The following is a 42,281-nucleotide window of genomic DNA, read 5'->3' on the forward strand; positions in this document are numbered from 1 at the left end:
AAAAATACTCAAAATTCCATAAGAAAAATGGATGTCAGCGGGGAAACTGCTCAAAATCCTGTACGGTAATCATGAATAAAATATAAAAAAGATCAATAAAAATTATTTAATTTCCATTATTAAAATTTTAAATGGTTTAATACTAAAGACAAGGTATCCCTTGTCTTTTTTTTATTAATTTACTTTTATATTAAATAATAAAATATAAATATTATAATTACATAATAAGTTTTAATATTCTAAGTTTATAATTTTATATTCATGGATAAAATGATAGATTTTATAAAATTTTTATTTTATGCAATTATTATATTGATGAATTTAACATCTTGCAAGGATAGTAGTATAATAAAAAATAAGCGAAATCATAAAATATCAACCAAATCACAAAAAAAAAACAGTATTATTAATAATGACACTATTCCATTTGACTATAAAGAAATATTTAAGCTCAAAAAAAATAAAAATATTTCAAAATTAGCATATATTTATTTCAATATGGGGCTTTATTTTTTAAATAAAAGTAAAAGCGACAGCGCGTTCTATTATTTTAATCATTCTAAAGAAGCTTTTTTAATTGAAAATAATTATAAATTTATTGGAAAAAGCTTAATAAACATAGCTATTACACAAGCTAATGAAGGTGATTATATCGGTAGCGAAGAATCTGCAGTTGAAGCGTTAAGATATATTAAAGATTTACAAAATAACACTTTATTATCTGCCGCATATAATTGTTTAGCAATTTCTAAAACAGAATTAAAAGATTATGACGAAGCTATAAAGTATTACAACATGGCTTTACAGTCTTCTACTAATAAAATATCTTCTATAAATATTAAAAATAATGTTGCAGTTGTTAACATAAAAGCTGGAAATTACATAAATGCTATAAAAATATTAAATAATCTAAATAAAGATCCTTTTTTAAGCAATCTCCCCCTTCATCAAGCTCGAATTATAGATAATTTAGCTTATGCTAAATGGCTACTTAATCCTTATTTTAAAGCAGATAAAGATTTTTATTATTCCCTTAAAGTAAGAGAACAATATTCAGATTTATTAGGACAAATTGCCAATCATTATCATTTATCAGAATATTACGAAAATAATAATGCTAAAAAGGCTATTTTTCATGCCAATAAAATGTATGATATAGCTTTAAAATTAGGAAATCTAGATGATCAGCAAGTAGCTATAAAAAAAATTATCCCGATAACCTCACAATCTAGTAGTATAAAATATTATTTCAATTTATACGAAAAAATAAGCGATTCGATAAATTCAAAAAGAGTTCAAGCTAAAAATAAATTTGCTTTAATGAGTTATGAGGTAGAAAGAAATAAAGAAGAAAATGCCTCATTAAAAGCTGAAAATGCGCAAAAAAGTTACCAACTATTAAAGCAGAGTGTGATATTTGGATCTTTATCTTTCTTAGCAATTTTAATTTTGGTGTTTTTAATATTCTGGTATCAAAGACGAAAAGCCAAATTCCGACAAGAAAAAACAGAAGAAGTGCATCGTACTAAATTAAAATATTCTAAAAAAATTCATGATGAAGTTGCTAATGGAATTTACTTCCTTATGGTGCAATTAGAAAATAACTCTGATATTAGACCTACTAAAATAATTGACGAATTAGAATTATTATATCAAAAATCGAGAGATATCTCTCATGATGCAGAATTTAATCTTGATTTAAAAGATGATTTTTCAATCACTTTACGAAATATGATAAAACCATATGGAGCTAAATATACCAAAATAATATTGATTGGAAATGAGCCTCATATTTGGGAAAATATATCAATCAATAAAAAAGAAGAGATATATTATATATTGAAAGAGTTGATGACTAATATGAAAAAACATAGTAAAGCGGATATTGTGACTTTGAAATTTAAAAAAGAAGATTCTACAATAATTATAGAATATTCTGATAATGGTATTGGTCTGTCCGGCTCTTTCATTAATTCCTATAAAGATTTAACAGATATAAAAAAACGATTAAATCCTATCCAAGGAAGTTATTTTATTGATAGTGAAAAAAAAAGAGGTTTTGCTATAAAAATTATTATTTCAATATAATTTATAACAACCATTAATAATGTTTAATAAAATTCTAATTTCAGAAGATTTCGATAGTTATAATATAGGCATTAAAAAAACTGTTGAAGAATTAAAAATCCCAATCATTGACCAAGCTTTTTATTGTGACGAAGCATTGCTCAAAATTAAACGAGCTATTATTGATCATGAACCCTATGAGTTATTAATTACCGACCTATCTTTTGCTTCAGATTATAGGAAACAAAAATTAGAGGGAGGAGAAGATTTAATACAAGCTGCAAAAACTGAACAACCTAATCTTAAAGTAATTGTATTTTCGATTGAAAATAGATTCCACAAAATTAAATCAATGTTCGATAAATATAAAATCAATGGATTTGTAACCAAAGGAAGGAGCGATACTAAAGAATTACAAAAAGCTATCATATCTATAAATCAAAATGAATCTTATATTTCCAACGTTAATTACAAATCATTTCAAAATAATTTATATGAATTAAATGATTATGATGTTTACTTATTAAAATTACTTTCACAAGGATTTACCCAGAAAGATGTAGAGCAGCATTTCAAAGAAAAACAAATAGTCCCCAATAGTGAAAGTTCAATAGAAAAGCGTCTTGCCCTACTTCGGGCTTCTTTCAATGTTAAAGACACCAAACAATTATTAAGTCTAGTTATTGAATTAGGAATTATTTAAAATAACTATCTTTAAAAATATAATATTTTATTATAAATTTTTAATTAAAAATTTTCAAACTCATTAAAAGGAATTTTTAATTGATAGTTTTTATTTATCTCAATTTCAGGTTCTGTATCAGAACTTTTAATACTTAGTCCAATTAATCTTACTTTTTTATTTAGATCGACTAAATGCAATAACTCTAATGCCGATTTATACAAAGCTGTATAGTCAGATATAATAGTTGGATAAGTTTTACTTCTGGATATTACTTTAAAATCTGCATATTTAATTTTTAAAGTAACGATTCTTCCTTTAAAAGAATTTTTATTCATTCTTTTAATAACATCTCTTGAAACCGTTTCTAATTCTATATATAATTTAGGCAAAGAATTTGTATCTTCCATAAATGTATTTTCAGAGCCAACCGATTTTCTTATTCTGTTAGGATTTACCTCACGGTAATCTTGAGCTCTTGAATTTAAATAATAGATCTTTCCATGCTTACCAAACAATTCGATCAGTTCATCTTCTGTTTTCTGTTTTAAATCCCACCCTGTATTAATTCCTATCTGATGCATTTTTTCAGCAGTTTTTTTTCCAATACCAAAAAAATCCTCAATTTTAAGTTTCTCCACGAATTTTTCCGCCTTTTGTGGAGTAATTATAAATAAGCCATTGGGTTTGTTATAATCGGAAGCTATTTTTGCAAGAAACTTATTAAATGAAACTCCAGCTGAAGCCGTTAGATCAGTTTCTATAAAAATTTTATCTTTTATCTCTTTAGCAATATCCATAGCAAACTTCATATTTTTAAAATTGTTGGTTACATCCAAAAAAGCCTCATCTAAAGATAAGGGTTCTACTAAATTTGTATATTGTAAAAAAATATCTCTTATTTGTCGAGAAATTGAACGATAAACTTCAAACCTAGCAGGGGTAAAGATAAGATTAGGACATCGTTGTAGAGCCTGTTTAGAGGACATTGCGGAATATATTCCAAATTTTCTTGCTTCATAGCTAGCAGCTGCCACTACACCTCTTTCTCCTGCAAACCCAACAGCTAGAGGTTTACCTCTGAATTCTTCATGATCCCTTTGTTCTATCGACGCATAGAAAGCATCCATATCTATATGAATTATTTTACGCACAATGACAAAGTTACAAAAGGCATTTGTTTAATTAAAATCAATAAAATATTTCATTATTAAATTACATCTTAAACATTTACCATTATAAATATAGTAAATTCAAATTTTATATAAAATTATGAAAATTTAAATACACATTATAAAATAACAACCTAACAATTAATGTTTTTTTATAATTTTTTAAAATATAATCACAAAAAAGCAAAACAAATATGGCATGATTTATGTTATGCTAATTTCTTGATTAAATTTTAATTTAATTAATATTTTAAAATTTTAAAACTACTGATAACATATGAAATTATATTGTTTCATCCTACTCTTATTTATAGGACTATTAAGTTGCACTAAAGACAATAACGAGATAAAAAATAAACCTAAAGAATCCCATATTTCCAATTCTGATCTCAATTCTTCTTCAAAAAAAACAGATAAAACAAAAAATCATAAAACAGATGATTCATTAATTCAAATTAAAAATCCTCATAAATTAGATAAATCCACAAAAAATAATAAGGATTCTTTAAAACTAAAAACGCATAAAGGTTTAGCCAAGGATTCTTCTAATAAATACTATGTGTACCTATCATTAGATGACGGTCCTCAATTACCTGGTACTAATAACTGCAGAAATATATTGGAAAAATATAATATTAGAGCCACTTTCTTTATGATAGGTCAACATAATTCGGGAATAGTACAAGAAAAATTAGTGGATTCTATTAATCATAACCCTTTATTTATAGTTTGTAACCACAGTAATTCTCATGCAAATAATAAATATTCCTTATTTTATAAAAACTCTAAAACAGCATTACAGGATTTTATTACAGCGGAAAACAAATTAAAACTGAAACATAAAATCGCTCGACTTCCAGGTAGAAATACTTGGGCTGTAAATCACGAAATTAAAGGTGAATCATCTGCATTTAATGTAGCAAAAAAACTTGATTCAATAGGTTATTCAGTTTACGGTTGGGATTTAGAATGGAGATTTGTTCACACTAATATACCAGTTGAGAGTGCTACTGAAATGATAAGAAAGGTAAAAAATACTTTAAAATACGGAAAAACTCACAGTCCAAATTCTATTGTTATTTTGGTCCACGACAGAATGTTTAATAAACCGCAGTACGCAGATTCTTTACAAAAATTTATTTCTGTCTTAAAGGAAGATAAGCATTACATATTTGAAACTCTTGATAATTATCCCTCTTTATCATCCGTCGAAAAAAAATAAGTAATATTTATAAACTTAATCAGACCTGATAACTGAATATTTCGGTATTAGTTTTATTAAATTAATTAGTCATGAATTTTTATTAAAAATATTTTGATCTTATTTTTTGGAAATTCTTATAAAAAATTAGTATCAAATATTTTTTCTAATAAAATTGATTTATTTACCGTTGTATTGATTCATCGTATTGTTTATACCTGAAAAAATGAAAGACATTACTGCTTCCACACTTTTATTTATTCTATCACTAAGCATCATTTTCTCTTTCTCATCCCACTCTCCTAAAACATATTCAATTTGTTTCCCTTTTAAAAAATCATCACCTATTCCAAAACGAAATCGTGGATATTGCTTCGTTTGCAATAGTTCTTCAATACTTTTTAACCCATTATGTCCAGCACTGCTTCCTTTAGATTTAATTCGTATTGTACCAAAAGGTAGGCTTAAATCATCACAAATTATCAAGCAATTTTCTAGTTTAATTTTTTCTTTTGTAACCCAGTACTTAACTGCATTTCCACTTAAATTCATATAAGTATTCGGTTTAAGAATAAATGTTTTTCTTCCCTTATATGATGTTTCACAAAGTTGTCCGAAATTGGCAGATTTAAAATTACCTTCTAACTGTTCAACTAATCTTTCAACTATCAAAAAGCCTATATTGTGTCGAGTATTGTTATATTTTTCTCCTATATTTCCTAAGCCTACAATCAGGTATTTATTCATAAAATTTATATTAAATATCTAACAATATATAAGAAGAGCATTATGCTTTCTTATAATATCTTTTTATTCTAAATAACTCAAAAGGGAGCTTCAATGAGTAAGAAAATTTAACTTTTGAATCTCCAACATCTCTCCAAGCTTCTAAAGGAATTTCTTTTGCTCTTATTTCAACATTGTCTTTACCTACAACATTTATAAATTTAAAGAAAATTTCGATATCAAAACTCCAATTTGAAATAAATGGATCTGTAAAAATATTTTTAGCTACTTCATTTGAAAATGCTTTAGCTCCACACTGAGTATCATACACAGGTAAATCTAACATTGTACTGGATAAGGTAGCAAAAATTCTTCCAATTAGATGTCTATGCAATTTTCTTTTAATATGGGAACCGATTCTCCTCACTCTTGAGCCGAATACAAATATAATGTTTTCATTCAGATAGGAACATACACGACTATATTCTTCTACTGAAGTAGCAAGATCGGCATCCAAATACCCAAAAATATCAAAATTTTTCCAATTAAAAGCTTCATTAATACCAGTAAAAATGGCTGCCGCTTTGCCAGCATTCTGTTTTTTATCTACTACTAAAACTTTTTCGGGAAATTTTTGATACAAATCATTTAAGATCTTTAATGTTTGGTCTGAGCTACCATCATTAACAAAACAGAAAAAAAGGTTATTTTCTTCAACAAGACTTTTTTCAAAATCTTTAACTGGCAACCTGAATTCTTCATTATAACAAGGAACAACTACACAATTAGTTTTCATGGTTTATGTATTATATGTTTATTATTTTTTTATGATCGCTTTTTTATTAAAAAATTCAGCCATAGATGCGTTATAAAAATGCTTGGGATCTTGGCTTATATCTGAATGATAAATGATTTGCGGTTTTGCTTGTAATGGAGGCAAATATAAAGTATCCTCCTTTGAGCTATGTATAATTTTATATCTTTCATGAACTTCTTTATTATATTTCTGGGCTTTACCGCTTAATATATCTTCATATGCGTTATAAATATTATTATTAATATCATAAACATTTTTATCGCCTATGACAAAAGTATAACCTAAAACTATAATTAGCAAAATAATAATTCTTAAAAACTGTGGTACCTGTAATTTTTTGGTTAATGGACAAGAAACTAATTTGTAACATACTATCATTATTAAGATCAAAACTGCAAAAAAAATCACATTTACTGTTCGTAAAGGCGGATAACTTCCTAAACTATATATACTGGGGAAACATCCAATAAAAATTATAACAAAAAATAAGGGAATATAAATTAAATAAGGCAATGTTAACATCTTTAATTTAATATCCTGTAAGGGCTTTCTTAGATTATAGAAAGTCAGAAAAGTAATTATAAAGGAGATTAATGCATATCTAAAAATTAATACAATAGATTTTTTTAACGATTTAAAAAAAATTTCTGATAATGACAATGGATTGATTATAGAATGAGATCGCTCATAATTTCCAGGTGCAATGAGTATAAAAAATGTCAAAAGAACGGTCCAAGTAAAAAGATAAAAATGTAGAGTAAAAAATCTACGAGTTGTATAATAATTATAGCTTAAAAAAAGAAAATTATATAGAAGTAAATAAATCATGGATATTTCATTACAACCAACTATCAGAAAAATTAGAATAAAAAGACTTATTGTTAAAAAGATCTTATTTTTTTCTGCAATCTTAGCAGAACAACCTATATACATTAAAAAAAAAATGTTCCCTAAATGATAAGTAGCAGAACCTGAAAGCCAATAAAAAGCAGAATCAATTCCTGGTAATAAGAAAATATACACAAAAGATAATAGTGAAGCAAGTTTTATCGATAAAATTTTCTTCTTTGTTATTTGATAAAACATAAAATATGAAGCGTATATAAAAAATACGATCATACATATGGATATTATTTTATAACCGAAAAAATAACCCCAATGAATAGGATTGGTAATTAATACAGCGGTTGCAGTATATCTACTTCCCCAATGCATATATTCATAATATTCTATATAAAAAAAAGAATCTTTAAATAATTTTATCGCATAAGCATAATCATCTGCTGATGGTTCATTATAAAATGAAAGAAATAGCAGAGGAAAGGTCGCTACAACTAGTAATAAGATTAAAAGCTTATCAAAACTATTAAATAAGCGTGATTGAAACATAAACTTTTAAAATATAATAATAAATGCTAAGATACATTTTTTTATACGGACTTCTTTTATAAATTGATAAATGTATTGATACTCCCCATAAAATCTAAAATGTTATCCATTTTCATTATATTATCTTTTCTTAAATAAAGCTGTAAAGTATCGTTAATATTTTTTTGTTTTAAAGATGCTTCAGAAGGATTATTTTGCAAAAATTCAAGAACCTTTTTAAAAATATCTGATTGATAATATTTAGATTGCGCATTCATAGGAAAATATGCTAATAAAACTCCATTCTTAATTAATAATTTTTCAAATCCTAATGATTTTGAAATCCATTTTAATTTTACACTCTTTAATAATTCCTGGGTTTGTTTAGGTAATTTTCCAAAACGATCGATAAGCTCATTTTTAAAATTAATAAGCTCATCTTCGTTTTTAATTTCTGATAATTTTTGATAAAGAGAAAAGCGTTCCTCTACTTTATTTATATATTGATCCGGTATTAACAATTCGAAATCCGTATCGATCTGCACTTCTGACACAAAATCCTTTTTCTCATTTTCTTCGACAAACAAATCAGAAAATTCATCTTCTTTTAATTCTTCAATAGCTTCATTCAAAATTTGTTGATACGCTTCAAATCCAATTTCAGCAAAGAAACCACTCTGTTCAGCCCCAAGCAAATCCCCTGCTCCTCTTATTTCCAGATCTTTCATTGCTATATTAAATCCGGAGCCTAAATCAGAGAACTGCTCTATAGCTTGTAAACGCTTTCTAGCTTCAGAAGTTATGACATCTAATGGCGGTGTAATAAGATAGCAAAAGGCTTTCCTATTAGACCTTCCTACTCTTCCTCGCATTTGATGCAAATCTGCTAAACCAAATTTCTGAGCATCATTGATGAAAATAGTATTTGCGTTAGGAACATCTAATCCGGATTCAATAATTGTAGTTGAAATTAAAACATCGTAGTTTCCCTCCATATAATCTATCATTATTTTTTCAAGTTTTTTCCCTTCCATCTGTCCATGTCCAATGGCTATTCTAGCCATTGGAACCAAACGTTTAATCATGCCGGCGAGTATGTCTAAGTTTTCTATTCTATTGTTAATAAATAAAATCTGCCCATCTCTATTAAGCTCATAGATGATTGCATCTCGTATTTGTTCTTCATTAAAACCTATAAGCTGCGTTTGAACGGGTTGCCTATTAGGCGGTGGAGTCTTAATTACAGACATATCTCTAGCTGACATTAATGAAAATTGAAGAGTTCTAGGGATAGGAGTAGCAGTTAATGTTAATGTATCTACCGTCGTTTTTATAGTTTTTAATTTATCTTTTACTGAAACTCCGAATTTATGTTCTTCATCAACAATCAATAAACCTAAATCTTTGAATTTAACATCTTTTCCTATTAATTGTTGAGTACCAATAATAATATCTATTTTACCCTCCGCCAGAGATTGTATTATTTCTTTTTTTTGCCCAGCTGTTTTAAAGCGATTTAAATATTCAACACGAACCGGAAAATCCTTTAACCTGGAAACAAAAGTTTTATAATGTTGTAAGGCCAATATGGTTGTTGGTACCATAATAGCGCTTTGTTTTCCATCTGTTGCTGCTTTAAAGGCAGCTCGTATGGCAATTTCCGTTTTACCAAAGCCTACATCTCCACAGATAAGCCTATCCATAGCAATAGGTTTTTCCATATCATTTTTTACCTCCTGTGTAGCCTTTTCTTGATCAGGTGTGTCTTCATACATAAAAGAAGCTTCCAGTTCGTTTTGCAAATAGCCGTCAGGCGAAAAAGAAAATCCTGGTTTTGTCTTCCTATCCGCATATAATTTAATAAGATCAAATGCTACTTCTTTAACTTTCCTTTTTGCTTTATTCTTAAGATTTTTCCAAGCTGCCGAACCTAATTGATTCAGAGTAATTTCTCCGCCCTCTTTACCTGAAAATTTGGAAATTTTATGTAGTGAATGGATGTTTACATAAAGAATATCATTATTTTTATAAACGAGTTTAATGGTTTCTTGTAAATTATCATCATTTTTTATTTTAACCAGTCCCATAAATTTCCCAATCCCATGGTCGATATGCGTTACATAATCTCCGACCTTTAAATCGGTAAGTTCTTTTAACGTTAAAAATTCCGATTTCGAGAAGGAATTACGTAAATTATAGCGGTGATATCTTTCAAAAATTTGATGATCTGTATAGATTTGGAATTTAGAATTATGATCTACAAAACCTTTATTCACATTTGCAATAAATCCAGTAAAAGGTATTTCTTTTTCTATTTCAGAAAATATATCTTGAAGTCTACTTTCTTGCTTTTCTGACTGAAATGTTATGAAATTTTTATATTTTAATTTTTCTTTCTCAAGCAAATCTTGCCCTAATAATTCAAACTGTTTATGAAAACTGGGTTGTTCCGTTTGATCTAATCGAACTGATTTAAATTCTTTAAAATATGGAATGGATGAAAATTCAATACAAGAATGAGATTGTAATTTGGAAATAAATTCATCCGGCTGTATATATAAATCATACGGTTCACTTCGTTTTATAGTTTGCGATAAGGTAGCATAGATTTCTTCTGCTTTATTAAATTTTTTTTCTATGGTTGATAATGATACAGATAAATCTTTTCCTATAAATAGGGCATCGGAAGGTAAATAATCTAAAAATGATACTTTTAGCGTTTCAAGATTAGAAGCATCTATATTTGGGACGATCATAAATTCATCAACTTTTTCTTCAGAAAGCTGAGTTTCAATATTAAATTTACGTATCGTTTCCACTTCATCTCCAAAAAATCCTATACGATAAGGTTTTTCGTCTGAATAGGAAAATACATCCAAAATACCTCCTCTCAATGAAAATTCTCCTGGTTGCGTTACAAAATCGGTTCTTTTAAAGTGAAAGGTAAATAAAGTTTCATTAAGAAAATCCGAATTTATTTTTTCACCTACTTTTATCTTTAAGCTTATCGAATTTAGTTCGGATTTAGTGATTATTTTCTCTGTGATCGCATCAGCATAGGTAATAATAATCTTAGGGCTTTGCATTTGCGTTATACTGTTTATAACTTCAGTTCGTAAAACCACATTTGCATTTTGTACTTCTTCAAGTTGATAAGGAATTAAGTGTGAAGTTGGATAAAACAAAACTTTTTCTTTACCAAAAATACCCTCTATCTCATTCAAGGCGTAAGCAGCTTCTTCCTTATCTGAAAAAACCATAAATATAGTTTTATTCAACAAGTTAAATAAATAACTGCTAAAGATATTAATATAAGAACCTGCAGACCCTAATACAGATATATTAATGTTACTTTTATTTTCTAAAAAAATTTGTACTTCCGAACTTAAAATACTCTTTTCTAAAATCGGAAAAATTGAGTGTATAATAGAATTTGTTTTCAAAACAACGTAAAGGTACAAAATTTGTTAAAAAATTAATTATTGGCTTATTTAAGTAATTAGTATATAATTTATTTATTTTATTTTTACAATTGAAAAAAGGACAAATATCTTCTTATACTTTTAAAGTTATAATTATTTTTTAGTTTATCAACGAATTCATTTATTAAACATAAATATATAAAAACTTAGATATAGTGATTGGGCTAATAAAATATATGGATATATATCCGTCATGGACAGAGCCGTATTTTTTAATTAGAATTATTCGTTAATACAGAAAATCAACGAAAAAAATTAAATTCTTTAATTATAAACTTGTAGATATCAAATGATAATATATTTCCCATATCTATTTTATGGTGATTTCCAGGGAATGACCATATTCCCGTTTATTTTTATACGTTACAAATACCTAAAACACAACAAAATATTAATTAATCATGAAAAAATACATTTGAGACAACAGCTGGAAATGCTTTGGATCTTTTTCTTTATTTGTTATTTAGTAGAATATATAATTAATCTTATAAAATATAAAAACACAAATATAGCGTATCATAAAATTAGTTTTGAAAGAGAAGCATATATAAATGATAAGAATATGAAATATTTAAATAAAAGAAAAATTTGGGCTTTTATAAAATATTTAAAATAATCTGGTCTTATCAATAAAAAAGCAGGTCTATATTTAATAAATCTGCTTTTTTGATAATAAATTAAAAAAATTATTTATAAAGAGCCGTATAAAAAGTCATTTTATCAAAATACGGTTTTACAGCTATAATATGATCTCCCTCTGTAGGAATGAAAGTTACTTTTCCTCCATTTTTATTTTGTTGAAGTGAAAAATCATAGGCATTTTGATAATATACAGAAACATCAGATATCCCATGGGTCATTATAAATCTGCATTTATTTTTCCAAGGTTTTACACTATTTTCATTAAGTATATCATTCATATACGCTAAACTTGGATCTGTATCAAGATATTTAATAAATTTTTCAGTATACATTTTCTTAGGATATTGAGAAAAATAAGCATTTACCTCTAGATCACCATGTGTGCCATCAAAATAAGATAAGGAAGTCGAAGCATATGGCTCTTTTAAAAAATCTTTAATATTTATATTAGGATAGGCATTCAACTTATATCCCCATAATCCATAAGTAAGAAAATAAGTATGTTGAGTTTTTTTCGAAGCTCTTACGATGTCTGTAATTTGTTTCAAATTACAAGGAGTTCCCCCTGTAAATAATAAATTGGACGTATATCCTAAAGAAGGATTCGTTTCAATTTCTCTTGCTATCGATGCAGCAACAAAACCACCCAACGAATAACCGGTAATAATTAATTCAGATTTATATCTATACCCTTCAGATGAAAGTGTGTTTTGAGACGCTTTTAATAAATCTAAAGTTGAATTAACCATAGCTTTGGAATCTAAATACGGATGTTGGCATTGTTTATACGAATCTCCGAATCCAGGATAATCAGGGAAGAATACAATAAATCCGTTACTTGCTTGAAGCGTAAAGAAGGCTAAGAAATTAAGCTGAAAATCATTATCTTTTAATTTTGATTTAAAATTTTTAAATAAATTTGTCGGCGCTTCATTATTAAGCGTATAAGTAGGAGGTGTTGCAACCATAATACGAAATTTCTGTAAATCCGTAAAAATAGTTTTTGATGGAAGCAATAAAACTCCTGAAACATCAATATATCCTCCCGAGCGATTAGGATGTGGAGTTCTAGTTGTCACTTTCAATGCTTTCACATATGGCAATAAACCAGGTAATTTGGTTTTTGAAGATTCTGATTTATCAATTTTAAAACCCGAAACATCAATACCTAATCCCGCTAATTTATTTTTAATATTCACTAAATCACTCGAATCAAAAGTCGCTATAACTTCTGATTTAACAGGTACTTCATCCAACTTTGTATTGGAAGCTTTTTCAACTGAATTAGAAGAAACATCAGCTAAGCTGTCTTCATTGTTACAAGATTGAATAGTTAGCATTATACCCATTAAGGATAATACTAAAATTTTATAAATTTTTTTCTTCATAACTATAAGGTTATTTTATTTTTTATCAAACAAAATTAACAATTTAAATACAATTATTTAACATAATTTTAATCATAAAAAATATTAATTTAATTTAATTACGTCTATTTATATACCTATTTATCTTTTAACAATATATTATTATTTACTAATAAAGCCTACCTCAGATTTATTTAAAATTGGATATTTACAGAGCTTAAAAAAAATTAAAAAACAGGCTCTTTTTTATAAAGCCTGTTTTTTTTATCAATTACTAATGTTAGTTATAAATCGCCATAAAATAGGATGCATTAAGATAATAAGGAATTACTCCTAATTCATGCTCTCCTACAGTAGGTATAAAAGTGACCTTCCCTCCTATTTGATTTTGTTGTTTTGAAAAATCAGAGGCATTTTGGTAATGAACTGACAAATCGGAAACACCATGGGTCATTATAAATTTGCATTTATTTTTCCAAGGTTTTACACTATTTTCTACAAGAATATCATTCACATAAGAAATAGTAGCATCCGTATCTAATGATTTCATAAATTTTTCAGTATAAATATCTTTAGGTCTGTTTGAAAAATACGAATTTACATCTGAATCATAGTGAGTTCCATCGAACCATGAAAGTGATTTAGAAGCATATGGTTCTTTCAAAAAATCAGTAATATTTATATAAGGATAGGCATTTTTTTGATACCCCCATAGTCCATAGGCAATAAAATAATTATGTTCAGTTTTTTTCGAAGCTCTTATTGAATCGATTATTTGTTTCAAATTACAAGGAGTTCCTCCTGTCACCAATAAGTCAACGCTTAAACCATGAGAAGGATTGGTTTCAATTTCACGAGCTAAAGAGGCTGCAATAAAACCTCCTAAAGAATACCCGGTTATAATTAAGTCTTTTTTAAATTTATATCCATTCTTGGTTAAAGTTACCTTTGCTGATTTAAACAAATCTAAAGTAGAATTAACCATTGCTTTGGAATCTAAAAAGGGGTGTTGACATTGTTTATATGAATCCCCAAACCCCGGATAATCAGGAAAGAAAACTATAAATCCGTTATAGGCTTGAATAGTCCAAAAAGCCAAATAATTAAAATGCAAATCATCATCCGTCCATTTAAAACCTTTAAATGCATTAGAAGGAGCTAATTTATTATAAGTATAAGTAGGTGGAGGTGCAATTATTATACGATTTTTTAATGAACTACTGGGAATTAAATTAGTAGGTAATAAAAATACACCTGATACATCTATAGTTTTACCTGAACGATCAGGATGAGCAGTTTTAGTACTAACTTTAAGAACTTGTACAAAGGGTTTGCTTTTATCAGACTTTGAAGGTTCTTTTAATTCTAAATCAGGTAAATTAATTTTAGCCGCAGTTAGTTTATTTTTTATTTCAATTAAATCATTGTAATTTAATGTCCTTATCTTTCCTGATTTATTAGGCAAGCCAAAAGTAGATAGCGTTTCATCGGAAGCTGTTGACAACGAGGAAGAATCTAACAGGCTATCCTCATTACTACAAGATTGCATTATTAATATTATCCCTAAAAGGGAAAAGCTAAAAAACTTAAGAGTAAACTTTTTCATGGTTATTAATTTTATATTTTATTTTTTAATAAGCAAAAATAACAATAAATAAATAATCAATGAGAATAAATATAGTTTTTTTTTATTTATTAGTTATTTAAAATTAATATTAATTTTAATTATATACTTTTTTTATTTCATGAATAACGAACAATCTTTAGTTATAAATTTATCAAATTAGCATAAGTAATTATATTAAAAATAATTTATTGAAATTTTAAACCAATTAACCTAAATTAATTATTTTCGTCAAGTCACATAATTAGAGAGTACCATTGAAGAACATCCTATCAGTTAATTATAATAATAAAAAACACCTTCATTAGGTGTTCAAATTATTACATTTATTAATTCACACTTTTTTTACATCTAACAGTAAAACATTAGTTTTCAAATAATTTCCTTTATATTAACTTCAAATTATATAAATTACTAAGGTTTTCTAAATATTTTAAAATTTTGATTTCCTTTATCAGTAACCAATTTTATAAAATAAATACCTACTTGATTAGGAATTGGAATTCTTTCATCATTAATGTATGTAATGTAATTGAGTAGATTACCTGAAATGTTATAAATATATATAGCCTTAATATTAGCTCCTTTTACATAAACAAAATTATCAGAGGTAATCGTTGGATAAACTTTACACTCAGGCGAATTAATAAGTTCTTCAACTGACATATAACCCCATGTATTTAATGCACTAGGGCCTCCCCAAAGAAGAGTTGCTATATAAGGATTGTCAATAAACGGGTTTCTATTTCCTTGTATGTTGTAAATAACTTCATTTCTTAACTTTTCAAATAACGATGGATCCTTATCGGCATTCCATTTTAGATATAAATCTGGCATTTCAGCACTATATGTATAAGAACTTTCTGCCGTATTTTTTGCTTCGCATTGATACGGATATCTAACATGCATATACATAATTATTCTCGCTATAGCCCCTTTCCATTCATCTCCAGGATAAAAACCTGTAGATGAGACATTGCCTGAGTTTCCCGATCCGTCAGCAAAATTTCTATTGCTGCGTCGTATATTATATTGTTGATCAACAGCTCTTAAATTATGAGCATCAGTTCCGGGACCTCTTGAGGTAGTGATTAGTTTCGGATTTGCTAGTGATTTTGCAAAAACATGTTCCCTCGTCCAAAGCCCTTTGCAAGAAGATTTATGGCAAGATGAATCTACACTTCTGGTTCGATTATGCATGAGATCCTCAGGATCGTCATGATAACCATATATCAACAAAACAGTATTTTGTTGGACATTTTCCGGATCCAAATCTGATAATTTTAAAGTTTTCCAAACATCCGGCTTTTTTGCATTACTATAGTATAATAAAGTGGTATGGGTAGTAGTGAGTAAAGATGAAATATCTGCCTTCAACTCCTCCTTATTTTTTGAAAAATCTATTGAACTGTAATAGCTTGGAATTTGGGCCGATAGCATTAATTGAGCTATTACCCATAAAAAAAAGATATATTTTATTTTCATTAAATAGTATACTTAGTAAGACTGACATAAAAATAAAATATAGTTTTAGATAAAAAAAACAATTATCCAATTATTTTTTTCTTTTTTATCAACTATTTCCTAAGTGTATAGATATCAATGCTAACGCATTTAAATAGCTCAATTGACGAACCAAGACACTATACCAGCAGGTATATAAGAAAAAATAAAATAATTATTCTCCTTTAAATAAATAAGGTAACTTTTCAACAAATTCAAACTAAATAATACAATAATTTAAATCTAGATTCTCCTTGGCTTTGTAAAGAAGTGAATTTAATTTTATATTATTTTAGTTACTAATGATTTGTTTTAATTTCTCCTGATGCTGAAAATTTTAAACGACTATTGGGGAAATCTGTATTACTCAAGTATTTAATATATTTCAATGCCCTATGTTCAGGGTCGATTTCCGGTCCGTTTTTTGATCCTTTACTTTGAAATGTTGAAAGCACTTTGCATGAAATGAAATTCCCTTTAACATCAGTTTTAATTTTAAGAATTGGAGCATTTCCATTAGGACCATTAAGCGTAATTTTTCCGTAAGTAGCGAAATTACCCAAACTGTAGGCAATAAATTTATTATTGTAAATCTCAACTGCTCTTGTTACATGAGGACCGCTACCTATAATAAGGTCAGCACCGGCATCAATACAAACGTGAGCAAATTCAACAACATTTCCACGATCTTCGCCGGCATAAAATTCTCTTTTAAAATGTATACGCTGATAAGAAGCTCCTTCTCCTCCTCCATGAAACATGACAATGATTATATCAGCTTTTGGACGCACTTCTTTTATTATTCTTTTCACATCATCATATTTAGTTGAGCTAACCAATCCGAGATTATGCCCTGCTCCTATAAAAGCATACCGTATTCCATTCTTTTTTTTAATCGCATACTCACATTGATTCAATATTCCTGCATATTGTATTCCCAGAATATCCAGATTTTTTTTGGTTGCTTCTCTTCCAAATGTCCCGAAATCATTACTATGATTATTGGCTAAACTCAAAAAATCAAACCCTGCCTGTTTTAAATACTTTCCATAAGAAGATGGTGTTCTGAATACAAAACAATACGCTGGATTGGAACATCTTTTCGGTTTCCCTCCGGAATCAAATAAGGTTCCTTCTAAATTACCTATAATTAGATCTGATTTTTCTTTAAGAGTAGGAGTAATTCCTTCAAGTATGTTAACTTCCGGCAAATACGTGGATGAGGGATAATTACTTCCCAACATAATATCTCCAACCGCGGTAATCGTTACTGTATCAGATAGAAAAAATAAAGAGTCGCTAGAAATTCCGGAACGGTTTGTTTTTAATTTTAATTCCTTAATCTTATTATCTTCACAAGCTAAGATTAGAAAAAAAGTGGATATAAAAATGAAAAAAAATCTCATAAATATATAGCAATGAGTACTAAGATCTACTAATCAATTATTATAGATGGTCTCCGTCATATTTATTGTCTTTTTGTGTAAAACCAATAATTCTTTTACACCAATACAATAAAAATAAACAAAGAACCACCACATAAAACCAATCCACAAAATGACCAATAATAGGCAATATTTTATAAGACCATGTAAATAATTTCCCAATTCCAAGAATTAATTCAGTCATGATTTAATAGGTTTTTTTATATTTTTGTAGCAAATATATAAAAAAATGTACTCGAACTCCCCTTTTAACAAATATTTTTTTCCCGTTTTCGGCTTGTGGATCATTTTTTTAGGAGTTATTATATTTTATTTGAATTCAAAAATTACTTCTGTTTCTGAGATATGGACAATTGCAACTATCAGCTCGCTATCCTATGCTTTAAATCTCATTACCATCTTATGTTCAAAATTTAGAAAAAAAAGAAAAATTTGGGGAGTAGCCATCTATAATCTTTTATTTATACCATCATGTAATGAATTCTCTAATTTAAACATTGGAATTACCTATTTACTGCTTTCAATGGCGTTATTGTTAATGTTGGGTATCTTTAAAAAATCTTCTCAATTGAAATATTTTAATATTGGTATGCTTGCTTCCATTTCAAGTCTTTTATATTTTCCCACCATTATTATTGTATTTTTATTTCTGTTTATGACTATTGTTAATTATAAAGAAAAAATAAATATATCCCAATATATTGCAGGAGTATTAGTTACGGGTATCCTTGCACTTGAAATAACTCTACTTACCGATTCATTTTCTTATCTTGCTAACTGGGCTAATCAATTAACCATTCCCAAATTTCATTTCGAATATCAAATACCTATTTTATTAATCCTCTTAGTAATATTGATTTTTGGCTGGATAAGCCAATATTCAAATAAAAATATTTCTGAAGATTTATATATTTCTTCACAACATACTATCTTGGTTTTTTATTTATTATTCTGGATTTTAATATATGCTTTTTTTATGGGAGATAATTACGAATTGCTAATATTTGTAAGCCTTCCGGTAAGTCTCATCACTTCAAGGTGTATATAAAAGTATTGAAATACCAATACTTAACAATTCTTAATTTTTATAGCTTAACCATTTTATATTGATGAGTTATTCACATAACCCCTATCCTATTTTAATTATTAAAATGATAATATCTTATTTTATTATATCTCTGCATGACAAAAGTCATAAAAAAATGTTCAAATCCGATTTAAAAGAATTGTTCTACATGGAAAAAAGCCTTCGCTCATTTAAAATGGCAATTTTTAAAATCATTAATAAGTGGTAATTTAGCAAATTCATGTAAATTAACACCTACTATCTATAATCTCATAAGTAATGGGTAAGACTAAAGAAACTCCTTTAATGAAGCAATATAACAGCATAAAAGCCCGATATCCGGATGCTATGTTGCTATTCCGTGTTGGAGATTTTTATGAAACATTTGGAGAAGATGCCATAAAAGCTTCCAAAATTTTGGGAATTGTACTCACTAAAAGAGCTAACGGACAAGCTACTCATACTGAGTTAGCCGGGTTTCCACACCATTCATTAGATGTATATTTACCTAAATTAGTGCGTTCAGGACTTAGAGTTGCCATTTGCGATCAGTTGGAAGACCCCTCTATGGCAAAAGGAATAGTTAAACGCGGAGTTACAGAATTAGTTACCCCTGGAGTTACCTTTAATGATAAAGTTTTAGAGGCAAAAAGCAACAATTTTTTATTGTCCGTACACCAAGAAAAAAATTTATATGGTATGGCTTTACTTGACATCTCTACAGGTGAATTTCTTGTTGCTGAAGGAGATGAACACAAGCTCCATCATCTGATTGATAATTTTAAGCCTACCGAAATCATTCATCAGCGAAACCGCCCCCTACCTTTTGCACATCAAGCATATGCTTTTCAATTGGACGATTGGGCATTTCAGTATGATTATGCTTATGACAAACTAACTACACATTTTAAAACCAAATCTTTAAAAGGTTTTGGTATGGATCAAATGAAAGCAGCCATCATTGCCGCCGGTGCAGTTTTTGCTTATTTAGTTGAGGATACACATCATAAACTACTTGATCACATATCCAATATCCAACGATTGCCGCAAGAAACCTTTGTTTGGATGGACGATTTCACCATAAAGAATTTAGAACTTATAGGCACTTCCGATCCACAATCGGTTTCGTTATTAAAAATATTAGATAGAACCCATACGAATATGGGAGGAAGAATGCTGCGAAGATGGCTTCTCACTCCTTTAAAAGAGATAAATATTATAAACCGTAGATTGGATGTAGTTGACTTTTTTTTAAAATTTCCGGAAATTACTTATAGTATTTCCGAGGAACTTAAAGGCATATCAGATGTTGAAAGGTTGTTGGGAAAACTGGCCGGAGAACGTATTTCTCCTAAAGAACTTGGATATTTAAAAGATTCTTTAGTTAACTACCTTCATATTGAAAAAATCCTGAAAGATGAAAATCATAAAACGCTTAAGAATTTTGGAGAGTTTAAAGATTTAAAAGAGGTAGTTTTACTGTTACAAACCCAACTACATGATGAATTACCCGTAGCTTTATCGAAAGGAAACGTTATAAAAGAAGGTATCTCCGAAGATCTCGACAAATTACGAGAACTTAAAAATCACGGGAAAGAATATTTAGAGAATTTATGCTTACGTGAATCGGAAAAAACGGGGATTCCTAGCTTAAAAATAGATTTTAATAATGTATTCGGATACTATTTAGAAGTTAGAAATACGCACAAAAATAAAGTCCCCTCAGATTGGATTAGAAAGCAAACTCTTGTTAACGCTGAAAGATATATAACTGAAGAATTAAAAGAATATGAAACACAGATTCTGGGAGCCGAAGAAAAAATAAGTATTTTGGAATCCGAATTATTTAAAAACCTCTGCCAAAAAATAAAAAATAATTTGATTGATATTCAACATAATACTTCTCTAATTGCAACCATCGATACCTTACTTTCATTCGCAGAAGCAGCACAGGATAATTCTTATACTCATCCGCAAATTACTGACACTAAAACCATTGACATAATAGAGGGCAGACATCCGGTTATAGAAAAACAGATCCCTTTAGGAGAGTCTTATGTAGCGAATTCAGTTTATTTAGATGATCAAAAGCAACAAATATTGATGATAACAGGCCCAAATATGGCGGGAAAATCAGCGTTGCTAAGACAAACAGCACTTATCGTTTTAATGGCACAAATAGGCAGTTTTGTACCGGCAAAAAATGCAAGTATCGGGATTGTAGATAAAATATTTACCCGGGTAGGTGCTTCAGATAACTTGTCTAAAGGTGAATCTACCTTTATGGTGGAGATGAATGAGACAGCAAGTATACTGAATAATATATCCGATCGTAGTTTGATTTTATTAGATGAAATAGGAAGATGAACAAGTTCCTATGAAGGGGTCTCCATAGCTTGGGCAATTGCCGAATTTTTACATGAACACCCTTCTCACCCTAAAACACTTTTTGCAACTCATTATCACGAGCTTAATGAAATGACTACCTCCTTTCCCAGAATAAAAAATTTTAATGTTAGCATTAAAGAATTGGACGGGACCATTGTATTTCTTAGAAAGCTCATACCCGGAGGAAGTGAGCATAGTTTTGGTATACATGTAGCAAAATTAGCGGGTATGCCTACTGTTTTAACTCAAAGAGCAGAACAAATTTTGAAAACATTGGAAAACAATAGTTCTAAAGAAGAATTTAAAGAAAGAACAAAAACCTTAACAGACGAAAACATGCAACTGAGTTTTTTTCAGTTAGACGATCCTGTATTAGAAAATATTCGAGAAGAGCTATTAAAAACAGATATCAATACATTAACACCTATAGAAGCCTTAATGAAATTAAATCATATAAAAAAGATGCTCGGAGGATAATAATACTTATGCTTCTAATAACAAAACACATATCATAATTTTAAAGGATAAACTCTATTTCTATTAAAAAAATAAAACATTATTTATATATTAAGTATAAAAAATCAATAAAATTATCTATTTAAAAAAAACAAAACAAGAGTTTGTATATTATCCCATTCACAAAAATCAATTTTTAAATTCATTTTTCTTTCGATTAAATTATAATATTACAAATATTAGTAAAAAAAGTTTCGTTTAATACTTGCATAGTTTCGATTTAGTAAATATATTTGTTTAATTGACTTTCAATTAAACTAAAACCACAAAAAAATTATAAACTATGGACACAAAAAAAGCACATGACGGTCCTTTAGTAATTGCTATCGATTCTTCAACTACGTCTACCAAAGCAATTATTGTTGATGAAAACGGACATGTTTGGCATACTGCTAAAAGAAATATACAACTTCATACACCTGCTATGGATTTTTATGAACACAACCCGATCCGTTGGTGGGAAACTACTAAAGAGTGCATTGGAGAAGTATTGTCAAAACTTTCTTCTAAAGACAGAGAAAGAATTTCAGCTATTGGGATTACCCATCAACGAGAAAGTTTTGCTCCCTTCGATAAAAACGGCATTCCCTTACGCAATGGGATTCTCTGGCTGGATGGTCGTGCAACAAAGCAAATCAGAGCCTATGGTTCTCAGCATATACACGATCTTTCTGGAAAACCTCCTGGTGTTACTCCCGGAATATATAAAATTGCCTGGTTGAAAGAAAACGAGAACGAAATACTAAAAAAAGCACATAAAATCGTTGAAGTACATGGATATATCGCATGGAATCTTACCGGAAAATGGATTTCTTCAGTAGCTGCCACGGATTCTCTAGGATTATTAGACATCCGTAAATTTGACTATAGCGATGAACTATTAAATATAGCTGGGGTAAAAAGAGAACAAATGGCTAATTTAGTACCTCCCGGAGAGATTATGGAAGTATTGAAATCGGAACTCGTTGCAGAATGGAAATTATCCAAACCTATACCTGTCATCGCGGGATTAGGAGACGGACAGGCGGCAGGAATTGGTGCAGCTGCTGTTTCCCCAGACATAGCTTTTTTGAATCTAGGGACTGCCGTTAATGCGGGAGTAGAAAGTACAAATTACAAATGCGACCCAATCTTTAGAACTCATGTTTCAGGAATTAAAGGAAATTTCGTTTTCGAAATTTTACAATCCTCCGGATCTTATCTGGCCGGATGGTTTCGCCAATCCTTAGGAGACCCTAAATTATTAGGAGAGCCTGATCCTAGATTAGATGAAGAAGCTTCTAATATTCCTCCTGGATGCGAAGGACTTGTTACTTTACCTTATTGGAATGCTGTACAAAGCCCTTATTGGGACTCTGTTGCAAGAGGAGCAGTAGTAGGTTGGAGAGGAACCCATTCTAAAGCACATATGTATCGATCCATTTTAGAGTCTATCGGATTTGAAATGAAATTTAATCTGGAATCTATCCAAAAAGGCACGGGAGTAAAATTAAAATCAATTCGGGCTATGGGTGGAGGAACTCGTTCGAAATTATGGCGACAAATTATGGCAGATTCTATAGGACTCCCTATAACAATTTGCTCAGAAGATGAGATTTCTGCTTTAGGCGCAGCAGTCATTGCTATGGCGGGAATAGAGGCTCACGGGGCTAAAAATGTAGCCAATGCAGCGAAATATATGGCCCAGTTCGGAGAAACCATAGAACCCGATCTAACCCAATCTGAAAGATACAAAGAAGTTGCTGAAATACAACATAAATTATATCCGCAATTAAAAAATGTATTTGAACAACTTTACATTCTTTCTGAAAAGTATCCATCCACTAGGCCGGAATCACCTAAATCAGAATTATAAATAACTAAAATTTACAAAATATAAAAACTAAAAAAATGTCAATAATCACAATATTAGGAGCTGGAGCCATGGGATCAGGCTTATGCACCCCACTATGTAAATCAGGCTGGGAAGTACGACTATGGGGGACATGGTTGGATGATCATTTAATTGATGCATGCGAAGCGGGAAAACCTCATCCGCGAACTAAAGTACCGCTTGCGAAAGGAGTTAAACTATATCGTTCAGATGAACTAAATAAAGCACTGGAAGGAGCTGATGTCGTTGTAATGTCTGTTGCTTCTGTAGGTGTACCCAAAATTACCGAGATGGCTTTGGAGGGGATCTCAAAAGGAAAAGCACTTTGGTTAACATCAAAAGGATTTTGTCCCAATCAAGAGGGTAAAATCCAACTTCTTCCAGAAGCCATTCGAACTATCGCACGTCAAAAAGGAGTATCAATACCTCCTATTGTTGCAATTGCCGGTCCAGTAAAAGCCAACGAATGCGCAGAGGGCAAACCGACCGCAACTATTTTTGGATGTAAGGATATAAAGGTTTCTCAGATGTATGCTAGAGAAGCAAGAACGGATGTATACTGCATAGAAGCCACCGATGATGAAACCGGAGTTGAGATCTGTGCTCCTATGAAAAACGTATATGCTATTGCTCTAGGAATTGCAGATGGATTGGAAGAAGGAACGGGATTTCCTCACCATAATTTGAAAGCGGCAACTTTTAACCGTGCAATCAAAGAAATGTCTTTATTGGGACAGGCTCTAGGAGCACGAATGGAAACTGCCTTCGGTCTACCGGGAGTAGGTGATTTGGAAGTCACAGGATTATCCGGCAGAAACAAAGTATATGGTGTAAGAATAGGAAGGGGAGAAAAAGCTAAAGAAGCATTAGCAGAAATGGACCGTTTAGAGCAAACAGTTGAAGGTGTACCGGCAGCAGGACTCGCTGCAAAATTAGTGGAGCAATCAGCACCGCACTTGAAAGAAGAATTGACCTTATTAAAAGCAGTAAATGAAATTTTAGCCGGAACAGACAGACCTGTAGTTCAAGTTATCTCCGAAGCGGTTCTTCCCAAAAGACCCTAAAGAAATAGCTGGTTAATTTCATCATATTTGTACTATTTAATTTTAAAAGTTCCTGAATGATCAGGAACTTTTTATATATCATACAATAATTACACCCGCCTCTTATTAATTTTATGTTTTTCTCTTTTTCAGTTAAAAATACCATACGGTTAAATTATTCTGTATAACTTAATTGATAGAAATATCAAAAACATGCTACTATATGGCACAATCTAATAAATTTAAAACGATAAAATCTTTGTTATACTCGCATATAAAAAGAAAAACCCGCTATTTGAGCGGGTTAAAAAAGTGGAGATGGAGGGATTCGAACCCTCGTCCAAACAAGCAATACGCAAGCTTTCTACATGCTTAGTGAATTGTTAATTTTCGTCCGCTTGCTGAGAATTCACACTCTACAAAAGGCTTATCATCAAAATTTTCGAACAGAATCCGATGCTTATTCTGTTCTATCTCCACATTCCCGTGCCTCTTTACCAAACGCCGCAGAGAAGGGCTTTTGAGAGACATTTAGCTTCCTTACCTTGTAAGGAAATCGCTTAGACCTACTATGATTCAGTCTTAATTAAGCAGCTAAAGCGTATTCTTCGTTGCCAGTTATAATTTTGTAATGGAAGATTTACGAGATTACACTACGTGACTCGACATGCTTACTTACCCATTGAACTTGCAGTCAAAACCGGTCATCCCCAATGGATATTTTAGATTTTTTAGTCTGCAAATATAACAATTTTTTAATTGTAAGAACACATTATCTTAAAAATTGTTTATATAAAAAGTATTTCACATATATTATTACTATTTACAATTTTTATTAAAAAAATAAATTATATTTAGATTTCTTCATATCAAAAAAATTACTTATTATAATCATTTTAATTAAAAATCTCAAAAACAAAATTATCAACTGTTTAATTGAAAAATATTTTGAAAATAGAAATTATCTTTTTATCATAATAATAAGATTTTTTTTTAGACAAAAGAATGAAATACATCATAAAGAATTTTTTATTTATACATTTATCAAAATAGATACTCAAATTTTTTCAATAAAAAATAAAAAAAAGAGTTTGATTTAGAACTAAAAAAACTAATTTTGTAAATATTAAGAAAAAATTCATATATGAAATTCATAGTTTCAAGCGGAGAATTATTAAAGGCATTACAATTAATAAGTGGAGTTACCGGAGGAAATTCATCTTTACCTGTATTAGAAAATTTTTTATTCGATCTAGATTCTGATAAACTAACCATTTATGGATCTGATGGTGAAACTACTATGAAAACCAGCATCCAGGTTCAAAGCACAGATAAAGGCAAAATTGCAGTTCCTTCAAAGCTACTTACCGATACAGTAAAAACATTTTCCGAACAACCACTTTCCTTTTCCCAAGAAGGAAATCAATTGGAAATTGTGGATGAAAAAGATAACTACTTCATAGCACTGGATGATGTAGATCAATACCCTGTATTACCTGAATTAGACACAGATAAATCCATAACTATGAAAGCATCTGTGTTAGGAGAAGCTGTAGCTAATACTATTTTTTCAACCGGAAATGATGCCATGCGTCCTGTAATGACCGGCGTACTTTTTCAATTTACCGATTCCGAATGTCGATTTGTTGCAACAGACGCACATCGTTTGGTAAAATATACTAGAAAAGATGTTTCCGCCAATGAAGAAGTTGAATTCATCATGCCGAAGAAACCGCTGACCTTATTAAAAAATGCTTTGATTGCCTATGATGATGATGTGATTATTGAATTTAATGAGACCAATGCACGATTTACCCATAATGAAACCCAGTGGGTATGTAGATTGATAGATGGTAAATACCCCAATTATGATGCGGTAATACCAAAAGAAAATCCTAATGTATTGACTATAAATAGACAATTATTCTTAAGCTCTTTAAAAAGAGCCTCCTTGTTCTCTAATAAATCAACTTCGCAGGTACGCTTAGCATTAAACGGAAATTTACTTAAATTAAGTGCTGAGGATATTGACTTTTCAAATAAAGCTGATATGAGCCTTCCTTGTGATTATAATGGAGAAGAATTAAAAATAGGATTTAATTCTAAATTCTTAAATGAAATGTTAAATAACATTTCATCCGAAGACATTACTCTTGAAATGTCAACTCCCAATCGTGCTGGAATTATAAAACCGGCTAACGGACTCGATGAAAATGAAGATATACTGATGTTGGTAATGCCTGTGATGCTTAATAGCTAAAATAAATTTAAAATATAAACCACTTTTTTCTTCTTATGTAAATTATTTATTTACATAAGATTTTTTTGATATAAATAGATAGAATCAATGAAAATTTCTTATAACTGGTTACAAAATTATATAAAGACTGAAATACCTGTTGAAAAATTAGCATCTGTACTTACCGATACAGGTTTGGAAGTGGAAGATGTAGAAGTAATTGAATCAGTAAAAGGTAGCCTTAAGGGTGTTGTGGTAGGAGAAGTTATTGAATGTGAAAAACATCCGAATGCTGACAAGCTAAAATTGACCAAAATAAATATAGGTAAAGAAATCGTACAAATTGTATGTGGTGCACCTAATGTTGAAAAAGGACAAAAAGTTCCTGTAGCAACTTTGGGTACTCTATTATATACTGAAGACGGTAGCGAATTTAAGATTAAAAAAAGTAAAATACGAGGAGAAGAATCTTTTGGAATGATCTGTGCTGAAGATGAATTAGGCTTGGGTAAAAGCCATGAAGGAATTCTTGTATTAAATAATTAATTATAGGTAGGTACTCCGCTTAGCGAAGTTTACAAGATCTCTAAAGACTACTGTCTGGAAATAGGATTAACTCCTAATCGTACAGATGCGATGTCTCATTATGGAGTTGCACGCGATTTATACGCAGCTTTAAAGAGCCGAAAAATAAAGGCTGAATTACAAACGATCTCCGTTGAAAATTTCAAATTGGATGAAACCAAAGGAAATCCGATTACCGTAGAGATAGAAAATCCACAACTTTGCCCTAGATATTCCGGTATATATTTAAAAAATATTGAAATTAAACCTTCTCCTGACTGGCTTCAAAATCAATTAAAAGTTATCGGTTTATCCCCGATAAATAATGCTGTAGATATTACTAATTATATTTTACATTCCTATGGACTACCGCTTCATGCTTTTGATGCAGATAAAATAAATGGTCAAAAAATAAAAGTAGGAACTGTACCTGATGGAACTAAATTTATCACATTAGACAAGGTGGAAAGAATTCTGTCAGGTTCGGAATTAGTTATTAAAGACGCACAAGATACTCCTTTATGTCTAGCAGGTGTATACGGAGGACTTAATTCAGGAGTTAATCAAGAAACGAAAAATATTTTCTTAGAAGCTGCCTATTTCGATCCTGTCTCAATTAGGAAAACTTCTAAAAAAGAAGGATTGAACACAGATTCATCTTTTCGTTTTGAGAGAGGCGTAGATCCAAATTATACGATTCTTGCGTTGAAAAAGGCATGTGAACTTTTTAAAGAACTTGCCAATGCAACAATCGTCGGAGAGATCATAGATGAATATCCTACTCCTATTAAGGATGTAAATACTGTTGTAAGATATCGCAAGATTGATTGTATTTTAGGAAAGAAAATTCATCGAGAGCAGATAAAAGAAATCTTAAAATCCTTAGAATTTACTATTATTAGCGACACCAATGAGGTGCTAGACCTTCTAGTTCCAGCATACCGTGTTGATGTTACAAGAGAAATAGATGTTATTGAAGAAATTGCAAGAATTTACGGATATAATCAAATAGATATTCCAGAAAAATTTTCATTCGCGTATGAAAAGAAAAATGCATTCGATGAAGAATTTCTTGAAAATACTATCGCAACTCAACTTAAATATAATGGCTTTAATGAGATTATAAATAATTCATTAACTACTCGTAGAAGTACTGATACCAATTTTGTTGAACTGATTAATCCACTAAGCGCAGATTTATGTGTGATGAGGCAATCTTTGGTTTATGGAGCTTTACAAAGTATTTCATTTAATAATAACCGTAATCAAAAAGAAATCAAATTTTATGAATTTGGAAAAAGCTATTATAAAACTTCTGATGAGACTTACATAGAAATTAAAAAACTTTCGATAGCCTTATATGGGAATTATCAAGAAAGCAATTGGATTATCCCAAATACTTCCTCTTCCTTCTTTCATCTCAAAGGGGTAATATCTCAGCTAATAAAAGGATTTAATCTACAGCTTGACGAAAAACCGTTATTATCTTCTCCAATATTTAAAGAGGGCATTGAATTATTCGTTAATTCGATTTCTTTAGGAAAATTGGGAAGTGTGAATCCTAATCTTTTAAAAGAATTTGGATTAAAAGGAAATGTATTTTACGCGGAAATCGAATGGGAAAAGCTTGTGGATTTCGCTTCTAAAAAGAAACCATATAAACTAACCGAAATACCTAAATTTCCTGGATCTACAAGAGATTTAGCATTGCTATTGGATAAAGAAACCAACTATTTTGACATTTATGAAGCTGCTTTTAATACAGAAAAAAAATTACTTAAATCCGTAAATCTATTTGATGTTTATGAAGGTAAGAATTTACCGAAAGGTAAAAAATCCTATGCCTTGAATTTTTTCCTTCAGGATGAAAATAAAACTCTTACAGATCAGGATATTGATAAAGTAATAAAGAAATTGTTGGATTGTTTTTCAACACAATTTCATGCTGAATTAAGAAATAATTAATGTCAAAAACCTATGCATATAGATGTTGTAATTTTAGGTGCCGGAAATGTTGCCTATCATTTAACCAGAGCCTTGCTTGAAAATACGGTAAACGTAGTCCAGATATTTAACAGAACACTGGATAAAGCACAAAATTTTGCCAATGAGTATAATATAGATTATACAGATAAAATTTCTGAAATCGTTAAAGCGGATATCTATATTATTTGTACTGCCGACAAGGCCATATCGGAAATTTCCTACTATGTACCCTTTGAAGATTGTTTAGTTGTACACACCTCAGGCTCAACATCTCTATCTGCCCTTAAAGGAAAATATAGAAAAGGGGTTTTTTATCCGCTGCAAACATTTTCAAGAAAAAGAGCGTTAGAATATGATAAAATTCCTTTTTTTATTGAAGCAGAAAATAAAAATGACGAAAACACTCTTCTCAACTTGGCTAACAGAATTTCAGACGAGGCGTATATTGTAGATTCAAATAAACGATTACAAATACATATGACGGGAATATGGGCAAACAATTTCACTAATCATTTGTTTTACATCGCTAATGAAATTTGTCGAAAACAAGATATATCTTTTGCTATTTTAAAACCCTTGATTAAAGAAACTGTAGAAAAAATCAATGATGATATTTCCCCTTACGATGCACAAACAGGACCAGCAAAAAGAAATGATTCTCTTGTGATTCAAAAGCATTTGTCAATTTTAGAATCCGATTCTAATTTATATCAACTTTATTCATTACTAACTAATTCCATTCTAAATACTTATAATGATAAATTATAAAGAAAAGCTCAACCATATTAATTCATTTGTATTTGATGTAGACGGAGTCATGACCGACGGATCAATCCTTCTTATCAATAACGAAATGATACGAAATATGAATACTAAAGATGGTTTTGCCTTACAATTTGCCATAAAAAAAGGATATAAAATTGCTGTTATTACAGGCGGTAGAGATGCCTCTGTAGTGAGCCGCTTAAATTATTTAGGAATAACGGATGTATATCTTGATTCAAAATACAAATGGAATGATCTAGAGGATTTCCTTTATAAATATGGATTGAAACCTCATGAAGTCTTATACATGGGCGATGACCTACCTGATTATGAAGTTATGTCAAAGGTAGGAATTGGTGCAGCCCCTAAAGACTCATGCCCTGAAATTCTTTCCATTGCCGATTATATTTCTCCCTATAAGGGAGGAAAGGGATGTGTAAGAGATGTCATTGAACAGGTATTACGAGTTAGAGGCGATTGGGATTACCTTGAAAGCGGAGACGAAACAGCTTCCATATAGAGTTCATCCCTACTTATCTTTTTTTTATTATAGCAAGATATAGAAGTAAATGTATCTTTGTAAGAATTTCATAATTCACATTTACGTACCAATTAAATTACTGTTAAATTTATTTACATATTTTTCATCTCTCAATTAACATTAAATATAAAACTTATAGTAATATTATTAGTAAAAATAAGAAGATTATTACTCATTTAAATAATTCATCTTAACTATTAAAATTTATCAGATCAATAAAAAAATCATTTTTTTTAATTCATAAAATTTATACTAAATATTGATAAGGTTTTTATTTTAAATAACAATTAACCAAACATACACACAACAAAAGATAAAATACAACCTAAAAATATAAAAATTATATCCATAAACATCAAAATAATAATTTATTTACATTTATTAAATTTATATTGAATATTTAGTTACAAGCAATAATATGGATAAATTTATAGAATGGTTTAAATCTTTGAACTTTGAATTTCTATCAATAATAGGTGCTATTATTTATTTCATTGTTATTATTTATACGATCTTTAAAATCATAAAAAATACTGTAAACCCTTCAAAAGCTATCGGTTATTTGCTTATAGTCGTTATACTTCCTATCATAGGCGTTATTTTATATTTTTCCATAGGCATGAATTATAGATTGGAAAAACTCTATAAAAGGAAATATACACACGATCGAAATTTCTATCAAATAATCAGAAATGAAATAAATGAACATACAGAAAAAAGAATCTTAAGATATAATAAACTTCTAGAAGGTAAAATACACCCGATTCGAATGTTATTAAATGATAGTTCTTCTGCCCTTTATATTGCTGATAGGACTGAACTCCTTATAAACGGTGAAAATAAATTTAGGAAAGTTCTTGAAGAATTAAAAAAAGCAAAAAAACACATTCATATTGAATACTATATTTTTGCCGATGATAATATCGGGAATGAAATCAAAGAAATTCTTCTGGAAAAAGCGAAAGAAGGAGTTACTGTGCGATTCATTTACGATGATTTCGGGAGTCATTCTCTTAATAAAAGAATGATTAAGGAACTACGTGAAGGAGGAGTACAAGTCGCTGCTTTTTATAAAATTAAGCTCTATGCATTTGCAAACCGTATGAATTATCGTAATCACCGTAAAATAATAATTATTGATTCAAAAGTGGGATTTATCGGCGGAATTAATGTAGACGACCGATATATAAATTCCTCTAACAGTAAATTATATTGGCGCGATACTCATTTTATGGTTGAAGGTGAAGCTGTAAATGGATTGCAATATAATTTTATAACTGATTGGAATTTTTGCTCGGGAAATGATGTTGATCCTTTTGATAAAGATTATTTTCATAAATCATCTCCGGTGTTCGCAATAGATAAAAATCCAGAACTTATGCAGATTGCTGCTAGCGGCCCCGATAGTGATAGAGCAACGATCATGCTGGTCTATAACGGCATTATAATGTCAAGCCGGAAAAGACTTTATTTAACAACTCCGTATCTCATCCCTAATGAAACGATCGTTAATGCATTAAAATATGCAGCCTTAAGCGGAGTAGATGTACGGATACTAGTTCCCTATAAATCTGACAGCATCATTGTCAACGCTGCTTCTTGCGCTTATTATAAAGAGCTCCTAGCTTCCGGTGTGAGAATCTACAGATATACTAAAGGATTCGTCCATGCGAAAACGATCATTTCAGACACTAACCTATCCGTTATAGGATCAGCTAATTTAGATATGCGAAGTTTTGATTTAAATTTTGAAATTAGTGCCTTAGTTTACAGTGAGAACATCAATCAAGAACTTTATGACGCTTTTATGGAAGACATTGGGAACAGTACGGAAGTAACCTATAGGGAATGGATTAAAAGAAATAAACTTGTTGATATGGGTAATTCAATTGCTAAGCTTATTTCTCCTTTGTTATAAAAATTTTATTTTATATACCCTATTTATGAGCTAAATTTTAATGAGTAGACATAAATTTTTAACAAAATTAGCATTATTATTTTACTTATTTGATCAGTTATAAAGAGTTGATTGTAATATAATAAATAAGATTTTCCTTACAATTAAAGTCCATTTAGGATAGACTTTTTTTTCGTATATTCGCAAATCAATTTTTTAAGATTTGTTTTAAAATAAAATGAGCAATAAATTTAAAGAATATAAAGAATTAAATCTAAATAAATTTGCAGATGAAATTTTAGATTTCTGGGAAAAAAACAATATTTTTCAAGAAAGCATAAAATCTCGTGAAGGCAATCCAAAATATGTATTTTTTGAAGGACCTCCCTCCGCCAACGGAATGCCTGGAATACACCATGTAATGGGACGTACTATTAAAGATATTTTCTGTCGATTTCAGACATTAAAAGGGAAACAAGTCAATAGAAAGGCCGGATGGGATACTCATGGGTTACCGGTAGAACTAGGAGTGGAAAAAGAGTTGGGTATCACAAAAGAAGATATTGGCAAAAAAATTACTGTAGAAGAATACAACAAGGCTTGTAAAGAAGCCGTAATGCGTTATACAGGCGTTTGGAACGAATTAACCAAAAAAATAGGATATTGGGTGGATTTGAATCATCCTTATATTACCTACGACCCCAAATACATGGAAAGCATTTGGTGGCTTTTAAAACAAATTTACAATAAAGGTTTATTATATAAGGGGTATACAATACAGCCCTATTCTCCAAAAGCCGGAACCGGTCTTTCTAGCCATGAGCTAAGCTTACCCGGTGCCTATAAGGATATTACCGATACCACTATTGTTGCTCAATTCAAGGCCATTAAAGAAAGCACCAATTTATTTAATGAAATTGACGGAGATGTTTATTTCCTAGCTTGGACAACTACTCCATGGACATTACCTTCCAATACCGCCTTAACAGTGGGAAGCACCATTGATTACGTATTAGTGAAAACATTTAATCAATATACTTTTGAGCCGATTCATGTAATCTTAGCTAAAGAATTGGTGGGAAGTCAGTTTTCAGGAAAGTTTGCACCTGCAGAATCAGATTCAGATTTTAATGAATTTAAACCTGAAAATAAAAAAATACCATATCGAATACTTTCTGAATATAAGGGAAAAGATTTAGTCGGAATTAAATATGAACAATTACTTGCTTGGGCCTTACCTTATGAAGACGCAGATAAGGCGTTTGTGGTAATTGACGGAGATCATGTTACTACCGAAGATGGAACAGGAATCGTTCATACAGCTGCGACTTTTGGTGTAGATGATGCTAAAGTCTCTAAGGAACATGGAGTTCCTGCCATGTTAGTCCTTGACGAAAATCAAAATCCTGTTCCTTTAGTGGATTTACAGGGAAAATTTATCAAGGGTTTACCTCAACCTTTTGCAGGCAAATATGTACGTATTGAGTACTATAATGAGAATGAAGCTCCTGAAAGATCTACTGATGTAGAATTAGCCATACTTTTAAAAACGGAAAATAAAGCCTTTAAAGTAGAAAAATATAACCACAACTATCCTCATTGTTGGAGAACTGATAAGCCAATCTTATATTATCCACTTGATTCTTGGTTTATAAAAATTACTCAGGTTCGTGAAAGGATGACGGAACTTAACCAGAGCATAAACTGGAAACCTAAATCCACAGGAGAAGGACGATTTGGAAACTGGTTGGAGAATGCAAATGATTGGAACCTTTCTAGATCAAGATATTGGGGTACTCCTTTACCAATCTGGAGAACAGAAGATGCTAAAGAAGAAATTATCATCGGCTCACTTAAAGAATTGATAGAAGAAATGGACAAATCTGTAAAAGCCGGATTTATGTCTAAAAATATTTTTGAAGATTTTGTGGTGGGTGATTATTCTGAAGAAAATTATAATAAAATAGATCTTCATAAAAACATTGTAGACCAAATTATCTTGGTTTCCGAGAGCGGAAAGCCTATGAAGCGTGAAAGTGATTTGATTGATGTATGGTTTGATTCAGGAGCCATGCCTTATGCACAATGGCATTATCCTTTTGAAAATAAAGAATATATTGATACCTCAAAATACTACCCTGCTGACTTTATATGCGAAGGGGTCGATCAAACTCGTGGATGGTTCTATACCTTGCATGCCATAGGAACTATGATTTTTGACAGTATCACATTTAAAAATATAGTTTCCAACGGACTAGTTTTGGATAAAAAAGGAAATAAAATGTCCAAAAGTAAAGGAAATGCCGTTGAACCTTTTGAAACTTTGGCTATGTATGGACCGGATGCAACTCGATGGTATATGATTTCCAATGCTCAACCTTGGGACAATTTGAAATTTGATTTAGAGGGCATAGATGAAGTACGTCGTAAAATATTCGGTACTTTGTATAACACTTATTCTTTCTTTGCCCTATATGCAAATGTAGATGGGTTCTGTTATAAAGAAAAAGATATTCCGTTTGAAAATAGAAACGAATTAGATCAATGGATACTTTCTGAACTAAATATCTTAATTGAAGAGGTAGATTCATTTTATTCCGATTATGAACCAACTAAAGCATTACGAGCTATCAATGCCTTTGTTATAGATAATTTAAGTAACTGGTATGTGCGTTTATCAAGAAGACGTTTTTGGAAAGGGGAATATTCCAATGATAAAATATCTGCCTATCAGACTCTTTATAAATGTCTGGACACTATTGCTAAATTAATGTCGCCGGCCGCTCCTTTCTATTCCGATAGATTATATCAAGATCTGAATGCCGTAACCGGCAAAGAACCTTTTGTCTCTGTACACTTAGCTAATTTCCCTGTTAAACAGGAAAATGAGATTGATTATCTGCTATTGGAGAGAACTCATTTAGCTCAAAAGGTAACCACGATGGTATTTTCTTTACGTAAAAAAGAAAATATAAAAGTTCGTCAACCTTTACAAAAAATTATGATTCCTGTCTTAAGTACATCAGACAGAGAAAATCTTGAATCTATCATCCCTATAATAAAACAAGAAGTCAATGTCAAAGAGGTACAGTTGTTAAATCCTGAAGAGGCCTCCGATATTATAATAAAAGCAGTAAAGCCTAACTTTAAAGCGTTAGGCCCTAAATTAGGAAAAGATCTGAAAGTGGTCAGCCAAGAGCTTCAAAATTTATCTTCTTCTCAAATTGAAGAATTTGAAAAAAACGGATCCATTCAAATTTTAGGCTATGAGCTAAATTTAGAAGAGGTTGAAATACGTACGCAGGACATTACGGGATGGTTAGTTGCTAACGATGGTAAACTTACTGTTGCTCTGGATATAACGATCACTCCTGAATTGAGATCGGAAGGAATTGCCCGTGAATTGGTAAATAAAATTCAAAATCTGAGAAAAGATCATGGGCTGGAAGTTACTGACAAAATATCTTTAGTGATACTGGCAAATGATGAAATTGAAAGATCTGTTAACGATAACATGGAATATATATGCTCTGAAACATTAACACATAAATTAACTTTTACAAGTGACACTACCGAAGGAACGGAATTAGACATTAATGAGATTAAAATTAAAATCGCACTAAAAAAATTATAATTATGGCTGAAGACAGACTTAGGTACTCTGACGAAGAACTTGAAGAGTTCAAGATACTTATTCTTGATAAAATAGAAAAAGCGGAAAATGATTTAACCATGTTAAAAGAAGCTTTTGTTAACGATTTGAACAATGGTACGGATGATACCTCCCCTACTTTTAAAGCTTTTGAGGAAGGTTCGGAAACCATGAGTAAAGAAAGTAATTCACATTTGGCTGCACGTCAAGAGAAATTTATCCGTGATTTACGAAATGCTTTAGTAAGGATAGAAAACAAGACGTATGGGATTTGCAGAATTTCAGGTAAATTGATCGGTAAAGAAAGATTGAAAGCTGTTCCTCACGCCACTTTAAGTATTGAGGCTAAAAACAATCAATAAGTAAAATGAAGAAAGTCTTATGGATAACTTTTTTTATCCTTTTAATTGATCAGGCATCAAAAATTTATATAAAAACACATTTTCATCTTCATGAGGAAGTTAAGGTTTTCGATTGGTTTTACTTTACTTATGTAGAAAACCCAGGTATGGCATATGGTGTGCAATTGGGGGGATTCATCGGTAAGATAGGACTTAGTTTATTGCGTTTGGCATTAATCGGTTTAATGGCTTATTACATTAATAAATGGTCTAAAAAAGTAAACTCATGGTATTTTTCTATTCCCGCGGGTTTGATTTTTGCAGGCGCAATCGGAAATCTAATTGACAGTACCTTTTATGGAGTGATATTCGACAGCGGTACTACTTATAATCATCTGGTTAAAGATTGGTACGGATATTCGGGCATATCAAAGCTCAATTTTAAAGGATATGCTCCGCTTTTCGGAGGCTGTGTTGTCGATATGTTTCGCTTTCCCCTTATAGATACTTATTTACCTCAATGGGTTCCCATCTGGGGAGGAGAAAGAATACAATTTTTTAATTACATTTTTAATGTGGCTGACTCTTCAATTACCATAGGAGCTATATTTTTGATACTTATTTATTTTTTCAAACCGGGTATTTTTCCTAAAGAGTGGATGAAATAAATTAAAAATGAAATAGTAATTAGGCTGGGAATGTACATAAGCAAATCATCGTAGCTAGAATAAATGCACATTCTATTTTTCTCTTTCTATTTTAAATGTAAATTTGCATTCATTTATTAAATACGCACATGAGAGTTTTAACAGGGATACAAAGTACAGGCACTCCTCATTTAGGAAATATATTGGGAGCTATAGCACCGGCAATAAAGCTAAGTAATGATCCTAATAATGAATCCTTTTTCTTTATTGCCAATCTGCATTCGATGACACAAATTAAGGATTCTGAAATCCTTAAAAAAAACACTTATGAAATAGCTGCTACCTGGCTTGCTTGTGGATTAGATATCTCTAAAACTTATTTTTATAGACAATCAGACATCCCTGAGGTTACCGAACTCATGTGGTATATGTTATGTTATTTTCCTTATAGTCGTTTGGCTTTAGCACATGGCTTCAAAGATAAAGCTGATCGTTTGGAAGATGTAAATTCGGGATTATTTACGTATCCTATGCTTATGGCTGCTGATATTCTTCTTTACGATGCTCATGTTGTTCCAGTAGGAAAGGACCAATTACAACACCTTGAAATGACCAGAGATGTTGCTCAGAAATTTAATAAGGTACATGGAGATGTTTTGGTTCTGCCGGAAGCAAAAATTCAGGAAAATACTATGTATGTACCCGGAACCGATGGTAATAAAATGAGTAAATCCAGAGGTAATACCTTACAAATTTTTGCTCCTGAAAAAGAGCTGAAAAAGCAAATTATGTCCATTGTAACCGATTCTACTCCATTAGAAGACCCTAAAAATCCGGATACCTGTAATGCTTTTTCCATTTATAAATTGGTGGCTACCCCTGAAGAAATTGAACTTATGAGGCAAAATTATTTAGCCGGAGGATATGGTTACGGACACGCAAAAAAAGAACTGCTAAATGTTATTTTACGTGAATTTAAAGATGCCAGAGAAAAATATAATTACTATATGAATCATTTGGATGTATTGGAAAATATTCTGAAAGAAGGTGCAGATAAAACAAGGGTAATTGCATCTGAAACTTTACAAAGAATTAGAAAATCACTAAAATTTTGATTCTTCATTAAAAAAAATTGCAGCAAAAAAAATTCTTTTGCTACAATTTAAACTAAACTAATTAAACTAATATTTAAATTCTTGTGTAAAAGGATACAATTTTAGTTTAATTTTTTTTTTCTCACAATTAACAACTATAAGTTTTTTTTATAGAGCTATTTGATTTTATAATATACGTTCATTAATAGACACTTAGATATCCTCCTTCTATTGCCTTTTTTATTATCACCGCACCTCCGTATACATTAATATTTCCTCCATCTATTATTTTAGCTGCGACCGAACCGTTTGCATTTATGGTAGCCGTTCCCCCTGAGAAGACTTTTACATTAACCTTATTAGAACCAACTCTTTTTGCATCATAAGTTCCATCAGAATTTATATGTATTCTCTGATTGCTAGCCGAACCTGAAACTTTTATTTCTCCTCCTTTATCTAATTTGGCATGTATTTTGTTAACTCCAACAAGTAGTGTAACCTTGGCACCTTCGGTTGCCCCGATATTTAATAAATTTGATTCTAGCTTATCACTACCAATAATGGATGCCCCTTCATAAGCGTGTATATTCTTTAACTTTTTATAATATACTTTTACATTTACATCACCATCATTCAATGGTTGTACTTGATCCATTTCAATGATTAATTCTCCGCCTTTATTAAATATTCTTACTCTTTCTTTTTTTATCCCGTCCACCTCAACTTTTTCTTCTGTAGAGGATATTAATGTTACCGGTATTTTGTCGAAAACGCGTAAAACGGTAAAATTATTACATTTCTTAATTATTGCCTGAGCAGAAACAATTTTAAATAAAATTATAACAAATAAAACTAATAGATTTTTTTTCATGTTCTTTTTGATATAGAAATCAATAATTAAGCCATAAATACAGCATAATATCTCTATAAACATCAAACATATATCCATAAAGGATTACAGAGCATAAAAATTTCAGCTAATTAAATTTTGTTTCCATTCTACTTCTTTAAATCCTACTAAAATAAAATTATCAGTAATAAGCAAGGGACGTTTTATTAACATACCGTTACTAGCCAAAAGTGAAATTATTTCCTTTAATTCTAAGGTTTTTAATTTATCCTTAAGATGTAATTCTTTGTAAAGCCTTCCAGAAGTATTAAAAAATTTATTTAACGGCAATCCTGTTTTTTGAATCCATTGTTCTAACTCCTCCACGGTTGGATTTTCTGTAGTTATATTTCTTTCACTAAATTTCACGTGGTTTTCTTTTAACCATTTTTGTGCTTTTTTACAGGTACTACAGGCTGGATAATGTATAAATTGTATTTCCATATATTCAATTTTATATTTATAATTTTAAATATAACTTTTTAGGTTCACCTATCTCTTTTAGTAATATTCGTTTATTAAATAATGAATGTTTGGGTTTTTCCGACTCATCTTTCAATTTCAAACTTTTAAATGATTTACATGTTAAAAACAGCTCTTTTCCCTACGAATTAAATATTTGTATATAAAAGAAGTAACAACAATTTAGATGATTAAAAAAAACCATTATTTATAACAATCATAAAATTATGATTATTATAAAGATCGTAAAATTATTTTTTGCTGCTTTTTTAATGAACGGTATATTTATCCTTTTTTAAATAAGTTTTATTTATTTTTGATATCTTAAATTTCAAATCAATAAATAAAAATCTTATTCTAATAAGTATAAGGTTGCAAACAATCAGAAAGTAAAATATTCTTATAACCCTTATTTAGAAAGATATCTACTTATCGACTATTTCTCTTGGATTTTTTTTAATGCTCCGGTCTATTTTCCGATGCAAAAAGTAAAGCAACCTTTCATCCTAAGTGTTCTTTGTTCCAAATACATTAAACTTCCATAAAAAGTAAATATTTCTTTACCCCAAAAAAGATTTTAATGTCTAAAATTAAAGTGAGCTAACTAAACTAAATTATAGTGTTTAGAAAATTTAACTTTAGTTTTTTTATTGCCTATTATTCAAACTTAAAATCAACTTAAAGTGAAATAATCAGGACCTAATCTTATATAATATCTCTTTCTTCTTTTATACCATTTATTATTTCTTTAATTACTTCTAATTTACCTTTATCGTTATAACCAATCTTAATTTTAAATAAATAATACTTTTCTTTCTCAAGAAACATATGTCCTTTTGATAATAACTCATACTTTACAGGAATAACTACTTCATAATTTTGAAATTCCTTACTAATCTTAATAGGATGATTACTATAATAATTAACATAAAATTTCATCCATTTATCCAAAGGATCGTAAATTTTTATAACATCTATACTATTATTACAGACATCATAATCATATGCCAAATATTTAGGAGCATATAAACTATCCGATCTCTCAAGTGAAGAAATGTAGCTCATATCATATTCAACACCTAAAAATTTTTTTGAATCCTCAAACACCCAATATTTTTCAGATAATTCTTCTCTTAATTTTTTTACAGAAATACTATCTTTAACTACTTGAACATTATAAAAATAATCACCTAGTGGGCTACCTATTGAATAATCCATTTTTAATGAAGTAGTATTAATTCCCACTATATGGCATTTCTTATTGCTCTTAAATTCTTCAGAAAGTATTATAGATTTATACACCTCTGTTTTTAAATAATCAATTGGGTTAATCCTTCCTTTCTCCTTTCTTTCTATTATCTGTCCTTTTAAGTAACAAATAAAAATAAGACTAAGCAAAGTCAAAAGTTTTATCTTTTCCATTGTATTTAATTTACCTCTTTTACAGATTCAATCTTTCCTTCTTTTGAGAAAGTTACTCTATAAAGCATATATTTTTTTTTTATTTCTTCATTATTTTTTATGCGAGTATATAAAATAGGAATAATTTCATAAGGCTCTACTTCAGTAACATTAGATAAGTAAAAATAAAGATTAATCCAATTGGTTAATGGCTTATATATTTGAACATAGGTATAATCAGTAATTTTCCAATCATAATATTCGAAAAATGATTGCTGAAGCATTTCTCTTCGCCTATCGTATTCAATATATTTTCCTTCTTCTAATTCTCCATATATTTTATAATAATAAGGAAGCTCTTTTGTTAATTTTTTAATCGAAATAGTATCACTCTGTTCTTTAATTTTATCATAAAAAAATACAACATCCATAGCAAAAATTTTATTCAAATCAACATCAAGGTCAAGAGTCTCAATATTTATCAGATAAAATTCATTCTTTCTTTTTATCTCTTTTGATAAAAGTATAGATTTATAAACTTCTATTTTAGTTGAATCTATTAATTTTCTGTTTAAACATTTGTTATAACAATTTTGTCCTTTTAAAACAGAAATATTCAGTAGTAACAAACTAAATAAAATCAAATATTTTTTCATTATATTTATAATTGAGAGTTATAGTATAATTTATCTTGAAAAAATTTAAAACATTTTCCTAAGATATTCTTGTATATCCTTCCACAAAAGGAAATTTTGGAGCCGGACTAGGTGCAAATGGATATACATATACATCAGGATCTGAGTCATCTGAACCATTAATAA

Annotated in this window: 28 protein-coding genes, 1 other RNA gene and 2 pseudogenes; 16 read left to right on the top strand and 15 right to left on the bottom strand. The window is 29.9% G+C overall.

The genetic code is table 11. The features are described from left to right. Positions 1-261 precede the first annotated feature (261 nt). Positions 262-2,088 carry a tetratricopeptide repeat-containing sensor histidine kinase gene (locus M3Z80_RS01720; protein ID WP_293916948.1) on the top strand — a complete coding sequence of 609 codons (1,827 nt, stop codon included), beginning with the start codon at positions 262-264 and terminating at the stop codon, positions 2,086-2,088. A gap of 19 nt (positions 2,089-2,107) precedes the next feature. Then, positions 2,108-2,770: a response regulator transcription factor gene (locus M3Z80_RS01725; protein WP_293916949.1), complete on the top strand. Its 663-nt coding sequence runs from the start codon at positions 2,108-2,110 to the stop codon at positions 2,768-2,770. 44 nt (positions 2,771-2,814) lie between these two features. Here M3Z80_RS01725 and dinB read toward each other — a convergent pair whose 3' ends face one another. Further along, on the bottom strand, positions 2,815-3,903 hold the full coding sequence (dinB, locus tag M3Z80_RS01730) for a DNA polymerase IV (protein ID WP_366519847.1): 1,089 nt from the start codon (positions 3,901-3,903) through the stop codon (positions 2,815-2,817). 295 nt (positions 3,904-4,198) lie between these two features. On the opposite strand from dinB, the gene M3Z80_RS01735 reads away from it, so the two are divergent. Further along, a complete protein-coding gene (locus M3Z80_RS01735; RefSeq protein ID WP_293916951.1) occupies positions 4,199-5,143 on the top strand; it encodes a polysaccharide deacetylase family protein in 945 nt (314 codons plus the stop codon). A gap of 159 nt (positions 5,144-5,302) precedes the next feature. Here M3Z80_RS01735 and pth read toward each other — a convergent pair whose 3' ends face one another. The 9 genes from pth to M3Z80_RS01785 form a co-directional block, all read right to left on the bottom strand. After that, on the bottom strand, positions 5,303-5,869 hold the full coding sequence (gene pth / locus M3Z80_RS01740) for an aminoacyl-tRNA hydrolase (RefSeq protein WP_293916952.1): 567 nt from the start codon (positions 5,867-5,869) through the stop codon (positions 5,303-5,305). Positions 5,870-5,909: 40 nt separating this feature from the next. Next, positions 5,910-6,644 carry a glycosyltransferase gene (locus M3Z80_RS01745; RefSeq protein ID WP_293916954.1) on the bottom strand — a complete coding sequence of 245 codons (735 nt, stop codon included), beginning with the start codon at positions 6,642-6,644 and terminating at the stop codon, positions 5,910-5,912. Between the two features lie 21 nt (positions 6,645-6,665). Beyond that, positions 6,666-8,054 (bottom strand): DUF6056 family protein, encoded by a 1,389-nt coding sequence (locus M3Z80_RS01750; RefSeq protein ID WP_293916956.1) that lies wholly within the window; start codon positions 8,052-8,054, stop codon positions 6,666-6,668. Between the two features lie 56 nt (positions 8,055-8,110). After that, positions 8,111-11,476 carry a transcription-repair coupling factor gene (gene mfd / locus M3Z80_RS01755; protein ID WP_459251434.1) on the bottom strand — a complete coding sequence of 1,122 codons (3,366 nt, stop codon included), beginning with the start codon at positions 11,474-11,476 and terminating at the stop codon, positions 8,111-8,113. Positions 11,477-12,201: 725 nt separating this feature from the next. Then, positions 12,202-13,545, bottom strand: coding sequence for an alpha/beta hydrolase family protein (locus tag M3Z80_RS01765; RefSeq protein WP_293916960.1), 1,344 nt, complete (start codon positions 13,543-13,545; stop codon positions 12,202-12,204). A 259-nt stretch (positions 13,546-13,804) separates the two neighbouring features. Continuing rightward, positions 13,805-15,130: an alpha/beta hydrolase gene (locus M3Z80_RS01770; protein ID WP_293916962.1), complete on the bottom strand. Its 1,326-nt coding sequence runs from the start codon at positions 15,128-15,130 to the stop codon at positions 13,805-13,807. Positions 15,131-15,562: 432 nt separating this feature from the next. Continuing rightward, entirely contained in the window at positions 15,563-16,633 is a 1,071-nt protein-coding gene (locus M3Z80_RS01775) for an endonuclease (protein WP_293916964.1), read from the bottom strand. Positions 16,634-16,950: 317 nt separating this feature from the next. After that, positions 16,951-18,057 carry a CapA family protein gene (locus M3Z80_RS01780; protein WP_293916966.1) on the bottom strand — a complete coding sequence of 369 codons (1,107 nt, stop codon included), beginning with the start codon at positions 18,055-18,057 and terminating at the stop codon, positions 16,951-16,953. A gap of 40 nt (positions 18,058-18,097) precedes the next feature. Next, complete coding sequence (locus M3Z80_RS01785) at positions 18,098-18,280, bottom strand: hypothetical protein (RefSeq protein ID WP_293916967.1); 183 nt, start codon at positions 18,278-18,280, stop codon at positions 18,098-18,100. Between the two features lie 45 nt (positions 18,281-18,325). On the opposite strand from M3Z80_RS01785, the gene M3Z80_RS01790 reads away from it, so the two are divergent. From M3Z80_RS01790 to M3Z80_RS01805, 4 genes and pseudogenes are all read left to right on the top strand, one after another. Next, a complete protein-coding gene (locus tag M3Z80_RS01790; protein WP_293916968.1) occupies positions 18,326-19,144 on the top strand; it encodes a DUF6427 family protein in 819 nt (272 codons plus the stop codon). A gap of 297 nt (positions 19,145-19,441) precedes the next feature. Then, positions 19,442-22,027, top strand: a pseudogene (gene mutS / locus M3Z80_RS01795) (DNA mismatch repair protein MutS). Positions 22,028-22,349: 322 nt separating this feature from the next. After that, positions 22,350-23,921, top strand: a complete 1,572-nt coding sequence (locus M3Z80_RS01800) for a xylulokinase (protein WP_293916969.1) — start codon at positions 22,350-22,352, stop codon at positions 23,919-23,921. 35 nt (positions 23,922-23,956) lie between these two features. Beyond that, the gene (locus M3Z80_RS01805) at positions 23,957-25,003 is read left to right on the top strand and encodes an NAD(P)H-dependent glycerol-3-phosphate dehydrogenase (RefSeq protein WP_293916971.1); all 1,047 of its coding nucleotides are present in this window, start codon (positions 23,957-23,959) and stop codon (positions 25,001-25,003) included. A 289-nt stretch (positions 25,004-25,292) separates the two neighbouring features. Here the strand turns inward: M3Z80_RS01805 and ssrA are convergent. After that, positions 25,293-25,694, bottom strand: a transfer-messenger RNA (tmRNA) gene (gene ssrA, locus M3Z80_RS01810). 432 nt (positions 25,695-26,126) lie between these two features. On the opposite strand from ssrA, the gene dnaN reads away from it, so the two are divergent. The 9 genes and pseudogenes from dnaN (at position 26,127) to trpS (ending at position 38,729) form a co-directional block, all read left to right on the top strand. Beyond that, the gene (gene dnaN / locus M3Z80_RS01815; protein WP_293916973.1) at positions 26,127-27,242 is read left to right on the top strand and encodes a DNA polymerase III subunit beta; all 1,116 of its coding nucleotides are present in this window, start codon (positions 26,127-26,129) and stop codon (positions 27,240-27,242) included. An 87-nt stretch (positions 27,243-27,329) separates the two neighbouring features. Next, a pseudogene (gene pheT, locus M3Z80_RS01820) lies at positions 27,330-29,750 on the top strand (phenylalanine--tRNA ligase subunit beta). 12 nt (positions 29,751-29,762) lie between these two features. Next, positions 29,763-30,539 (top strand): Rossmann-like and DUF2520 domain-containing protein, encoded by a 777-nt coding sequence (locus tag M3Z80_RS01825; protein WP_293916974.1) that lies wholly within the window; start codon positions 29,763-29,765, stop codon positions 30,537-30,539. Further along, entirely contained in the window at positions 30,526-31,056 is a 531-nt protein-coding gene (locus tag M3Z80_RS01830) for a KdsC family phosphatase (protein ID WP_293916975.1), read from the top strand. Before M3Z80_RS01825 ends, M3Z80_RS01830 begins: the two co-directional genes overlap by 14 nt. A gap of 439 nt (positions 31,057-31,495) precedes the next feature. After that, the gene (cls, locus tag M3Z80_RS01835; RefSeq protein ID WP_293916976.1) at positions 31,496-32,995 is read left to right on the top strand and encodes a cardiolipin synthase; all 1,500 of its coding nucleotides are present in this window, start codon (positions 31,496-31,498) and stop codon (positions 32,993-32,995) included. 217 nt (positions 32,996-33,212) lie between these two features. Further along, the gene (gene ileS / locus M3Z80_RS01840; RefSeq protein WP_293916978.1) at positions 33,213-36,608 is read left to right on the top strand and encodes an isoleucine--tRNA ligase; all 3,396 of its coding nucleotides are present in this window, start codon (positions 33,213-33,215) and stop codon (positions 36,606-36,608) included. Between the two features lie 2 nt (positions 36,609-36,610). Next, the gene (locus M3Z80_RS01845; protein WP_293916980.1) at positions 36,611-36,988 is read left to right on the top strand and encodes a TraR/DksA family transcriptional regulator; all 378 of its coding nucleotides are present in this window, start codon (positions 36,611-36,613) and stop codon (positions 36,986-36,988) included. Positions 36,989-36,993: 5 nt separating this feature from the next. Next, positions 36,994-37,635 (top strand): lipoprotein signal peptidase, encoded by a 642-nt coding sequence (locus M3Z80_RS01850; RefSeq protein WP_293916982.1) that lies wholly within the window; start codon positions 36,994-36,996, stop codon positions 37,633-37,635. A 128-nt stretch (positions 37,636-37,763) separates the two neighbouring features. Further along, on the top strand, positions 37,764-38,729 hold the full coding sequence (gene trpS / locus M3Z80_RS01855; protein ID WP_293916983.1) for a tryptophan--tRNA ligase: 966 nt from the start codon (positions 37,764-37,766) through the stop codon (positions 38,727-38,729). A gap of 181 nt (positions 38,730-38,910) precedes the next feature. On the opposite strand, the gene M3Z80_RS01860 is transcribed toward trpS, so the two are convergent. The 4 genes from M3Z80_RS01860 to M3Z80_RS01875 form a co-directional block, all read right to left on the bottom strand. Then, a complete protein-coding gene (locus tag M3Z80_RS01860; protein WP_293916985.1) occupies positions 38,911-39,579 on the bottom strand; it encodes a head GIN domain-containing protein in 669 nt (222 codons plus the stop codon). Positions 39,580-39,681: 102 nt separating this feature from the next. Next, positions 39,682-40,041 (bottom strand): arsenate reductase family protein, encoded by a 360-nt coding sequence (locus M3Z80_RS01865; RefSeq protein WP_293916986.1) that lies wholly within the window; start codon positions 40,039-40,041, stop codon positions 39,682-39,684. A 723-nt stretch (positions 40,042-40,764) separates the two neighbouring features. Continuing rightward, positions 40,765-41,481 carry a hypothetical protein gene (locus M3Z80_RS01870; protein ID WP_293916988.1) on the bottom strand — a complete coding sequence of 239 codons (717 nt, stop codon included), beginning with the start codon at positions 41,479-41,481 and terminating at the stop codon, positions 40,765-40,767. Between the two features lie 5 nt (positions 41,482-41,486). Beyond that, the gene (locus M3Z80_RS01875) at positions 41,487-42,116 is read right to left on the bottom strand and encodes a hypothetical protein (RefSeq protein ID WP_293916990.1); all 630 of its coding nucleotides are present in this window, start codon (positions 42,114-42,116) and stop codon (positions 41,487-41,489) included. Positions 42,117-42,281 lie beyond the last annotated feature (165 nt).

The organism is Apibacter sp., from assembly GCF_025291155.1.
Lineage (GTDB): Bacteria > Bacteroidota > Bacteroidia > Flavobacteriales > Weeksellaceae > Apibacter.

Bases quoted from the DNA above. Each gene is read 5' to 3' on its own strand.
- M3Z80_RS01875 (WP_293916990.1), bottom strand. From the start codon at position 42,116: ATGAAAAAATATTTGATTTTATTTAGTTTGTTACTACTGAATATTTCT.
- M3Z80_RS01770 (WP_293916962.1), bottom strand. From the start codon at position 15,130: ATGAAAAAGTTTACTCTTAAGTTTTTTAGCTTTTCCCTTTTAGGGATA.
- M3Z80_RS01860 (WP_293916985.1), bottom strand. From the start codon at position 39,579: ATGAAAAAAAATCTATTAGTTTTATTTGTTATAATTTTATTTAAAATT.
- M3Z80_RS01780 (WP_293916966.1), bottom strand. From the start codon at position 18,057: ATGAGATTTTTTTTCATTTTTATATCCACTTTTTTTCTAATCTTAGCT.
- pth (WP_293916952.1), bottom strand. From the start codon at position 5,869: ATGAATAAATACCTGATTGTAGGCTTAGGAAATATAGGAGAAAAATAT.
- M3Z80_RS01750 (WP_293916956.1), bottom strand. From the start codon at position 8,054: ATGTTTCAATCACGCTTATTTAATAGTTTTGATAAGCTTTTAATCTTA.
- M3Z80_RS01850 (WP_293916982.1), top strand. From the start codon at position 36,994: ATGAAGAAAGTCTTATGGATAACTTTTTTTATCCTTTTAATTGATCAG.
- M3Z80_RS01735 (WP_293916951.1), top strand. From the start codon at position 4,199: ATGAAATTATATTGTTTCATCCTACTCTTATTTATAGGACTATTAAGT.
- cls (WP_293916976.1), top strand. From the start codon at position 31,496: ATGGATAAATTTATAGAATGGTTTAAATCTTTGAACTTTGAATTTCTA.
- trpS (WP_293916983.1), top strand. From the start codon at position 37,764: ATGAGAGTTTTAACAGGGATACAAAGTACAGGCACTCCTCATTTAGGA.
- ileS (WP_293916978.1), top strand. From the start codon at position 33,213: ATGAGCAATAAATTTAAAGAATATAAAGAATTAAATCTAAATAAATTT.
- M3Z80_RS01830 (WP_293916975.1), top strand. From the start codon at position 30,526: ATGATAAATTATAAAGAAAAGCTCAACCATATTAATTCATTTGTATTT.
- M3Z80_RS01785 (WP_293916967.1), bottom strand. From the start codon at position 18,280: ATGACTGAATTAATTCTTGGAATTGGGAAATTATTTACATGGTCTTAT.
- M3Z80_RS01720 (WP_293916948.1), top strand. From the start codon at position 262: ATGGATAAAATGATAGATTTTATAAAATTTTTATTTTATGCAATTATT.
- M3Z80_RS01825 (WP_293916974.1), top strand. From the start codon at position 29,763: ATGCATATAGATGTTGTAATTTTAGGTGCCGGAAATGTTGCCTATCAT.
- M3Z80_RS01745 (WP_293916954.1), bottom strand. From the start codon at position 6,644: ATGAAAACTAATTGTGTAGTTGTTCCTTGTTATAATGAAGAATTCAGG.
- M3Z80_RS01845 (WP_293916980.1), top strand. From the start codon at position 36,611: ATGGCTGAAGACAGACTTAGGTACTCTGACGAAGAACTTGAAGAGTTC.
- M3Z80_RS01725 (WP_293916949.1), top strand. From the start codon at position 2,108: ATGTTTAATAAAATTCTAATTTCAGAAGATTTCGATAGTTATAATATA.
- M3Z80_RS01865 (WP_293916986.1), bottom strand. From the start codon at position 40,041: ATGGAAATACAATTTATACATTATCCAGCCTGTAGTACCTGTAAAAAA.
- M3Z80_RS01805 (WP_293916971.1), top strand. From the start codon at position 23,957: ATGTCAATAATCACAATATTAGGAGCTGGAGCCATGGGATCAGGCTTA.
- M3Z80_RS01765 (WP_293916960.1), bottom strand. From the start codon at position 13,545: ATGAAGAAAAAAATTTATAAAATTTTAGTATTATCCTTAATGGGTATA.
- M3Z80_RS01790 (WP_293916968.1), top strand. From the start codon at position 18,326: ATGTACTCGAACTCCCCTTTTAACAAATATTTTTTTCCCGTTTTCGGC.
- M3Z80_RS01800 (WP_293916969.1), top strand. From the start codon at position 22,350: ATGGACACAAAAAAAGCACATGACGGTCCTTTAGTAATTGCTATCGAT.
- M3Z80_RS01870 (WP_293916988.1), bottom strand. From the start codon at position 41,481: ATGGAAAAGATAAAACTTTTGACTTTGCTTAGTCTTATTTTTATTTGT.
- M3Z80_RS01775 (WP_293916964.1), bottom strand. From the start codon at position 16,633: ATGAAAATAAAATATATCTTTTTTTTATGGGTAATAGCTCAATTAATG.
- dnaN (WP_293916973.1), top strand. From the start codon at position 26,127: ATGAAATTCATAGTTTCAAGCGGAGAATTATTAAAGGCATTACAATTA.